The sequence below is a fragment of the Candidatus Thorarchaeota archaeon genome (assembly GCA_013388835.1).
Taxonomy (GTDB): Archaea; Asgardarchaeota; Thorarchaeia; order Thorarchaeales; family Thorarchaeaceae; genus JACAEL01.
In genome coordinates this window covers 57,672-112,859 of the sequence record JACAEL010000018.1, presented here as the reverse complement: position 1 = coordinate 112,859, position 55,188 = coordinate 57,672, and the positions used below count along the sequence as shown (strand labels likewise).

The 55,188-nt window shown below is 54.9% G+C and carries 49 protein-coding genes (1 of these 49 cut by a window edge); 21 read left to right on the top strand and 28 right to left on the bottom strand.

All coding sequences use genetic code 11. The features are described 5' to 3' along the window. Nucleotides 1-258: hypothetical protein (locus HXY34_04010; protein NWF95287.1), on the top strand; the 258-nt coding region annotated here is incomplete at its 5' end. Between the two features lie 7 nt (nucleotides 259-265). On the opposite strand, the gene HXY34_04005 is transcribed toward HXY34_04010, so the two are convergent. Further along, complete coding sequence (locus tag HXY34_04005; protein ID NWF95286.1) at nucleotides 266-826, bottom strand: DNA-directed RNA polymerase subunit H; 561 nt, start codon at nucleotides 824-826, stop codon at nucleotides 266-268. A gap of 77 nt (nucleotides 827-903) precedes the next feature. Beyond that, nucleotides 904-1,023 (bottom strand): desulfoferrodoxin FeS4 iron-binding domain-containing protein, encoded by a 120-nt coding sequence (locus HXY34_04000; protein ID NWF95285.1) that lies wholly within the window; start codon nucleotides 1,021-1,023, stop codon nucleotides 904-906. 120 nt (nucleotides 1,024-1,143) lie between these two features. Between HXY34_04000 and HXY34_03995 the strand changes: the two genes are divergently transcribed. Continuing rightward, nucleotides 1,144-2,010 carry a DMT family transporter gene (locus HXY34_03995; GenBank protein ID NWF95284.1) on the top strand — a complete coding sequence of 289 codons (867 nt, stop codon included), beginning with the start codon at nucleotides 1,144-1,146 and terminating at the stop codon, nucleotides 2,008-2,010. A gap of 74 nt (nucleotides 2,011-2,084) precedes the next feature. After that, nucleotides 2,085-2,534, top strand: coding sequence for a hypothetical protein (locus HXY34_03990; GenBank protein ID NWF95283.1), 450 nt, complete (start codon nucleotides 2,085-2,087; stop codon nucleotides 2,532-2,534). A gap of 12 nt (nucleotides 2,535-2,546) precedes the next feature. Here the strand turns inward: HXY34_03990 and HXY34_03985 are convergent, their stop codons facing one another. Continuing rightward, complete coding sequence (locus HXY34_03985; GenBank protein NWF95282.1) at nucleotides 2,547-3,167, bottom strand: ribbon-helix-helix protein, CopG family; 621 nt, start codon at nucleotides 3,165-3,167, stop codon at nucleotides 2,547-2,549. Between the two features lie 218 nt (nucleotides 3,168-3,385). Here HXY34_03985 and HXY34_03980 point away from each other — a divergent pair, with 218 nt between their 5' ends. Next, nucleotides 3,386-3,682, top strand: coding sequence for a hypothetical protein (locus HXY34_03980; protein NWF95281.1), 297 nt, complete (start codon nucleotides 3,386-3,388; stop codon nucleotides 3,680-3,682). Nucleotides 3,683-3,689: 7 nt separating this feature from the next. On the opposite strand, the gene HXY34_03975 is transcribed toward HXY34_03980, so the two are convergent. The 4 genes from HXY34_03975 to HXY34_03960 form a co-directional block, all read right to left on the bottom strand. Beyond that, entirely contained in the window at nucleotides 3,690-3,881 is a 192-nt protein-coding gene (locus tag HXY34_03975; protein NWF95280.1) for a hypothetical protein, read from the bottom strand. A gap of 150 nt (nucleotides 3,882-4,031) precedes the next feature. After that, on the bottom strand, nucleotides 4,032-4,688 hold the full coding sequence (locus tag HXY34_03970; GenBank protein NWF95279.1) for a hypothetical protein: 657 nt from the start codon (nucleotides 4,686-4,688) through the stop codon (nucleotides 4,032-4,034). A gap of 56 nt (nucleotides 4,689-4,744) precedes the next feature. After that, complete coding sequence (locus tag HXY34_03965) at nucleotides 4,745-6,280, bottom strand: type II secretion system F family protein (protein NWF95278.1); 1,536 nt, start codon at nucleotides 6,278-6,280, stop codon at nucleotides 4,745-4,747. A gap of 48 nt (nucleotides 6,281-6,328) precedes the next feature. Next, complete coding sequence (locus tag HXY34_03960; protein NWF95277.1) at nucleotides 6,329-7,588, bottom strand: hypothetical protein; 1,260 nt, start codon at nucleotides 7,586-7,588, stop codon at nucleotides 6,329-6,331. A 176-nt stretch (nucleotides 7,589-7,764) separates the two neighbouring features. Between HXY34_03960 and HXY34_03955 the strand changes: the two genes are divergently transcribed. After that, a complete protein-coding gene (locus tag HXY34_03955) occupies nucleotides 7,765-8,064 on the top strand; it encodes a transcriptional regulator (protein NWF95276.1) in 300 nt (99 codons plus the stop codon). Between the two features lie 5 nt (nucleotides 8,065-8,069). Here HXY34_03955 and HXY34_03950 read toward each other — a convergent pair whose 3' ends face one another. Both HXY34_03950 and HXY34_03945 read right to left on the bottom strand, forming a co-directional pair. Further along, on the bottom strand, nucleotides 8,070-8,285 hold the full coding sequence (locus HXY34_03950; protein ID NWF95275.1) for a hypothetical protein: 216 nt from the start codon (nucleotides 8,283-8,285) through the stop codon (nucleotides 8,070-8,072). Nucleotides 8,286-8,371: 86 nt separating this feature from the next. Then, complete coding sequence (locus tag HXY34_03945; GenBank protein ID NWF95274.1) at nucleotides 8,372-9,769, bottom strand: phosphotransferase; 1,398 nt, start codon at nucleotides 9,767-9,769, stop codon at nucleotides 8,372-8,374. 148 nt (nucleotides 9,770-9,917) lie between these two features. On the opposite strand from HXY34_03945, the gene HXY34_03940 reads away from it, so the two are divergent. The 6 genes from HXY34_03940 to HXY34_03915 all read left to right on the top strand — a co-directional run bounded on the left by HXY34_03940 (nucleotide 9,918) and on the right by HXY34_03915 (nucleotide 14,486). Beyond that, on the top strand, nucleotides 9,918-11,033 hold the full coding sequence (locus HXY34_03940; protein ID NWF95273.1) for a 5,10-methylenetetrahydromethanopterin reductase: 1,116 nt from the start codon (nucleotides 9,918-9,920) through the stop codon (nucleotides 11,031-11,033). Continuing rightward, nucleotides 11,033-11,920: a hypothetical protein gene (locus tag HXY34_03935; protein ID NWF95272.1), complete on the top strand. Its 888-nt coding sequence runs from the start codon at nucleotides 11,033-11,035 to the stop codon at nucleotides 11,918-11,920. The genes HXY34_03940 and HXY34_03935 overlap by 1 nt, the downstream gene beginning before the upstream one ends. A 44-nt stretch (nucleotides 11,921-11,964) precedes the next feature. Further along, nucleotides 11,965-12,975: a hypothetical protein gene (locus HXY34_03930; protein ID NWF95271.1), complete on the top strand. Its 1,011-nt coding sequence runs from the start codon at nucleotides 11,965-11,967 to the stop codon at nucleotides 12,973-12,975. A gap of 15 nt (nucleotides 12,976-12,990) precedes the next feature. Continuing rightward, nucleotides 12,991-13,572 carry a hypothetical protein gene (locus HXY34_03925; GenBank protein NWF95270.1) on the top strand — a complete coding sequence of 194 codons (582 nt, stop codon included), beginning with the start codon at nucleotides 12,991-12,993 and terminating at the stop codon, nucleotides 13,570-13,572. A gap of 1 nt (nucleotide 13,573) precedes the next feature. Next, nucleotides 13,574-13,825 (top strand): DUF131 domain-containing protein, encoded by a 252-nt coding sequence (locus HXY34_03920; GenBank protein NWF95269.1) that lies wholly within the window; start codon nucleotides 13,574-13,576, stop codon nucleotides 13,823-13,825. A 391-nt stretch (nucleotides 13,826-14,216) separates the two neighbouring features. Further along, nucleotides 14,217-14,486 carry a hypothetical protein gene (locus HXY34_03915; GenBank protein NWF95268.1) on the top strand — a complete coding sequence of 90 codons (270 nt, stop codon included), beginning with the start codon at nucleotides 14,217-14,219 and terminating at the stop codon, nucleotides 14,484-14,486. Here HXY34_03915 and HXY34_03910 read toward each other — a convergent pair. The 7 genes from HXY34_03910 to HXY34_03880 form a co-directional block, all read right to left on the bottom strand. Then, nucleotides 14,483-17,227 carry a DEAD/DEAH box helicase gene (locus tag HXY34_03910; GenBank protein NWF95267.1) on the bottom strand — a complete coding sequence of 915 codons (2,745 nt, stop codon included), beginning with the start codon at nucleotides 17,225-17,227 and terminating at the stop codon, nucleotides 14,483-14,485. The two genes, HXY34_03915 and HXY34_03910, sit on opposite strands and share 4 nt — an antisense overlap. A gap of 60 nt (nucleotides 17,228-17,287) precedes the next feature. Beyond that, complete coding sequence (locus tag HXY34_03905; protein ID NWF95266.1) at nucleotides 17,288-18,061, bottom strand: hypothetical protein; 774 nt, start codon at nucleotides 18,059-18,061, stop codon at nucleotides 17,288-17,290. Further along, nucleotides 18,058-19,239: a hypothetical protein gene (locus HXY34_03900; GenBank protein NWF95265.1), complete on the bottom strand. Its 1,182-nt coding sequence runs from the start codon at nucleotides 19,237-19,239 to the stop codon at nucleotides 18,058-18,060. Before HXY34_03900 ends, HXY34_03905 begins: the two co-directional genes overlap by 4 nt. A gap of 139 nt (nucleotides 19,240-19,378) precedes the next feature. Further along, complete coding sequence (locus HXY34_03895; GenBank protein ID NWF95264.1) at nucleotides 19,379-19,582, bottom strand: hypothetical protein; 204 nt, start codon at nucleotides 19,580-19,582, stop codon at nucleotides 19,379-19,381. Nucleotides 19,583-19,663: 81 nt separating this feature from the next. After that, on the bottom strand, nucleotides 19,664-20,440 hold the full coding sequence (locus tag HXY34_03890) for a hypothetical protein (protein ID NWF95263.1): 777 nt from the start codon (nucleotides 20,438-20,440) through the stop codon (nucleotides 19,664-19,666). Nucleotides 20,441-20,521: 81 nt separating this feature from the next. Beyond that, nucleotides 20,522-22,288 carry a DASS family sodium-coupled anion symporter gene (locus HXY34_03885; GenBank protein ID NWF95262.1) on the bottom strand — a complete coding sequence of 589 codons (1,767 nt, stop codon included), beginning with the start codon at nucleotides 22,286-22,288 and terminating at the stop codon, nucleotides 20,522-20,524. Nucleotides 22,289-22,381: 93 nt separating this feature from the next. Further along, a complete protein-coding gene (locus HXY34_03880) occupies nucleotides 22,382-22,648 on the bottom strand; it encodes a hypothetical protein (GenBank protein ID NWF95261.1) in 267 nt (88 codons plus the stop codon). Nucleotides 22,649-22,795: 147 nt separating this feature from the next. Between HXY34_03880 and HXY34_03875 the strand changes: the two genes are divergently transcribed. The 3 genes from HXY34_03875 (at nucleotide 22,796) to HXY34_03865 (ending at nucleotide 26,804) form a co-directional block, all read left to right on the top strand. Beyond that, nucleotides 22,796-24,013, top strand: a complete 1,218-nt coding sequence (locus HXY34_03875; protein NWF95260.1) for an MFS transporter — start codon at nucleotides 22,796-22,798, stop codon at nucleotides 24,011-24,013. Between the two features lie 90 nt (nucleotides 24,014-24,103). Continuing rightward, the gene (locus HXY34_03870; GenBank protein NWF95259.1) at nucleotides 24,104-24,718 is read left to right on the top strand and encodes a hypothetical protein; all 615 of its coding nucleotides are present in this window, start codon (nucleotides 24,104-24,106) and stop codon (nucleotides 24,716-24,718) included. A gap of 163 nt (nucleotides 24,719-24,881) precedes the next feature. Next, complete coding sequence (locus tag HXY34_03865) at nucleotides 24,882-26,804, top strand: ATP-binding protein (protein NWF95258.1); 1,923 nt, start codon at nucleotides 24,882-24,884, stop codon at nucleotides 26,802-26,804. On the opposite strand, the gene HXY34_03860 is transcribed toward HXY34_03865, so the two are convergent. The 5 genes from HXY34_03860 to HXY34_03840 all read right to left on the bottom strand — a co-directional run bounded on the left by HXY34_03860 (nucleotide 26,795) and on the right by HXY34_03840 (nucleotide 30,907). After that, on the bottom strand, nucleotides 26,795-27,499 hold the full coding sequence (locus tag HXY34_03860; GenBank protein ID NWF95257.1) for a hypothetical protein: 705 nt from the start codon (nucleotides 27,497-27,499) through the stop codon (nucleotides 26,795-26,797). The two genes, HXY34_03865 and HXY34_03860, sit on opposite strands and share 10 nt — an antisense overlap. A gap of 74 nt (nucleotides 27,500-27,573) precedes the next feature. Continuing rightward, entirely contained in the window at nucleotides 27,574-28,380 is an 807-nt protein-coding gene (locus tag HXY34_03855; protein ID NWF95256.1) for an HAD hydrolase-like protein, read from the bottom strand. Between the two features lie 42 nt (nucleotides 28,381-28,422). After that, a complete protein-coding gene (locus tag HXY34_03850) occupies nucleotides 28,423-28,773 on the bottom strand; it encodes a cupin domain-containing protein (GenBank protein ID NWF95255.1) in 351 nt (116 codons plus the stop codon). A gap of 350 nt (nucleotides 28,774-29,123) precedes the next feature. Next, nucleotides 29,124-30,395, bottom strand: a complete 1,272-nt coding sequence (locus HXY34_03845) for a hypothetical protein (GenBank protein ID NWF95254.1) — start codon at nucleotides 30,393-30,395, stop codon at nucleotides 29,124-29,126. A gap of 41 nt (nucleotides 30,396-30,436) precedes the next feature. Then, on the bottom strand, nucleotides 30,437-30,907 hold the full coding sequence (locus HXY34_03840; protein ID NWF95253.1) for a thioredoxin family protein: 471 nt from the start codon (nucleotides 30,905-30,907) through the stop codon (nucleotides 30,437-30,439). A 461-nt stretch (nucleotides 30,908-31,368) separates the two neighbouring features. On the opposite strand from HXY34_03840, the gene HXY34_03835 reads away from it, so the two are divergent. Then, the gene (locus tag HXY34_03835) at nucleotides 31,369-31,788 is read left to right on the top strand and encodes a hypothetical protein (GenBank protein ID NWF95252.1); all 420 of its coding nucleotides are present in this window, start codon (nucleotides 31,369-31,371) and stop codon (nucleotides 31,786-31,788) included. Nucleotides 31,789-31,840: 52 nt separating this feature from the next. Then, nucleotides 31,841-33,211, top strand: a complete 1,371-nt coding sequence (locus HXY34_03830; protein NWF95251.1) for a M48 family metalloprotease — start codon at nucleotides 31,841-31,843, stop codon at nucleotides 33,209-33,211. Between the two features lie 28 nt (nucleotides 33,212-33,239). Here HXY34_03830 and HXY34_03825 read toward each other — a convergent pair whose 3' ends face one another. Next, a complete protein-coding gene (locus HXY34_03825; GenBank protein NWF95250.1) occupies nucleotides 33,240-34,685 on the bottom strand; it encodes an MFS transporter in 1,446 nt (481 codons plus the stop codon). A 568-nt stretch (nucleotides 34,686-35,253) separates the two neighbouring features. Here HXY34_03825 and HXY34_03820 point away from each other — a divergent pair. Continuing rightward, nucleotides 35,254-35,970: a formate dehydrogenase accessory sulfurtransferase FdhD gene (locus HXY34_03820; protein NWF95249.1), complete on the top strand. Its 717-nt coding sequence runs from the start codon at nucleotides 35,254-35,256 to the stop codon at nucleotides 35,968-35,970. Nucleotides 35,971-36,005: 35 nt separating this feature from the next. On the opposite strand, the gene HXY34_03815 is transcribed toward HXY34_03820, so the two are convergent. The 6 genes from HXY34_03815 to HXY34_03790 form a co-directional block, all read right to left on the bottom strand. Next, nucleotides 36,006-37,385 (bottom strand): TldD/PmbA family protein, encoded by a 1,380-nt coding sequence (locus HXY34_03815; GenBank protein NWF95248.1) that lies wholly within the window; start codon nucleotides 37,383-37,385, stop codon nucleotides 36,006-36,008. Then, complete coding sequence (locus HXY34_03810) at nucleotides 37,382-38,821, bottom strand: TldD/PmbA family protein (protein ID NWF95247.1); 1,440 nt, start codon at nucleotides 38,819-38,821, stop codon at nucleotides 37,382-37,384. The genes HXY34_03815 and HXY34_03810 overlap by 4 nt, the downstream gene beginning before the upstream one ends. Before the next feature lie 169 nt (nucleotides 38,822-38,990). Then, nucleotides 38,991-39,881, bottom strand: coding sequence for an ABC transporter permease (locus HXY34_03805; protein ID NWF95246.1), 891 nt, complete (start codon nucleotides 39,879-39,881; stop codon nucleotides 38,991-38,993). Next, nucleotides 39,882-40,781 (bottom strand): ABC transporter permease, encoded by a 900-nt coding sequence (locus HXY34_03800; protein ID NWF95245.1) that lies wholly within the window; start codon nucleotides 40,779-40,781, stop codon nucleotides 39,882-39,884. Continuing rightward, nucleotides 40,781-41,851 carry an ABC transporter ATP-binding protein gene (locus HXY34_03795; protein ID NWF95244.1) on the bottom strand — a complete coding sequence of 357 codons (1,071 nt, stop codon included), beginning with the start codon at nucleotides 41,849-41,851 and terminating at the stop codon, nucleotides 40,781-40,783. Before HXY34_03795 ends, HXY34_03800 begins: the two co-directional genes overlap by 1 nt. A gap of 342 nt (nucleotides 41,852-42,193) precedes the next feature. Continuing rightward, nucleotides 42,194-42,529, bottom strand: a complete 336-nt coding sequence (locus tag HXY34_03790) for a hypothetical protein (protein NWF95243.1) — start codon at nucleotides 42,527-42,529, stop codon at nucleotides 42,194-42,196. 414 nt (nucleotides 42,530-42,943) lie between these two features. Here HXY34_03790 and HXY34_03785 point away from each other — a divergent pair, with 414 nt between their 5' ends. The 4 genes from HXY34_03785 to HXY34_03770 all read left to right on the top strand — a co-directional run. Next, a complete protein-coding gene (locus HXY34_03785) occupies nucleotides 42,944-43,855 on the top strand; it encodes a DMT family transporter (protein ID NWF95242.1) in 912 nt (303 codons plus the stop codon). Nucleotides 43,856-44,232: 377 nt separating this feature from the next. Further along, complete coding sequence (locus HXY34_03780) at nucleotides 44,233-46,290, top strand: hypothetical protein (protein NWF95241.1); 2,058 nt, start codon at nucleotides 44,233-44,235, stop codon at nucleotides 46,288-46,290. Nucleotides 46,291-46,532: 242 nt separating this feature from the next. Beyond that, nucleotides 46,533-55,172 carry a hypothetical protein gene (locus HXY34_03775; GenBank protein ID NWF95240.1) on the top strand — a complete coding sequence of 2,880 codons (8,640 nt, stop codon included), beginning with the start codon at nucleotides 46,533-46,535 and terminating at the stop codon, nucleotides 55,170-55,172. Next, a protein-coding gene (locus tag HXY34_03770; protein ID NWF95239.1) for a hypothetical protein crosses the window boundary here: on the top strand, nucleotides 55,169-55,188 show its 5' end (the start). 7,732 nt of this gene lie beyond the right edge of the window; the window shows 20 of its 7,752 coding nt (coding positions 1-20); its start codon is at nucleotides 55,169-55,171; the stop codon falls past the right edge of the window. Before HXY34_03775 ends, HXY34_03770 begins: the two co-directional genes overlap by 4 nt.

The window sequence follows — 55,188 nt, the reverse complement described above, 5'->3', positions numbered from 1 at the left end:
GCCCTCTTCGTCTTTGCTTTCGTCGGTGCCATGCTCGGGTTCTGGTTCTTTGGTGTTGTCAACTACGGAGAGACCGCGTTCGCTCCTGGCGGGGTAGTCCTGTGGGTTCCGATGATACTGCTGGCTCTTGTGGGATCAGTCACTGCGACGCTTGTGGAACTCATAAGCCCAAAGGGGACAGACAACATCACACTGCCGTTTGCCAGTATGCTGGTGATGCTATTCGTAGGTCTGCAGTGGGGTCTCTTTGCTCTCTAGACCTGACCTATCTTGCACCGTCAACAACAAGACGATAATAGTATGCGACGCCCGCGGTCTTGCTCTTCCTCTCGATACGCAGGACCTGTCCGGGTCTGGCGCCTAGAAGTTTTGCCGCTGGGTCATCCCTCATTATCCTTGGCAGGTGCGGCCTCTTTATCCCATAGTGGTCAAGGACCATCTTGACCTCATCCTCAGATGCAATCACATGCTTGGGAACAAGCTCATGGTCGAACAGGTCGAAGCTGGAGTAGTTGCCTTCGACAAGCTCCACCTTCATTGCCTTTGCCTGCTTCTTGGCTGCTGGCGTGAACCTGCTGCCTCCGACCATCATTCCTTCCGCTGCTCCAGCCTCCTCCATACCTCGGGCAACATCCTTGACGGTTGCTACACCCACAACTCTTGGTTCCTTGAATATCCATACCACGAGTTTGCTGACTTCCTCGCCCTCTCTCTTCTCTGGCACCATCTCGTATCTGTCGTCGAACTCAAGATACTCGTCGAGAGTATACCCTCGCAGGCTAAGAAGCGTCCTCGTCTTTACTATGATGCTCGGTATCTCCACCATTGATGGCCACCCGGAAGAAGACTGCTGGGTTGCCCGCCAGTCGACTTATAAGGATTGCCAACTGGACGGTCTCGGTATCACTCCTCGTAGAGGCGCATCGGTCTGTTACAGCAGACCAGTGTTCCAGGTCCTGACTTCTTCACTTCAACAATCTGTCCACAGACATCACAGACGTATATGCCGCCTTCTTTCGCCATTGCTCATCACCATTGCATAGGTGTCTCGTGTTCTTTGTTCCCGTGCTTATCTGAGTGTTGGTCACTACTACTAGACTTAAGAAGCCAGCATCGCGATGCGCCGTGAGGCCTCACAGAATAATGCACCATCTTCGTGCAAGGGCGCTGCTTGTGATTGCATCCGCAATCTGGGGTTCCACTTTTGTAGTTGGTCGCGTGGTGCTACCATTTGTGAGTCCCGTGCTCATGGCCTTCACCGCGAACTCGTTAGGAGCTGTCGTGCTCCTCGCTGCGCTGTTGAGCCAAGAGCGACTGAGTGGCGTGTCGAGTGGATTCAGAAATCGTAAGACCCTTGCCTTGGGTACAGTAAACGGGCTGGCATACGCAGTCCAGTACATCGCCCTCGCAATAACCACCGCAAGCAAGACCGGGCTTCTTGTCAATCTTGGTACAGCATTCGTGCCCGTGTTCGCAGTACTTCTTCTGAGAGACAGGTTGGAGTCACGCAAGGTGATTGGCCTGATGGTCGGGGTCATAGGCGCGGCTGCAGTGTCAATGGGCGCTGGCACTGATACAGTGCAGAGCGGGCAGCTGCTTGGGGATCTCCTTGCTCTGGCGGCTGGACTGCTATGGGCACTGTGGATTGTGATCGCTCAGGACACCATGCACGAGCTTGGGAAACCCCTTAGAGTCGCGGCCCCAAATGCAATCTACACTGCTCTGGTACTTCTTCTGACGCTGGTGTTGTTTCCTGCGGACTGGGCACAGCTGGGACTGATTGAGTTTCAGGTCGCAGCAGTCTATCTGGGCGTGTTCTCGATTGGCCTCGCGACTGCGATGTACTACTCCGGGCTCAGAGACATGGGTGGTGTCACGTCTGCGACATACCTGATGCTCCAGTCATTAGTGGCATTTATGCTCGGTGTGTGTCTCCTGGCAGAGCCATTCACCTCGGTGATGCTTGTGGGTGCCTTCCTCGTGATTCTCTCCGTCTGGATTGTCCGGTGAATGTGACTGTGGCCTGCCGTAGTCAGTTGGGGATAGGCATTACGAAAGTACATATACACGAAGTGCGTTCAGTAGTGTACAGGCGCGAGGCGGTTGCGTTGGCCGGAATCACTAAAGGAATGGTTGCTGACATTCGAAAGAAGCCTGCAGTAGTACTCCCGCGGGACTTCTTCAACAACCCTGAGCTTGCCGATGTGAAGGCAGCGATGGTCATTCACTTCGAGAAGTCAGGCGAGATTAGGCTCTTCCCAATGATGAAGGAGAGCGGGGCACGGGTCCGTCTGGAGGTAGAGAAGGTGAATCCGGCGCTGATGCAGACCATGACATCACTGTTCAAGCAGTACGACTTGAAAGTCCTGTTCACCACTGGCTTCTGCTTTGAGCAGAATCGATGTGTCTACGAGGTATATTTCGCCGCGGATGGCATGGCTGAGAAAGAAGCGCAGATTCGCCGCACTATTGAAGGCATACCCGGTCTATTCAAGAGTGAGTTTGAGATTCTCACAAGGGGTGTAGAGTGGTAGGCTCTGTGCTGACTATCTCACAACGCGCAGCGCGATGTTGTCCTTGGCGTGAGTCTCGACCAGCTCGAGCTGAACCTTCATCAGTGCCTCAAGGTAGCCTCTGACGAACTGGGCAGGGTAGAATGGGCTGCCTACGACTACAAGGCCATCCTCGCTCATGTTCATTGCACCCCAGCCGTGAGCCTGAAGTAGACGCATCACAAGTTGTCTACTCGAAGGGTCCGCCGGATTCTTCCCATGGACGAGCCTTATCACATCCGCAATGGGCGACTGGCTTCCTGCAGTCCTTCCCATCTCGTATTGACTGGCTGGCGTCATGGTAGAGAAGAACAGCGAGGACTGCGTGTCTGACTCCATGACAACCCTGCAGTTGTTGACATAGATTCCTCTGTCATTCCATTTGTGTACTGTGAAGTCAATGAAATATCGGACAGCGTCCTCTATCAGCTGCGCACGTGATCGTGCTGCTCTGTCCTCGACGAGCCTGTCAATCTGGCTCACTACCGACTGACTCATAGTGACGCTGATTATCTTCTTCTTGTCCTGTGAGGAGCCACTCATAGCCTTGCGGCCTCGCTTGTGTCTTTTGTCTGTTGGTTCCTCTGAGGAGCTCTTATCTCCGCTGCGGGACATCGCTTCCTCACCTCTGAGCATCCGTTCCGAATCCTATTAGTCTATCGTAGACCGTACTCGGAATAGATAGTGTTAAAGCGTTTCTAGTATTAACTCTTTGGGAAAAGATACCGCTCCGGCCATCTTCCAGTTGACTGAAGCAAAGAAGCCATAAGTACACAATCATGCTTTTCTGTATGGGGCCTAGCCCTGAGCATGGCCCATGTGAGAGGTCGCCTTTGCAGTACTGTGAACTCTGGCTTGAGGTTGGTCGTACGGACGTGACTGGAGACACTTCCACTGAGGTGGTCTTTAGAGTCGTGCTGCTTGCACCGAATGGCATGGAAGTCCCAGCAGGCTTTGACAGAGACTTGGTGCAGGGTATGCTTCCCGACAAAGTGCACTACATCTCAAAGTGGGACGCGTCTATTGCCAAGGCCGAGACACAGATGAACGAGGCGGCCACATTCTACGGTTCCAGAGGCGTAAAGTTTCTGTTGTTCAGAGAGATCAGACCCATACGAGTGCCGGCTTGAGCGGACTTTAGCCGGGCGGGACTGTAGTATTGACCTGTTGGTAACCGTCAGAGAACAATCTGCTTAGCGGCTTCTTGCCAAGCCCTCTGCATGTGTGCCATCGTCTTGCTCCAGCAGCAATCCATATGGCCATCTCCTCCATTGCTCTATTGCCTGCGGAAGCGCTCCACCGTGCTGTGAAACCATCTCCGCCACTCATGCACACGTTCCGAGTGAAAATGCCGTCAGACCCCCACATTGTCGGGTGAAAGTCTGCACACACAAGGTGGTCTCGAGTTCTGAGTTGACCTGTATCACTCGAGGTGGAAAAAGAAGAAGAGAGGGGACTTGCCCCTCTTTAGATTAATGCCTACATTGGAGGCCAAGGCACGACGACGCCAACAAGAGCTGGTGCCAGTATCACAATCACACCGACAGCCATTGCGGCCAGGCCAATGATGACGCTCACAGGAGTGGCGGAGAAGACCTTGCCAATTAGCTGGATGATCTTGATTATCAAGCCACCCAACACATAGGCGACGGAGAAGACGACTAGGAAGATTACGATCATCCCCTTCAATGACACTACCTGCGTGGCTATGTCAGCAATCTGCTGGATGGGGTTACTGGTATATGGCTTCACGTAACCGTAGACTGTGAAGGTGACAAAGCCTGCCACACCAGCTGCGAAGAGCAGCGCTATTGGGAACTTCGACAGCAGACGCATTGACAGTGAGAAGCCAGTGATGATGAGCACAGCAGCTACGATGGTGGCTGTTGGATTCGTGGTATAGACAATATACCCAACGAGGATGTCCAACAGGCCAACGAAGAAGCCGACATATGTGCCTATGGCCACAACAACGTCGAAGATGTTGCGCAGCAACGGGATTGGGTCCGTCAGATTCTCAAGCAGCCAAGCGGCGGCGAGTATTCCCGAGCCAATCAGGAGCCAGCCGACGACCCACTCGTTCTGGAAGAACAGCATTATTTCACCAAGACTGAGATCAAAGATGCCTAGTTGCAACCTGCATACACTCCTTGGTCTAAACGGTGAAGACTGGCGCACACCATCTAAAAAACCTATGTTGGCCAGTTCCCCAGACCCAGCAATGCTGATGCGGTCACATATGAAGTCCAGAAGAGGAGCGCACAGACGAGCCCGAAAGCTCGTGGTCTTCTGCCACCTACCATAAGCGTGTTCTGATGGCCCGCACTATAAGTTATCACCACGAGAGTGACGAGAAGCGGAAGCATCTCCATGACATTGGTGGCGCCGGGGGTCCATGAAGGGCCCTGAGATAGGAGAGAGCCTATGTAGAGAAAGGGTGCCAGCGATGCCAGCAGTCCGAGAACCACCGCACTGGTGAGGGACAGCAGATAGACCTTGACTCTCTGTGCAGAGAGTATGGACTCTCTCTCTCTTGCGAGTGCCGAACGCCGAATCAGTTTCCCGGCCATCTTCACGATTCTCTCTCCAGCGTCGAGAGCGGACACCTCGGCCATAGCGGGTATCACCTTCATCATGCGTGAGACCCGTTCACCCAGTGCCATTTCAGACGCCCTGTTGAAAGCCGTCTGGACATCCTCATTGTGCGCGTATATCGAAGTAATCGCCATGTCCGCAAGTCTTTGGGACTCCGGTGCCAGCTCGTCACGTATCGCTGGCAGTGCCACCTCAAGAGTGTCTCCGGTCCTCATCCTCTCGCCTAGCAGCATGAGGAAGTTCAGGAACTCGTCGTACTCGGCCATGATCCTGCTCTGTGCGGGCGGTGCGACACCTCTCTCACGCGGCCTGTCAAAATACGACGCAAAGTCCCTTGAGAATCTCGTGCGCACGAATACACTGAGAATGACGAAGAGCGGTGCAACCACAATCACGAGCGGACTAGTAGCCATACCTGTGAGTGAGAGTGCAAGTGTGATGAGCATGGGGACGTAGGTTATCAGCGCAGACACTATTAGCAGGCGGCTCTCGAGTTCGAGGTTCTTCGAGCGCAGGGTCATGTCTGCCTCGTACGACTCGCCGGAGAGCAGGTCGAGGAGTTCCGTCTTCTGTTCGAGAGCAGATACTACTCCTGTAAGATACCTCCGAAGGTCCTCGGAAGGCTGACTGCGACCGAACTCGACTAGTGCCTCCTCGGGCGGCTTGCCCTGCTCGACATCTGCGAGGATCCGCCTGAACGCCGCAGAGAGGTACGGGTGGTCCGACTGAGCCACGAGTTCGATGGCGTCGAAGATGCTCCCACCTGACTGAAAGACGAGGATGAACTGCTCAAACATGATGTCCGACTCCTCTGAGAGCTGGACCTTGTAGCTGTTCATGAGGCTCACAGGATACAGTGTGACTCCGTAGTAGGACAGGACCGCAAGCATCAGTGACATTGGTACGGCTGCAGCGATGGAGAGACCGAGCAGCGTGAGTCCTATGGTGCCCACAAGGAACGCGATGACTGTGATGAGTCGCGAGGCTCCCGTCACACCCTCGACAGATATGACCATGAGCGGTCGCAGAAACACTGTTGCCTTGGACAGTTCTCTGTCGGCACCGGAGGCACGCGGTCTTGCTAATGGCCCGAGTCGTTCTCCGAGCCGACACAGTTGCTCATAGTGACCCATATTCGTGCGCTCCTCAATGTGCTGCAAGTCCTCCTCCTGAACAGCCCCCTAGAAAAACTCTGTCAGACGAGTCTGGGTTCCCAGAGACCGGTAGATGATGCTTTTCTCAAGGTAGCTTGCTACTGGGTTCCGCAGATGAGTTGCCAGGTCTTCTATTGCCTCCTCCGTGGTCGAGAAGCTCTTCCCTGATCCAGAGAGGGCTCTCCGAGCAATCTCACGGAAGCGCCACACTCCTAGTGGTACCCACCTCTTCGGGTCTATCTCCATGAACACAATGGCTGACGCCTGTCTGCGTTGTTCAGAGAGATATTCAAGCACTGGGAGACGTGTGGCGTAGTATGCTCCAACCACGGCCTTGGCGTATTCTTTGCGACCGTGTGTATACTCGTAGTCCGAGATGACGTGTGGCCTCGGACCTGTGAGCCAGCATTCCAGTGCCTCAAACTCCCACGGACCTGGGTTCATCAGTATGGCGACGGTGTTGCCCAGCGCGTGGTCCACAAAGAGCATTATGTCACTAACCCACTCATACTGGAGCACCTCTCGATGTAGTCGCCGGCCGATTATGTCATCCACAGCTGTTATGCTCCACTCCGTGGGTACAAGCTTCCGAGTTCGCTTCGTTCCGAGGAGACCAACAGAGAACAGGCGCGTCAGGTGCTGCTGACTGATACCCTCGCGGAAAAGGGTCATCACACCGGGCACCGCCTTCAGGTCAGTGTCGCTTGTGACTCGGTTAACGGCTTTGGGCACACTGGGATTGTCCTCGAGCTGGAAGCTGTGCAGTGGAGCCGAAGGGCCAATGGGAAGGGTCTTGCTGGAGATTATGGCAGTGAACTGCGGTCTCTTGAGCAGGGTGGCCTCAGATGCGGTCGGCGTCTCAGAGAGAGCCATGGTCTGTGTCTCAGCAAGCAGTCGTGGAGGGTCGATGGCCGCATCCACAGGAAGCGGTCTCTTGGTCCGTATGAGACTGAATCGCAAGGCCAGTATCTGGTCAAGGGTCTTGTCCAGCCACAGGTCTGGCCGTTCCATCAGGGCAGTCTCGCTTCCACGGACAGGAGGCACCAGTGGACCTGCCAAGACCTTCGGATAACCGTAGCTGCCTACGAACACAGATGGTGGAGAGGACCCCTCCAGACTGGTACCGGGTACCGCCTGTTCGATGTTGGCAATTGCCTTCGCCCTCATGACAAGCGGGCATGGCCGCACACCGCAGAGAGCTCTGTGTCCCATGCATACGGAACAGACCCGCTCGTCGTATGACATGTGTTTGTGAGCGGGAGTTGGGTCCAGCAGAAGCTGCGGCATGCGCTCAGCACCTCAAGAGTCTCTGGCTGCTATTCAGTAGAGATATGACTCGGCCAGATAAAGACCTGCTGCATATGACAGTCAAAAGGCCGCTTCTCGGAGTCACCGAGATGACACCTCGACCAGCAAGCATTAAGCAGAGTGACGGCGTGTGCGTGTGTGTGGGTGTTACTATCATGGCCACTCGTAGAGAACAGATCCTAGAGATGCTGGAACGGACTTCCGTCCCTCTCACTGTACAGGACATATGTAACGCCCTCGACCTCGATGACCCCCGGGTTGTGTCTGAGGATCTTGGGCATATTGCCAAGTCGATTAGGAGTCAGGGGAGGGAGCTGGTTGCTCGTCCCGCACAGTGCAACAAGTGCGGATTCGTCTTCTCTGATAGAGCAACCGTCAAGAAGCCCTCCCGGTGTCCGAAGTGTAAGTCCGAGTGGATACAGCCCCCCGGCTATCTCATCAGAGTCCGCAGATGAGACATCTAGTCTTCGAACTTGACCACGCGCTTCACGTCTGCCCCCTCATGTCTGACATGGGACACTCTGGTGACAACAAAGTCAGAAAGCCCGTACTCAGCCTCTTCAACGAACCCATGCACTATCACGCGCATCCCCACTCTTGGCAGGAATCTCTGTGCTTCCATCACCGCGGATGATAGACTCACGTCGTATGTCTTGCCTTCGTCATCCTGTACCACAATCCGAGTTGTGCCATACCACCTAGTACTGCTGATACGAGTCGTCGTGCTACGACCGACCTCTCGGATGGTTCCACGTACTACTGTCAGTTCTCATCACCGCCCCATGGTGGGACCATCTTCCCATACCTTCCGCCGCCACCCGGGATGAGTTTCACCTCTCCGTCACGACATGCCCGCACCAGCTGTGCAAGTCGAGGGCTGTACTCACCCAGCTGGCTGTCATACCTCCCAGTCAGTATCTTGGTCTCTGTCCCGTACTTGCTCACCAGTGTCTCATACTCGCGAAGTAGCTTCTTTGATGTCTTGGTGCTGTCAGTGGCAGTCATCATCATCTCAAGAAGGGGCGGCATGTGCAGATAAGGTGGTCTATGCTCAGGTGACCTACTCTGACCTGTGCCCAGCATGATGGCTCGGTCTCTCACGCCAAGACGCATTCTCTTTCCGCAGGCCGGACACTTCATCTGCCGTCTGTGGACTGCCATGAGGAGTTCGGGCATCTCCTCCTTGGACACTATCGGGACGTAGACATTCAGCTCGTCATGCGAAGGGGTGGAGATCGACTCATCGAAGACAAGTGTTCTTCTACAGGAAGAACAGAACGAGAGGTAGTACTTGCCCAGCTTGGGATCCAGACCCACGTTGAGGACAGCTCTCCGCCCCTTCTCTCGTCGTAGTGCCATGGCGACCTCGTGGAATGTAGGACCCTCCACAAGCAGCCTTACAAACTCCCTTCCCAACTTGTCCGGCGACGGAGAGTGTGCGTCGCTGGAGGTGATGAAGGTGACTCTCGAGAGTTCGGGGATATGGTCTGCAATTACCGTGTCTGCAGACAGTCCGAGTTCCAGGAAGTGGATGTGGCTTGCCTCATCGCCATAGCACGAGGAGAGAGAGTCGTACTTTCCCTCTCTGAACAGAGACTTGAATGGCGTGAAGGCATGAGCTGGTCCAAGAAGACCTCCAATGTCTCGCACTGTTCCAGCAAGCTCGCTCGGGCTCAGACTGACTCGCGGTCGCCCTCCCCAGTGGTCGTCCAAGTTCGGGGAGTGAGAATGCAGTTCTCTTCTCAGGACCTCTACACACTCCAGATCGGGCAAGATGATGATGTGATGAATTGACTCGGCATCCTCAACCTCCACCGTCACGATGAAATGAACGCCGTCGTATGCGAGAGCTCCGTCAACGCTGACAAGCTTTGAGCGAAGATGCCTGAGCCAGTCCTTCTGCGTAGCATCTCCTGTCCCCAGGATGCTGAGCCCCTTCATCTTTGCAGCCTTTACAATGCCATCCAAGTTCATGCTGCTGCTTACCCCTATTGAATAGGGGGAGTGAAGGTGAAGGTCCGCATCATATTCCATCATTGAGTGGTCCTCGCTGTCAGGCAAGTCCGTTAGACGAGCCGTGTCAGTACGGAGTTCAAATGCCTTTTCATGTGTGGGGACGGAACCTCGCGCATCTGAGCCGCTGACCTCTTGTGTACTCATGCAGGGCGCTTCGAGTTGTCGTCCTGTCCCAAGCACCTTGAACCCCCCATCCCCAGACCTGTCCTTCTGACAATGAGTGATGTCGGGGTCTCATGTTGTCTGTGTCCCGTCTGTTGCAGGCGACCAATGGCTCATTTGCAAAGGCTTAATGCAATGCGAGTTCGAGTCCCGAAGACGTCAGGAGTCGTCATCGTTGCTTCGTTTCGGTATAGAGCTCGTGCCAGACCGTCCTGTGTTCGAACTTGTCGAGTGGGACAAGGCAGCGGAAGATGCTGGCTTCGACAACATATGGGTGACAGACCACTACAACAACAGGAATCCATGGTGTACTCTCACTACGATTGCCCTGAACACTCGTCGGGTACTCCTCGGGCCCGGAGTGACCAACCCTTATCACACAAGTCCCGCTCTGTCAGCTGCTGCAGCCGCAACCCTAAACGAGATCAGCGGGGGGCGAGCTGTGATTGGGCTTGGTGCAGGTGATCGCGTGACGTTGGCGACCCTGGGTGTTCAGTGGCGTCTTCCGGTGTCTACCGTCGTTGAAGCGATTCAGGTCGTCCGGACATTGACCAGAGGCGACAAGTGCCATCTCAACGGGAAGGTATTCAATCTGAGAGGAGCGAAGCTGGACGTGGTACGAAAGAGTCCGGTCCTCGACTCCGAAGGGCGTCCGATTACTGTCGATGGCAAGACCGTGAAGGCTGCACCACGGATTCCAATCTACGCTGGTGCTCAGGGGCCTCAGATGCTGGAGAAGACTGCTGCTGTCGCAGACGGTATTCTAATCAATGCGAGCCATCCAAGGGACTTCCGGATGGCGTTGGCCTCGATCAAGAAGGGTGCCAGAAGAGCGGGCAGAAGCATGGACGAACTGGACATAGGTGCCTATACTGCCATGAGCATAGCTGACTCGTATGGTGAGGCTATGCAAGGCCAGACCCGCATGGTGGTGGCCTACATTGTTGCAGGTTCTCCAGAGCTCATCTTGAGGCGGCACGGGATTGACGCCGAGGCTGCTGAGAAGATTCGCTCGATGCTTGCTCAGGGTCGCTTTGGAGAGGCCCAGGGACTGGTCGATGACAACATGGTAGATGCCTTCGCGATAGTTGGCAGCAGCCACGACTGCATTCAGCGGATTGACGAGCTTGTCCGAGAGGGTGTCACCAACTTCATCGCAGGCTCACCTATTGGTCCCGACAAGAACAGGGCCATAAGGAAGATAGGCGGCGAGATAATCGCCCACTACAGAGGAGTCCGAACCTGATGATTGGAAAGTCAATCTACAATAGACGACTCAGGCCGGAGGAACACGAACTCTGGACAGTCCTCCCCCGAAATGTGGCAGGTGTTGATGACGGGTCCTATCTGCGAGACCTCTCTGCACATCCTGGAGCAATCCTGTATCTGTCCACCCTTGAAGAGCAAGTAGTGGGCGGTACTGCTCTGTTCAGGGACGAGGCTGCAAAGCGGGTGGGGATACTTGCGATTCGGTTGCGACCTGACAGTGCTGACAAGGTGGCGAGACACATTCTGAAGTCGTCACTGCCGTACTTTCCTTCACAGCACATACGGAGCGTGGACGTTGTCGTCTCTGAGCGTCCGGACATGGTCGACTTTCCCCCGGGGCTGTCGGTCCCCTCATGGCTCAAAGACTCGCTTCTCGGGCTCGACTTCTCCGTCTGCTCTCAGCTATACCGTCATCGCTTCTCCACGAGGTCGCTCGACCCTTCCGAAGTCAGTTCGTATGACGTGGTGCGAGTCACTCCGTCTGCGCAGGATGCCCGTCTGCTGCTGCTGCAAGAGCGAACTCGTCTCGGTCTAGACTTCACTCAGTCCCTCGCAGCTCTAGAGCTTGGATGCCTCAGGAACCAGCTGTCTGCAGTCTCAAAGGGCGGTCAGTTGTCCGGCCTCTGCTGTACTGATCAGGTGGGTGACACTACGATGTGTACGCTCGCCGTTGTCAGGTCCGACCCTGAGGCAATTGAGTTGTTGGCTCGTCTGCTCACAGGACAGTCGCTGGCATCACGCTCCACTGCGATTGAACTGCTTCAGTGTGGTTCGGGACAGGACTCACTCATCGACTCGCTGTCGCAGAAGTGCGGCCGTCCGGTAGAGACAACGCGGCTTCTGCTGATGAAGAAGACACTTTAGAGGTAGGCTTTTGTGACTGTGCCTGTACGGCCCTGGTGTTGAATATGCCCACGCTGACCCTGCAATGGATGGACCACGGTATTCTACTGAAATACGGTGACGTCCGCTTCGGTCTGGACTTGGCACTTCCCCACGGCACCACCCTGCTCTCTCACGCCCATTCAGACCATACTGTGGGCCTAGAGAGAGCGCGTCATGTGATTGCCACCGAAGCCACTGTCCGCACATTCAAAGCGAGGGGCGGCAGGCCGGACTGGCATCTGAGCATTGCAGTCCATGGCGATACAATACTTCACGACGGAGCCACGATAACCCCTCTGGATTCTGGACATGTCATCGGCTCCTCAATGTTCCTAATCCAGCTTGATGGTGGCCCCTCAGTCCTCTACACAGGCGACTTCAATCCCGTGGACAGCATAGTACACAAGGGGGCACGACCGGTGTCGGCAGATGTCCTTATCACTGAGGCCACTTATGGCTCACCAGAGTGGGTCTTTCCTGACAGACGAGAAGTGCATACCAAGATTGTACAGACTGCCAGAGAGACAATCGAGTCCGGACTGATTCCCAGCTTCCAGACCTATTCTCTGGGTAAAGCGCAGGAGACCATAGCCCTACTCCAGTCCGCAGGCATCGGGGTGGTGTCCGGGAACAGAGTGATTGATGCTGTTGCATCGGTATACAACAGATATGGTGCCGAGCTCGTGTTCACATCGGTTCACAGTCGAGAGGCGAAGCTCATGCTGGACGCCGGATGTTCCATTGTCACATCGTCTCCCAAGCACACGGCTGAAGCGCTTCGGACTATTCATGGAGTCAGAGCGGCGCGGTCGATTGAGGACAGACTGGAGCATTTCACGCTGTCGGGATGGGCGCTAAGTGGCTCTGCATTCGGCAAGAGAGGAATCCCGCTCAGTGCGCATGCTGACTTTCCCCATCTGATGGAGTTTGCAGGGTCGGTGGCACCTAGGATCGCGTACGCATTCACGGACAACGCCCCAGTGCTTGCGCAACATCTTGCAGAGGCTGGAATCGACTCGGTGCCCCTGCAGTGAGGTGATACGACGACAATGATGGCGGACAAAGATTCTGACGGCGTAGTTCCGCTTCATGCGGACTCATTCTTCAGTGTGAGCGTCAGCGGAGAGATACACGAACGGCTCTGCTTTGAATACAGTGACCCACTCGGCTACTATCGGCGGGTAACGGGTGACGAGGGGCTGTTTGAGAGTGAGATTCGTAAGCTCTCTGCCAATCTGCAGGGCTTCCTCAACGAGGAGCGCGTTGAGATAAACGGTGAGGAGGTCAGGTCGATAGTGCGGTATGCGGATGTGTTCATGAAGGGCGACAGCAATGTGGTAGGAATCGTCTATCTCATCGACTTTGCAGGACGATTCCGAGAGACTGTCAACACCATCGAGACGTGGCTTGAGGACGAGGACGCACCATATGACTTTGAGATCATCTGGCGGTTCCCACACAGGACCAGGGTCGAGGCTGTCGAGACACGTCTGCAATACGAGGTCCATCGAGACATGGTGGTACTCTGGGCCAACACGGGAGACAGGGTGGGTGGATATGAGAGGATGGAATTCACACTACCGACGGGAACACTTGACACCAGGGACAAGATGAAAATGGAGGAAAGCTAGCATGCAGACCGGTACCATGTTGACACTCATTGGTGTTGCATTGATTCTAATAGGCGTGGCTCTGATACTTGCGGGGCTAATGATTGAGTCACGCTCGTCGCACGATAGGACAGGAGATAGTCAGACGAGTAGCAGAGGGGTTGTGCTGATAGGTCCCATCCCCATCATCTGGGGCTTTGGACCCAGAGGGAAGGTCATTGCGGTCATCGCCTTTGCAGCCGTGGTGCTTCTGTGGCTTCTCTTGCTGCTCTAGGTGCCCGGAGACCATCCGCATTCGGGGCAGACACCAGCACCATGAATTGTCCGCACTATCTTACCATTGATAAGACACTCAGGGCAGATATCAAGGTGGGTCTTGCAACTGGGGCATATCGGCTTGCGTCCCAGGTCTCGAATGCAGGATATGGTCCCGCATGAAGGGCATCTCATGGCGTGGTCCTGACAGAACTCGTTACGGCAGTGGTCGCAACGAAACTTTGGTTTCCCTCGGCACAGAGTGCATGTCTTGACCATTCTGAGCGCCCCACAGGGCAGTCTGACAGACAAACGCCACATAAGTCTATCTCATGAATCAGCGTGATACCCCCGCATTACCAACCCTCATAGTCCAGGCCTGTGTGGTCCCCTTCAGGTGTGTTCTCGCTTTGATATTCCGCTGTCGCAACTGTGGTGACTGTACAACTGATGTTGACGTGGTGCTCGATGGGGCGTGCAAGTGCGGCTGCACCAGATTCCAATTGATACCCGAACCAACTCCACTCGTAGTGGAGGAGCTGCCAACAAAAGAGGCAATCAGACGAGACCTTCACTTATGGCTTGACCTCAATATCGACTCGCTCTCCGTTGAGGACCTCACCAGTCTGCGGGTCAGCTTCGAGTCCGGTAAGTGTACACAGGATACACTTGGGTCCTAGCCCTCTGCCGGCCTCTTCTCCTCCTTTCCCTCCCAGTCCTCCTCTGTCTCTTCCATCTCTTCCCCTTCGACTTCCTCCTTCTCCTCCCCCTGCCCGTCCCCCTCCACTTTCTCCTTGTCCTTGTCGTCGCTCAGGGCGGACTCGAGTGGCCTCTCGATTCGGGCAATCTGCTCGTCTATCTCGGCGCCCAGGTCGACCTTTCCTGCGACGGCGGATATTCTCTGAACACCTTTCAATGTGTGAATGAGCGAGTCGAGCCACGAGAATATGTCTCCCGGATAAGCCCATAGTTCGAATTCCCTCTGGAGTTGTGCCGCTATGCCTGATGGGTTGAGTCCCTCCTTTCGCCTGTCGACCATCCATCGACCCAACCGAATCTTTGCATGGTCGCACTCGGGGAAGAGAGGACAGCCGCAGTTGAAGATCTTCATGGTCCATCGGCCCAGCACATCATATACCCAGTCAGCGAGCCTTGCGGCTCCTCCATCCCTCCGTGACAGGTCGCCCAGGTCAGAGAATACGCCCGAGAAGAGCCTCGTGGGCATGTGTGTCCTGAACGCCGCGTCGACCTCGCCCTGCAGGCGCGTGCTGAGGTACACATTCTCGAAGGGCTCGAGGCTCACCGCAATGTCGATGACATCCATCTTCCCTGCGAGCCTGAGCACTTCCAGTCCTTCTGATGGGGTGAAGAACGACAGCGAGGTGGCCCTGCCCAGTTCAGTGGGACGGACATCGCCTTCACTTACTGTTATCATACGCTTGCGTACAAGGATCTTGAGCGCGTCTGCAGCAGACACGGAGCACGACAGCATTCTCCCGTAGATACGAGCAATCTCCTTGACAGTGGTGGGAGGTGTTGAGCATATCAGCGCCAATGCCTGTTCTACGCAGACCTCGGCGTCCGCGAATGGTTCGACGTCCTCCACGACTCCGTTGAGGAGTTCCACCGCAACCTCGTCCTCACTCTTCTCCTGACCGGCGTGGTACTTCTTGTCGGGCTGGACAATCACGTACACTTTTCCAGAGTCGTGTTTGCCCAGTCGGCCCGCACGTCCTAGCATCTGCTCGAACTCTGCGTTGGAGAGCCAGTCTGCCCCCATGGTCAGCGACTCAAAGATGACCTGAGAGGCTGGTAAGTCGACGCCTGCTCCAAGTGCCGCGGTTGTGACCACACATGCAACCCTCTGCTTCGCAAAGGCGTTCTCTATTGCTCTTCTGCGACCGTACGGCAGCCCGCCATGGTACACAGCTGCTGACACGCGCTGTTCGTTCAACCAGTCCGCCAGTGCATGTGCTCTTCTCCTCGAGAAGGTGAACACTATTGACTGACCCTTGTTGCCGAACGAACTGACTCGCTTGAACTCCTGCCGTACAAGCCGTGCAGTGATGTTGCGCTTCTCGTCCTCGCTTCGAGCGAATACAAGATGGCGTTCGAGTGGAACCGGCCGTCCTTCATATCTGACGAGGCGCAGTCCGAGTTCCTTTGCCAGCTTCTCAGGAGACCCCACAGTTGCCGAGAGTGCCACTATCTGCGCATCAGGAGCATGATTCCGGAGTCTGGTCAGCAGCCCATCCAACTCAGGTCCACGTTCGGGGTCCGCAAGGTTCTGTATCTCATCGACCACGACGGTCCCAATCTCGCCTATCGTCTCGGTCTCCCCTGCTCTGAAGATGTTGTCAAGCGCCTCATACGTGGCACAGATGATGTGCGCCTTGGTGATGTCGGTGTCAACAATCGGATGTCCCTCATCACCCACCTCGAGTCGTGACATCCCCACCTTGATCCCTGTCCTCAGTCCGAGTCTCTTGTAGCGTCTCCGCCACAGGTCGTACTTCTCATTTGTCAGCGCAACGAGAGGGCTCAGGTAGATCATTTTCTTTCCTGACATCGCCTTGGGTATTCCCGCCATCTCGCCAATGAGCGTCTTTCCGGACGACGTGGACGAGACGACAAGGAGAGAGCGTCCCTCTAGGAGACCTGCATCAATCACCATCTCTTGGACCGGCAGTAGCCTGTCATAGCCCTCCGCCGCATAGAGCGACTTGATCTCCTCTGGAAGAGGAAGGTCTGCGAAACTCCTTGAACTGCCGCTGACTCCACCCGTTATCGTGTCGAACAGTGTAAGGTCTGGCTGACTGACCGGGTCAAACCCCACAGACATCATCTCCATGACTCTCGGCACCGACCTGACCTTGGTGAGATGATACTCTAGCTGGCGCATCATGCCCGGGGACATCTCAAGTCCGAGGCTCTTCAGGTCTGACCTCAGTTCGGCCTGAGCACAGGTAGTGCATGTCACCTCACTGGTTGAAGCTATCACTGCATTGCGCTTTGTCAGGATGGTCAGTCTCTCCTCTCTCAGACAGTGCTCACACAGCGGCAATACTCTCAGTGGCGTTGTCTGAAGACGTTGTAGGAAGTCCCTGAGCAGATCGAGAAAGTCGGGGAGTTCCTTTCGTGGGACCATGATGTGTTTGGCCGCCCTCAGTATCTCGTGAAACTCCTTCGGCTGGTAGTACACAGGCCTGTTGTATTTGACAAACCATGCCCGCAGCACCTCGAGAAGGCCGCTCGGCCTGAGTCCGTACTCCACCATCCCTGTCAACTGTGTTCTCTGGCGGTCTCGCAGAGTGTCCGAATAGATCTCGATCTTGGTGGTCATCTCTTGTCGGCCCGGCCTCAAGACCACTGCATACGAACCAGACAGAATCCGCTGTATGTCGGTGTCCGCTATCTCCAAAACATAGCCTCGTGCAACCAGCTTCGAGGTGTGACTATCACTCTTGCGGTCGCATCACCATCATCGTTGGAAGATGAATGCATCCGCGTTCTTCTTGATGTCTGCAAGAGTGAGGTTGTACTCCTCTTCCATCGCCTCAATCCCGGTCTTGGTGTCAAGCCCGGCCTTCTCCACTATCATCCAGTCGCTCATCACTTCGATGTCTGCAAAGCTGCAGAACTTCGAGAACGGGACGGCCATCACCTTGGCCATGTCCGCTCTCGCGTACTTGCCCCGAGAATACCCTTCGACTAGTGGCCTATAGAGCGGCTGGTTTGTCCCTGCAAGAATGAACTTGGCTCTCTGGACGCCGGAGACGTGCGACACGTTGACACGTTGCACCATGTCAAGAGCGTGAGCGGTCACGGGCACCGATGCCCCAGGGTTGACCTTGAGAATCATGTCCCCTGCCAAGACATGGCCCCTCTCTACGATGACATGCCTTATGTGCGTTACAATCTCATCGACCTTTCTCTTCTCCAGTGGGTCTATGACCTCTGGGTGCACTATGTCCACAGTCGGAACTGGTTCGTCATATCGCAGCTGAGTGGGGTCAAACATCAGAGCTGAGAGCGGCTCCAAGATGTCCAGCTTTCTTGAACCACTCTGGGCAGACCCCTTGAATGTGCCCGGCCCAATCAGTATCGATACGACTTGGTCTCCACGTATTATCGACCACAGCTGCGAGGACAGTATCAGCGCCTTGCCTCTCAGTTCCGCATCCTTCAGAAACCCCACCATGTAGTCATATGCCTCAACATCAAGCAACCAGAAGAGGGGACTGCTTCGCATCAAGGGTTCTGTCTCCCGTAGTAGTGAGTCTCGACGAAGTTGTAGATCAGCCTCACTGCCGTGTCGTCGCGCTCATCTGCGGTTGCCTGCTCAATCTGCTTCTTGAGCGTCTCCAGAGTGTCCGGACCGGTCACCCCTTCGATCTTCAGCCGGGCAGATATCTCCTCTATGCATCTTGCTATGCTGTCCTCGGTATTCAGACCCTGATACTTTAGCACTCTAATGACACGGGCTATCTTCTCACCGAGGTACCGCAGCCGCTCTTCTGCTGGTCTCCTCCGTGACAGTAACACATCGCGCTCCAAGAAGTCGAACGGAGACTGCATATCGGGTTCTGCTTTGTATCCGCGTGTGGAACCGCTCCCAACGTCCACGAACGAGGACTTGTCCCCGCGGCCTGTCGGTCGAGGAATGATGTGAAGTAAGAAGTGTGCGAGTGCACGTGTGTCCATGACCTTGAAGTCTGCTTCGAGTCCCTCTATGATGGTTATCACCCTCTTGACCGTGCTGTCGATCGTAGCAGAGTCAGAGGCCTTTTCAAGGCCGGTCAGCACCCTTCGGAAGAACGCCTCGTTGCGTCTGCGTGCTTGGGCGGCCTTTCCCATCAACGTGCTCCTGCGCCACTTTGTGACTGGTGGTCCGAAGGCGTTCAGGACATCTTCACCGTTGGCCTTGGGATGCTCCTTCAACCAGGTCTCGAGAATGGGCTGTATGTAGGTCTCTGCCATTCGAGTCCTAGCACTGAGGACTGCCATGGACTGTTCAGTCGTGTAGATTGCATCCTCCAAGGCCATCTCTATGTTTGCCAGCTCTCTGACTTTGAGTTCAAGCTCTCTCGAGAACACCCCGTGGATGTGTTCTATCCATTGACCCTCTCCAATTGCAAACTCCATTATGTTGCCGGGGATATTTGGAACGCCCTCGCCCACCACCGTCCTACGCTGCATCTCATTGGCCAGCAGCTCGACCGCGCTTCTAATGCTCATTATCCCGTCGAGGTTTATGAGGTACGCAACTGTTGCAATCTGAAGCGGACTGTGTGTCTCCTCTGCAATCCTCTTGGCCTCGTCCAATGGGACTCTTCTGGTCCGCTCTCGGAACGTGGCATGCTTCTCGGCGAACTCTCGGATGATCCTCTGTCTGGTGTCACCCGCTAGCTTTTGTAGGTCCTGTTCAGACACGTGGGCGTACTCCACTCCGTTCATTGGCTATGGCACAGTCTGTCCAATGAACCAGAATCCTCGCTTCCAATATGAACTAAGCTTGTATATGCTTGCCACATGACGAGGTAGACAGCACCGGCTGACATAAGTGCCGTGTCTAGATGGCTACTGACACAAGCACAAAGTGAATCCCGAAGCCAATGAGGAGCGCACCCAAGACAAGTGACACTATGACTCTTGACCACGACGTGTGTCGGGCATGTGAGATATGAACTGCTAACCAACCATATGCGAACAGTCCAAGCGCTATGAACACCAGTCCGAAGGGGAGAAACAGGGTCTCAAGCAGTATCTGAAGCATCTCAGCGACTCTCACGTCCTGTGTGGTCGAAGGAGTCGCCTTCGCTTCCGTTTTAAAGCTCTCGGTGGTCCGACCGTCGTGTTAGACGTTGAACGGATATGACGACTTGTACTCGGTACCGTCGACCGTGACCGTACGAACTAGCTTTCCCCTCTTCTTGGCAAGCCGCCTCTTCTCAGACACGGAGAGTGTTGGGTCTTCGTGTGCCTGAATGTCATCTATGACGATAGTGTGGTGTATGCTCACGTTCTTGGTCTTGGGTCCAATCTTGGCCTTCACGTCGGGAAGGACCTCGTTAAAGAGGAGATTATCCACCTCCGGTGTGCGCACGATGGTCCCCTTGGTGAAGGTGGGGTCCTTCTCTTTGCTATCGTCCTCTTCATCGCTACCCGCGGGTGCCTTGGGGAACGATGACTTGGTCGTCACCTTTGATGCCAGTGACACGTCTGTGGGGACCAGTGACAGCAAGAAGAAGGTGGTGGGACCGTCGCCTCTCTCAAGGAGTTCTTCAAGATGGTCATGTGGGACCGTCTCTTTCACTTTCGCCTTGAACACTGAAGCGCCTACGCCCTTGGATTGTGACCACTCAAGTGGGAGCTGAACACCGGTGAAGCGTTGCTTTGGGTCGTCATAGCTGATTATGACTCCTGATACCTTGTGCTTAGTTCCTCTCGTGGATGCCAGATATGCTCTGGTCAGGACCTTCTCAAGGTCGAGGTCCGCTTTGAAGGTCATCTTCGATGAAGTGAATGTGAGCTTCGCGCGGGGCCCGGGGTGTTCACCGATTCCATACTTGAGCAGTTTGGCATGCACAAACTCGTCAGGCTGTCCATTGATGATCTTGGCAATCCAGTCCATTTCACTCCGCCTCTCCGGAGGTCCGGCTGTGTCTGGGATATAAGCACTTCGAAGGGAACTGCGATGTTGGTTGTCCGTGCGCTAGGTAGTCACTATGCCTAGAAGACTCCAGATGGCGACGGCTATGGTGGTAAGGACCATGATTGCGGTCAAGTCTACAACTAGCCCGGTCCTGACCATCTCTTGCAGTTCCACTTCGCCCGTGCTGTACGCTATGGTGGACGGTGGAGTCCCTGTGGGGAGAGCGAAGTCCATTGAGACTCCGATTGCGATTATCATTGTCACAAGGAGCGGATCGATGCCAAGAGTGGTGGCCAAAGGTATGGCTATGGGTATGAGTATGACTGCAGCGCCCGTGTTGGATGCCACCATCGTGACCAAGACCGCCACTACACCGATTATCATTATGACAAGATACCCTGGAAGAACCCCAAGCCCTCCAAGCTGCTGGGCTATGTGGGTTGAGAGGCCCGTGCTTATCATCGCTTCACCCAGGGCTATTCCGCTTCCAAGTATGAGCAACGACGACCAAGAGATGTTGTGAGAGATGTCTTTCTCATCCAAGAGCCGAAGGACGAGCAATGCCAGCCCTCCCATCAGTGAGACGATTGCGCTGTTGATGCCGTGCCCACGCCACCCCGTCAGAGCGATTAGGAAGTCAGGTAGTTGCTCTGTGAGCCAAAGCGTGACTACGCTAAGAAAGACGATGACCACTACCTTCTCTTGGGCAGTCATGGGGCCAAGCTTGGCGTACTCCACTTCGGACACACGCTCAAGCTCTGCCATCTCTTCCGGATTGTTGGGCAGCTTGAAGCGGAACACTAGCCACCGCCATATTAGAGGAACCATTATCAACAAGACAGGCAGACCAAATGGAAGCCATGCAAGAAAAGAGATCTCGACTCCGAGGAACTCCCTGACATAGGTCGCCGCCAGAGGATTCGGGGGAGAGCCCACAATTGTACCGACTCCGCCAAGAGTGGCACTGTATGCGACCCCCAAGACAAGTGCCTTGGCGTACTTGTTTCGTGTGTCGTCGCTCTCAATCTTGCTGATGACCGCCAGTGCAATGGGAATCATGATGGCTGCTGCCGCTGTATTGCTTATCCACATGGAGAGAAACGCAGTCACTCCCATCACGGCGAGGACGAGACCGGACCCTGAGCTTGCCACCCGGGATAGGATTAGCAGTGCCAGTCGTCGGTCTAGCTCGTACTTGTCGAGGGCCCGCCCAATCATGAAGCCACCGAATATCAATGCGACCGCCGGGTCGAAGAACGGCATGAGCGCATCCTTCGGTGAGGCTATGGCCGTGATGACAATGATGATCGGTATCAGAATCGAAGTGGCCACCAGACTGATTCCCTCCGTGAACCAGAGTATTGCCACTACTGCAAGAATCATCGCTGCACTGTTCGATCGCACAAGCGGCTGGTATTCAATCGTAAACGTCTGCCCCTTCTGTCTCGTCGGTCTTAGCAACACCTCGAAGTCATTCGGCCCAGCCAGTATGAGCGTGATGTGCTCGGCCTCGATTGGTTCGCCTGTTGCGCTGACCACGACCGACAGAGTGTTACCAGGCGCAATTCGGACTGTGTCAGTGTATCGTACCGTTACGTTCGTGGTGCTACCGGTGATGGTGACGAGCACCTCGTCTCCGGTCTTTGATGGAGACAGAGTGAAGTTGAGTACCTTCGAAGATGAGACTCCCGGCGCTTCGATGTTCAGAGTCCCCTTGTAGTCACCGGGAGTGACTTCGGAAGGTGCGATGTTGAAGACCAGAATGCCTACTAGGACCGCGAACAGAATGATGATGAAGAGCCTTCTATAGTCAGTCTTGCTGGACATCTGTCTGCATCCCGAAATGTAGGCTATTAGGCGAGAGGCGCCCCACAAAAGCGTTGCTCTGACGCGGATTTCTCCTAGTCGATAGTTCTATGCTCAACGACTGACCTGACTCCTGCAGTCGGAACAACAGGTCCTTGTGTCCATGACCGTCATGCTGGCCTCTAGCATACGGCGGCCTCTCTCCCGAATGATTCTCATGGCCTTCTCCCATTGTTCAGGAGTGCCCTCGTAGACTGTGAGACCAGTGAACTCGGTGGAGAAAGCGTTGCCTGACTCGGCTAGGATGCGCATGTGCTCTGGAAGGCCGGACTTGACGGCTGCCCACTTCTTTGTCGAATCAGTCTCATCCTCGTGACCCATGGTCCGAATCTTGTAGAAGTGAATGTAGAGACGCTAGCTTGCTCCGACATCTCCGCTAAGACGTGTGCCGGCCATGTGACCACCTCAACTAGCAAGCTTATAACCGCAATGCATTCCGGGCCTGAGAATCTGCGGAGAATGTTCAATATGGGACTGAGAGCTTCTGAACACAAATGGACACTACTGGCCCTCTATCTGACGACCCTGCTGATGAGGGCAAGCTTCTACATTACTATCGCCGTGATACAGAGCAGTTCCTACCTTGGCGGTGCTATGACCGAGTGGGACGTTGCTGCTGTACTTGTCGTCTATCCTGTGGTGGAGCTCTCCTCTGTCTCTTTCTTTGGGTCATACTCTGACAAGGTGGGCCGAAAGTCCATCTTCATCGCATCTCTGTTCTTCACCGGCACGGCCGCGCTCCTCTTTGCCCTGACGCCGCTCAAGACTCTCACCATTGTCTTTTCTGCCGTCTTCGGACTAGGAGCCGCCGCCCAGGTCTCCAGTACTCTCTCTATCGTTGCCGACTGCTCTAGCGAACACAACCGGGCCCGGCTCATGGGCTACTACGACCTGTCCACGCTGATGGGTCTTGCAGGTGGCTATGGCATTGGCATACTGTTGCTCCAGTTCGGTTATGCATCTGCCCTGTTGCTCCTTGGGGCCTCAGGAGGCTGTCTCATCAGCGCTCTTGTTGCAGCATACGGCATCAAAGAGACCCGTGCCTCTGCTGTCCGGGATGTGAGCATTCGTCAGCTCTTGGGGCGCGTCGTGAGAGACCGACGCATTCAGCGGATGGTGTTCGTGTACGTGCCCATCATCTCGCTCTACGGGCTCGTGATTGCAAACGCTGAGAACATCCTTGAAGAGCACTTCACTCTTGATGCGACGGAGTTGTTGGTCCTGTTCGGTATGCTTGGCGGTGCACTTGTCCTTGGAATCATCACAATGGGGCACTTGTCTGACCGTCTCAACATGCGGAGGCCATTCATCGTCACTGGGCTGCTCGGATTCGGCAGTCTCGCGTTTGTGCTGGTTGCAAATGCACAGGACTTTGGTGCACTCTGGGCCGTGTGGCCAGTACTTCCCGCATTGGGCTTCACTGCAGGCGCCTTTCCACCAGCTGCCATGGCGTACCTCACCGACATATCTCATGCCGATGCGAGAGGCAGTACCATGGGGGTCTACAGTATCTTCTTTGGCACGGGCATGATCATCGGGCCGATGGCTGGTGCCTTCGCCTATACTGGCTATGGTCTAGTTGGACTCGGTGTGCTTGTCAGTGTGCTCATTGTGGTTGCTGTCGTGGGTACGTATTTCCTGCCTGAGGCGTTGAAGCCTGCCCAACAGTCACCTGGACAGGAATAGACATCACGACACTGGCGGCGGCACATCCCTAGCAAGAGTTAATACCAAGCGGAGCAGCCCTCTATCAGAAACCCTAAGGGGACTACTAGCATGGTTAGGCTAACTACTATCAGCAATATCCTCTCTGGAATCGGCCTTGCCGTACTTGGCTTCTCACTCGGCGTCAAGTACCTGCTTCAGAGTGTCGGTGTCACGGGATCCTCGTGGCCGTTCTATCTCTGGATAGGTGGAGCAGCGCTCCTGGGCGTCGTGTTGATCATGAGCCTCTTGAATACGTTCACTGAGCTGACCGGCTTCATTCATCCTGAAGACAAGCTCATCAGCAACATGTTTGTCTTCCTGATGGCGATTGGAACGGTGCTCGTCCTCGGTGCGCTCGACGAGGGCCAGCCATTCCAGCAGCAGCTATTCAGAATCGGTTCAATGATTGTCATCGCCTATGTGTTCCTCTTCATCTTCGTGTTCTTTGCTCCCACTATCACGCAGGGAGAGGCTTCAGGTCAAGTCAAGGAGATGACGTCACGGTTCATGCTTGTTTCGCTGGTGTTGGGTGCAATCATGGCTGCGCTTCAGCTCTTGCTTGACACGATATGGTACTCGTTCAGTCCGATGTACGCATCAGGCGCACTTGGCGTCTTTGCCGTCGCGATTGTGGTCATCATCGTGTTGGTTCTCGGTCGCAAGTACGAACCAGTTGGTCAGTAGACGTCTGACGGATGGAGGGGAAGAACCCCCCATCCGCTCCGTTCTTTTTCTCCTCGGGAATCTCCTTCGGTGTTGGACACGATAACCAAATAAGAGGAGTCCGAGCTATCCCCCATGCACTTAGGTGCACATAGATATCAGCTCAGTTGCGTTGGTGAATTCGTTGACTGAAGGTATGCTGTGGCTTGGACACTATCTTGACGAGGAAGGTAAGAGGACCGACAAGCTCTTTGAGATCTCACCGGATCTTCTGAGAAGGCACGGCGGTATATTCGGTTCTACTGGGTCAGGCAAGACTGTCTTGGGCAAGGTGATTCTTGAAGAGGCGGCAATGCATGGCATCCCGATTCTCGCATTCGACCCACAAGGTGACATTGCATCGCTGATGCTGCCAGGTGACCCGAAGGAACTCCAGTCGAAGGGAGTCGACCCCAAACGATTGAAGGAGTACATGGAGAAGGTGATTGTCCGTGTGTACACGCCAGCCAGTAGCAAGGGCCTTGCCATCTCAATCAACCCCCTCAAGCTTCCCGACAAGACCGCTGACACGGACGACATGATCCGTCTGCTTGACAACTCGGCTCGCACTTTCGTCAACGTACTGATGAAGGTGGCGGGTCTTTCAAAGTCGTGGGAAGCCAAGTCCTTCGCAGCACTCTATGAGCTTCTGCGCGTGACGTGGGAGAACGGTGTCAAGATAGAAGGGCTTGGAGCACTTGCCGACCTCCTGACTGCGGATGCCGAGGCTGCAGGCGTCGACCTCGAGCCTTTCATGAAACAGTCTGAACGGGAGAAGCTGGCGTCGGCTATCAGAAGCCTGACAGTCGGTTCTTCGCAGTTGCTTTTCAGGCCGGAAGGACAGATTGACTTCGACAACCTCGTGGAGCCGGTCAACGGTCGTACTCCCATAAACGTCATCTTTCTGAAGACACTTCGAAGTGAGGAGGAGAAGCACTTCTTCATAGCCATAGTACTCAATCAGCTGTATACTTGGATGCTGAAACAGGGCTATACTGAGAAGCCCAGACTGATGATATTCCAAGATGAGGCTGCACCCTTCATACCAGCCGGGATGAAGGCGCCCGGCCCGAAGGAGACCTACCTCCTGCTGTTCAGGCAGGCGCGCAAGTATGGCATCGAATGTCTGATTGCGACCCAGTCACCGAAAGACGTGGACTACAAGGCCTTTGAGCAGTTCAACTCCATAGTTGCAGGTCGGATTAGCACAGAGCAGTCTCTGAAGGTCTTGGAGCGAATACTCGAACCCATCGCTGGCGATCAGGAATCCGAGAAGATAGTGACTGCGCTGCCGGGTCAACAGACAGCCTGCTTCATCTTCTCGTCAGCGGACTTGAAACCGAAAGTCAATCACATCTCTGCTCGGTGGCTGCTGACAAAGCATATCACGCTCACGGAGAAGGATGTCCAGACGTATATGGCATCTCTCGTAAAGGAGCAGGAGAAGATGCTCCAAGAGATGGAGAAGGCCCGACTGGCCAAAGAAAAGGAGCGTGAGGAGGCAGAGCGGAGGGCAAAGGAGGAGCGAGAGCGTCGTCGTCTGGAAGCCCAGAAGGCAAAGGAAGAAGAAGAAGCCAGGCTTGCTCGGGAGCGCGAGCTTGCCGAGAAGAAGGCGCACTTCAAGTCAGCCAAGGACGACGAGAAGATCTTCGATTCCAGAGGGACTCAGAAGAAGCTGTCCTACGATGACATCATTAACGGGTTCATCGCAAAGATTGAGGCCATCGCAAAGACCACCTTCGGTCTGCCCTTTCTGAAGGAGCTTGTCAAGCGCGGTAAGCTGGTATATGAGAAGGCCATGTCCTATTACCTGAAGGAGACTCGAGAGGCCCTCAAACAGGGTCTCGCAAGAAGAGTCACAATGGAAGAGAAGGGCAAGAAGGTCGAGTACATAGTCTATGACTTTGAGCATGTGCTCAAGCAGGTCGTCAGCTCGATGGGAATCAAAGAACCTGACTATGTAGATGAGGCCCGTCTGAAGCGGCGTTTTGAGGAGCTTGTCTGGAAGGCGTCGGTCAACAACATCCTCGAGCGGATTGTACTTGGCTCGCCCCTGCTTCAGTTCTGAGCTGTGACTTGTGTGTTGGTGTAGAACTCACACTGGCCGACCTCGCCCGTCAGCCAACGGACTGCCATCCTACGCGTGAGGTCGGCCGCTTCCGCCAGCATCTCGCCTGTCACTGCTGGTGCGGCGTAAAGAACGACGAGGACATCGGAGGTCTCCGGTCGCACGCTTGTCAGCTCTGAGTCATGCGTCGCAAAACCAAAGCACACTATCTTCTCTGCATCTGCAAGGACAAGTTCCGTTCCTTGGCACACGGTATTCGAACCGCCTATTCGACTGAATGTCTCACCTGCCTCCGCCTTGCGTACGACGAGTTCTCCTCGCGTTGCAGCGAGGTCGATGAGGCTGATGGGAATCCTTGTGTATGCTGAAGCAAGGTTGATGGTGTCGACAACATTGTTGACTCTCCAAAGATTCTGGCCGCCTAACACTCTTCGCAAGACTGCCTCGCTGGAGACTCGCGTCTTCGTCGGGTCCATGCCAAACCGCCAGTAGAGGTGTCTGTATGACCTGAAGACCGGGTCATCTTTCAGTTCGTCTGCCCGCCACCTGCTGCGAATCTCGGCGAAGACCTGTCTCTCGTAGGCCACGAACTCAGAGCTGGATGGAGCGACCTTGAGCTTCGATATCGGAATCACCGCGACCCCCAACTGCTCGGCGACTTGGAACTGGATCCTGTGACTGGACTTGCCTTGCATGTGCTCCTTGTCGCCTCCCTGTCCGATAGGCGTTGCTGTCCGAGCTGGTCGGCTTTGTCCCCGGCAGTCCCAGCTCAGATTCTTGCAATGAGTTCGTCTAGGCTCTGCACAACGATGTCCGGCTTTGTGTCAAGGTCACCGGAGTCGAACTCCACGACGTTGCTCTTGTCGTGCGGGCACAGGACAGTCAGCATACCCGCCGCCTTGCCGCCAGCTATGTCTGAGTTCACATTGTCGCCCACTATCACTGTCTGGTCCGGCGGGAACCCCAGACTGCGTGCGGCTTCGATCAGCATCTCTGGAAGCGGCTTGCCCACTGTCACCGCCTTGACACCACTGGAGTCCTCAAGCGCGGCAACTATCGAGCGTTCTCCAATGAACACATCCTCTCGTCCGAGGTAGACCCCAGGATAGCTTCGACTGCCACTTATGCACAGGAGCTTTGCGCCCCTTGCTAGCATCTTGGCAGCGAAGTTCAGCTTCTCGAATGTCAGGCTCCTGTCCGCTCCGACTGCTACATAGTCGACGGGCGGATTGGTCACCACGTCGAGACCGCGGGCGATGAAGTCCTCCAGTGCTCCTCCCTCACTGATGACAAAGCACCTCGCATTTGGTTGTCTGTTGGCTATGTAGGCTGCGGCCGCAGCGCCCGCCGTGAAGACGTTACTGATGTCGATGTCAAACCCGGCGCTGACAACGGCTGCTCTGACCTGCCTCGCAGACAGCCTGCCGACGTTGGTAAGCAGTCCGACAGTCTTTCCTCTCTCCTTCAAGGCCTTGATGAGCGCAAGTGCGTCTGCATAGGGCTCTGGATGTTCAACGTCACGAATGAGGGTATTGTCAACGTCAAACAGCCACAGTGAACACTTCGAGATGTTCATCGGTCGCGTTCCTCGACGGGTCCAAGACCATGCGTCCTGATATCACTTCTGGGGAAGTAGTGGGATGACGCAGATGAACCGGAAGACTTCAGTCCCCTCTGTGTTGTCGTAGCCATGAGGGAGGTCTGATGGGATAAAGACAACATCGTCCTTCTTGGAGACCGTGTTCTCCTTGCCTCCTAGGAGCTTGGCTTGGCCCTGCAGGACGAAGATCTCGTGTTCTTCCGGATGGTTGTGCAAAGGGATAATGCCTCCGGGCTGAATCTCGAAAAGTCGCATGGCGTATGTCTTTGCCCCATCTTGCTTCCCGATCAGCCATCTGACCGTCGTCTTCAGACTGCCAGGTAGACTCACAGGAATCTCCTCGCGCTCTCGATAGTTGATGACGTACATGGACTTCACCTCAACAGACCGACTGCGTATGCCTGTTGCAATGCCGACACTAAGGATGTCTGACTCCTCAATCGATATATGAGCGTTCGGTTTGTGGACTGTTGTTCACTGCACATGTCTTCTGCAGTGAGTCGGGTAGACCTGCGCGGTCCACAGCTACCCGAATGCTGGAGATTAGTCGGCAGACTCCGCGCGGGGCTCGTCTGCCCGTAGCCGAGCTGCTGCGAGTGAGTTTCCATCTCACTGCAGATGCTCTTAAGGAGCATACGCCGTGTCGCTCCGGAGGAGTGCCCGGACACTTGACAGCGACTGTTTCTGACTGACGATGGCGATCAGTGCAGTGCTTTCTGCTACGACTCAGTGTCTTCTTCGGACTCGCTGTCTTCTTCGGACTCGCCCGCATCTTCTTCACGGTCTTCCGGGACCTGTTCATCGCGGGTTGTCTGCCCAGCGTCTACGTCGCTGGGTGTTTCAGCTGATCCAGAAGGCTCGACAGTCGTCTCTCCAGGTGCTTCCTGCTCAGTGACCTCTGCTGTTGGTGCCGCTGGTGGTTTTCCTAGTCTCCGCAAGTACACGAACTCACCAATCATGGCGACAAACGGAAAGATGAAGAGCTTGACAATTCCGCTCAACGACGCACCCAAGATAGCGCCACCCGGTACGTGTGCCGATATCTCGAACAGGTTGTCGGAGAAGTAGTAACCAGCAGCCAAGAAGAATGTGAATGCAGCCGCCACTTCTGCAGAGATCTTGAAGCGTGCGGCCTTGGTTGCTCGACTTGCGAGAGTCCTGCCGACAGCGCTCATGGTGTAGAGCACAAAGAAGAGTGACACGGTGATGCCCACCAAGTCGAATGGTACCGCTACCGAGCTTCCAACAGAGTAAATGAAGTAGGCGGAGTATGCTGCGATGAAGAAACCGAGCAGAGATATGTTCGCAAGGACTGGCTTGTTCCTGTTGCGTGCGAGCACAATGCCATTCATGAAGTTGAAGACTGCTGCAAACAACGTGCCCAGTACAAGGAAGACCACCGTAGCTACGTTTCCGCTTCCAATCAGGGTCCCACCGTACAACCACAGCGTGAAGATGAGTGCGCCGAAGACCACTACGTAGCAGACAATGTGAGTCAAGCCGGCCATGACCTTGAGCGCTCTTCCCACCTTCTCTCTTGTCGCGATGTCGGCATACTTCAGAGAGGTCCTCGTCGCAAAATACGCCTGGAATCCAATCCAACCGATGAAGGCCACTCCGAATATGAGAATCGCAAGGACTGTGAAGAAGAACAACACCAGCATCGCCAGAGTGAATACGCTCACGAGCATCCAGACAAAGAAGAGAGCGAACGACTTTCCGTAGGAATCTTCGCTAGCGACGAATCTCTGCAGACCCAGCAGCGACAGGAATGCAGCAAGCATGAAGAAGACTGGCCAGATTCCGCCGAGAACGGAGTAGGCTACGAGACTGGCCAGCGGGTTGATGCTGACCACAATCAGCATGAGGTTGCCTACGACTGTAGTCACAATCAGGCCGAGCATGAATAGGCCAAACAGCCACTTCAGGCGCTTGTTCGCCCAGAACAACTTCAGGCCATTGAGAAAGTCAGTGATGATGGGAACGTCCATGTTGTGTCCTCCTGTGTACAAAAGGTCTGTCCCATACTGGGTTATCTGTCTTTTGACAGCGTATACAGAATCTCGGCCTCAAGGGACTCCTTGACATGCGGCTTCTCTATTATGGTTCCAAGTCGTCTTCCTCTGCTGTTGAAGAACTCAATCCACGGTATGGCCGTCACATTCCACTCGAGTATCTCCGGAGGGGATGGTGGTACGGCCCACTTCTGTGAGGGGTTGAGCGGAGCTGTCTTGATTGTGCCGAACACACGGATGTTCATCCTGATCTTTTCCTCAAGATGCAGAAGGACTGGTATGGCATTCTTGCAGTCCCCACACCATGAGGCGCTGAACACAACGGTCACCACTCCCTTGACCGCGTCCTTGAGAGCCTTCAGGGCATCCATGTCAAGACGGTAATTCTTGTACTTCTCAAGCATGATGTCGCGTGCAGCAAGCTCGGCGTTGTCAACATACTCTCTTACAGTAGACGTTCGTGCTCTGATACTCTTGAGGTCGACCATTTCGAGTCACACTGAGGCGGATTCACTGGCGTAAAGCGATTACTGCTTCGCCCAGTTATATACTCATCCAGCAAGCGTAGGCCACAAGAGCTTATCTGCTCAAGCTGCGAAGGAACAATAATTGCTAATCATGGGCTCGACTGAACAGACATCTGTGAAGTGCACCTTCTGTGGGAGACTCCTTACCAAGACGGAGATGGTAAGATACGACGGAGGGGTATCATGCATGGAATGTGCAAGAGCCGCTCAGGAGCGCCAAGCAAACGTTGCGAGACCGATGTTCTTCCTATGTGGAGCTCTCGGAGCAGCTGTGGTTGCCGTGGCCGCACTCTTCTTAGTGTACACGTTCCCCATGACTGCAAGTATACTGATGTCCGCCTATCTCACGGTGGAGAGCGTTGTATCCATCGGACCCGTAGTAGGTCTGACGGCAACAGGATATGCAATACTCGCCGTGGCCTTTGGGGTTTGCTCTGAACTATCATCAGAAGATGTGGTTGCTTCCCGCACTGCTCGTCATTCTCGTCATTGAAGGAGCATTTGGGTCCCTGTCACTGTTGCCGATGCTGCCCGGCCTCGCGTTGGATGACCCTGTACGCGTCGAGTTCATGAATCAGTGGAGCATATTCTGGGTCGCTCAGATGATGACCTGCTTTGTCGCGGGCGGGCTGGTCGGACTCACTAGAGACGAGCACGGGTGGGAGAACCTCTGCATTCTGACTGCGGCGCTGCTCCTCGTGAGTTATGTCGTGTTGATAACACTGCCACTGGCGTTCATAGCACTCTCAGTCTACTTTGCCACTGCACGACTGCCGCGAGCAGAGATCTCTTTCGTCTTTCCCGAGCCCGCGCAGGCTCAGTCTGACGTCGCTTCGGCATGATTTGGTACGGAGTGTGGCACTCCGTATGGGCGCAGTTAAAAGGAGGCGAGTGTTGCGTGAGGCCAAGATGTCCGCAGAGAGAATGACTGGAGCTGTTGCTGGTGTTTCCAGGTCCAAGTGGAACGCGCTTGTGATCTTCTTGGTGCTTGACCTTATCCAGATACTGACTGTTTCCCTGATGTACCTAGACGAGTCAACTGTGCTCGTCGTGGGTTTTGACCTTAGCAGGCACAACCCGTTTCTTTCCGCATCGCTCTTCTTCATGGTCGTTGGCTTTCAGGTCCTCATGATTTACCTCTTAGCGTTCCGAGTCCGAGCCAGTAAGGACCTTGTCCGGCTTTACCCGACTCTTTCAATGAACGTGAGTTCTGGGTGCAAGTTCGCTGCAGAGGAGATTGTGCGTTGGACTCTGGAGATTGCAGAGCGCAGTGGGCAGAAGGTCCGCGAGGTGTACCTCATGCGTTCCCCGCTTCCAAACGCCTTCACTTTTTCTCTTCCTCTCTTGGGGACGGTTGTGGTTCTTCACAGCAACCTCCTAGACCTGCTCAGTCCGGAGGAGGTGAGAGCCATCATCGCCCACGAGGTCGGTCACGTCAAGAACCGTGACTCGATGGTCTCCATTCTGACTCGGATGCCCTCCGTCTTTGTGGATGCCATCTACTTCTATATCTACGTCAGGCTCCTGCTCGCGTCCGTTGTCGCACTACTTGTCAATCTCAATCCTGCTCTTGCCCTCGTACGTGCTGGGATGCTCTTCGGCTTCTTCATTCTCTCCCGCGCCATGGTCTTCCTTGGTCACCTCGTGGTCACGAGGGCCTCAAGGGCAGCCGAGCTCCTGAGTGACTACCATGCAGCTGAGCTGCTAGGCTTCGAGACAACCATCAATGCATTGACTGTACTGGGACAGAGAGTGGAGGCCGTCACGGCGCTCATTGAAGAGGTCCGCTGGCTGGAGTCTCTGAATCCGGCCAGAACTCAGCCCATCAGTGGCACTGAGCTGGGGCAGATGATTCAGTCGTATCCTCTGGATGGAATAGACGAAGACAACGCGCGTCAGGCTGCACCTCGGCTCTTTCTCCGCAACAAGCTTGCTGCGCTCAGGGACGTATATGGTGTGTCCATTAGCGACGAAGAAGTGGAACGCATGATTCGACCTGCGATTGACAGGTTGATCACGAAGAGGTCGAAAGACTCCGCCTCGTTGCGCGACACGAGAGAGAAGAAGACTATCGACTGGCGCAGCGCGGACAGCAACAGCGATCAGCGTCTTACAGGTCAGGAATTGACGGACCTCGTGAGACTACTGCGCGAGAATCCCGGCAAGTTGCTCTTCGATAACGAGATCAGTCAGAACCTGCTTGCAATGGATCATCCCGACTTCCGAAGCAGAGTCCTGTTCCTGGCGGATGTCTATGGTGTGTAGTCGCTCGAGAGCCTGTTCTTGCTCGACCCTATGCCTCGCCTGTCCTGCTGCTATCAGACTGCGGTCTGCGACGCTCGATCTCGGCAGGATTCAGTCCTCTGAGCGATGATATGACTATAGCAACGGCGACAAGTATGCAGAACGTCAGAATGGTCCACGACAGACCGGTACCATAGGCCTCGAAGAACTGCAACGATTGGCTGAGGCCCAAGAAGTACATTGTGAATACCGCCGACGTCATCGCTGTACCAGCTGAGAACCCTGCAGTCCTTGAGATGTTTGTTAGTGCGCTCACCACTCCCATGTAGTTCCTAGGAGCCGAGGTCATTAGTGAGTTGCCGTTCGAGACGCTGAAGACTGAGAGTCCAGTGCCCATGACAATGACCCCAGCGACCATGAGTGGTAGGTTCGGCACGGCGAGGGCAATGATGACAAGTCCTACAATCTCGAGACCGAGACCGAGGCCGCTCTGTATCCGTGTGTCAATCCTCTCGGAGAGGAGTCCCGCCAATGGGCCTGTTACTGATATCGTGATTGGATGAACAGTGAGGAAGAGACCGGTCTGGCTCTGTGTGAGGTCCATGGCTTCCTGTAGCCACAGAGGAATGAGCAGCGACACTGGTACAAGTGCCATGTATGACAAGATGGATGACACGATTCCTGTTGAGATTCTGCGGTCCACGAGTACGCTCACAGGTATTATTGGGCTGGAGAAACCCCTCTCTCTCAGAATGAAGACGACAGAGACCGTAAGTCCCGCGGCAAGGTGAATCAGTGACTGAATCACGCTGACACTGGAGGATACCGAGATTGCATGGATGAAGATGAGTAGTGCGAGAAAGAAGAGGACTGCGCCAACCGAGTCGAACCTCACCTCGTGTACCCGCTCTGTCTCAGGAATCACCCTGGCGACAACAAGAAACCCAATCGCCCCCAATGGCAGGTTGATGAGGAATATGCTCGGCCACCCGAAGTTCTGTGAGAGAATGCCTCCAATCACCGGGCCCAGACCAAGGGCTGCCGCAAGAACGACCGAGTTCATTCCGATAGCTCTTCCGCGATTCTCGTTGGTCGTGAAGTAGGTGACAATCGCCAGTCCATTGGCCGCCATCATGCTTGCTCCCACAGCCTGAAGCCCTCTGCATGTCACAAGCACGACAAGGGATGGCGACAGAGCGCATGCGAGTGACCCGCCGACGAATACGGCCATGCCTGCCTGGAACACCCTCTTCTTTCCGAATCGGTCCCCAAACTTCCCGGTCAGAGGCATGGATGACGTGAGTATCAGCAGATAGGCAAGCACGACCCACTGTATCTCGAGCAGCCCGACCCCAAATGAGACCTCCATGGTTGCCAACGAGACATTCACTATCGAGGAATCCATTGCGCTGAGAAGGACCCCAAAGCTTGTCGCTGCCACGAGTCTGTAAGGCCCCGGGGCGGCGATGTGGGTTCTTGACGATACTTGCTGCATTCAGCCGAATCCCTGCTGTTCTGACTCCGACAAGACCTCGCAGATATGAGCGTATCCCTGTGGGTGTTGGGCGTTGGCTCTGACCTGTTGTTGTCTTTCACATTTGTACACAGTCACAGTGATGGGCCATGCGAAGGGGTTGGCAGCAGCTGCACGGAAGTTGGGCGGTCTTGGTTAGACATCGCTGCGTGGTGCATATATACCTCCGTGCGGGAAAGGAGAGCCCGAGGTCGGTTCGACACCTCATGAGACCTCTTCTCGAGGAGTGACCCTTCCCAGTGCCGTCTCCTGGGAGTGACAAGACTCCTGTGTCAAACTCTGTCCAACTAAGAATGAACGATGCACAGACACAACGATGAGATTCCTTTCTGTCAACTTGTCCAGGACATACTGCCATCCACTTATCAGACTGGATGTTGTGTTGTGGATGTTGTATTCAAATGGCGTCCAGTAAGTGCCGCTGTTAAGTTGATATCGACCGGGCTCCACCCCGATCACATCTGGTCTGGCCGAATGGCGTCCAGAGTGATGTAGCCTCGGTCGGACTTGTGGCAAGGCTGAGAAAGGTATGAGCGACCTACACTCGAGTCTCTACAGGAGAGTACTGGTCCAGAGGATAGTTGGTGCGAACCGAGCCACGATGGAAGAGACCGTGGCAGTAGAGTCCATGACAGAGGTGTTTCTCAACGAGAGGCGGGTATCGGTACTGGTGCACAGCCCTGGTCTTGAGGATGAACTCGTGCTGGGGCATCTGCTGTCTGAGGGTCTGGTCCCGTCAGTCAGCTGTGTCTCGTCCCTCCGGATGGATGCGAACACATGTCACGTCACTACTATCGATGCACCGTCCGAGTCTTTGGCAGACGACCGATGGGCATCATCGCTGCGACGAGAGTACCTCTTCTCTCTCAGGAAGTCTGCTATTCGTCGACAGACGCTGCACAAGGAGACGGGAGGTGCACACTTTGCAGTCGTGGCGAACCCCGCCAATGCTGAAGTGGTCTTCGTGGAGGACATCAGTAGGCACAGTGCGGTGGACAAGGCCATCGGTACGGCACTCAGGGCCCGTTGGTGTCTGTCACACTCATTGCTTCTGTCCTCCGGCAGAGTCACACATGACATTCTGAACAAGGCCGTTCGTACGCGAGTCCCCTGTGTGGTCTCACTGGCGGTGGCATCAGATGCAGCCATAGGTCTTGCAGCCGCCAGTGGTGTCACGCTGATTGGGAAGCTGTCTGATGAGGGCTTCTGGCTCTACCACGAAGGTGGTACGAGAATAGAAGACTGAGGTCTCACGCTGCTGCCTGAGACCTCGTTCATATCCTACTTGGTTGCAGTGGTGATTCTGCAGTCGGCGATTCTCATGGCTGGGATGACGGTCGGCGTGCTGACCTCCCACCAGTACACTTGCTTGCGCTCCTTTCCGAGGGCTGTGATGTTGGCCAGCATCCGCAGCTGATTGTCGCTGATGCGGATGTTCTTGATGGGCTTCATGTCTCCATGTTCGATGAGGAAGATGGCGTCCCGCGGGATTGTGGAGAAGTCAGTGGTCTGGTGATTCTGCCATCTGGTATACCAGTTCGACATCACGTATATGGTTCGTCTGTTACTCTCAAGCAGCTCCTCCAGAGAATGGTCGCCAGCCTCGAAGACAATGTTGCTGTCGTTTGGAAGCAGCATGCTTGCTCCATGTCCGATACCCACCACAGCAGAGTTGCCTGTCGACACAGTATCGAACATTCGTGCGGTGGTCGTGTTGTGAATGAAACCCTTCAAGACCCCCTTGTCGAAGACCAGTGTCTTTCTGGTTGGCGTCCCCTCGAAGTCGTAGGCTCTGCTTGCCAGTCCTCCCGGGAAGTGCGGGTCCTCTGCCGCCGTGACGAAGTCAGGTGCCATCTTCTGTCCTATCCTGTCCCCCAGCGGGGACATTCCGATGAGGACCATGAACGGGTTGGCAGTACCGACAATCTGGCCAATCACGTTCGCCGCCACAGTCGGGCTCATCACCACATCGTATGTTCCCGAGTCTCCCTGTCTTGCTCCTCGGGCCTGCTTGGAGAGCCTTCCCGCTTGGGCACCCGCCTCGCGCATCTCCTTCTCTGCCCTTGTGGGCATAGTGCCACAGCTCAGGCCTTGACCCGAGTAGTCGAGTTCTTCTTGGAATGCTCTCACGTTCAGGTCATATGAGGTCTCACGATGTGTGCCGGATGGACCCAGCGAGGATCGCATCACACTGACGGTCTTTCCGAAGGCCAGTGCGCCTGCCACTCGCTTGGCACCTTCGGTGAGCGCAGCATCAATCGCGCTCGAGATGATGCCCGGTGCCTTCTCCGTGAAGTCGTCTATCCGGTCGTCCACTCTCATCTCGAGCTGGGAGTAGGATGAGACCCTGTCCTCGACCCCCTGATAGAACATGGAGTCTGGAAGTCTCTTCGAGAAGTCGATGGTCTCGTCAACAAGACGACGCACATCATCAGCCGAGCTCACAGCGACCGACGTGATGCTCGTCTTCTTTCCATCAATGTCCACGAAGAGATTCATCTTTGTCTCGTCCCATCTGGTGACGACGTCAACTGCGTTTTGTGAGAACCTTATCTGCGAGGTCCTGGTGTGGACCACTTCGGCTATCGCTGCCTTGGACCTGGACTTGGCACGGTCCAGAGCAGCATCTACAAGAACCAGTAGCATGTCTTCTCCTGTCACTGACCTATCCCTCCCAAGCGAACATTTCTAATCCGTACTTCGGGACCACCTGCGAAGACCGGCACTCCCTGCATCGGGTCCCCTTTGCCACATGTGCCTGCGAACTGCAGATCCATGGTCTTGGACACCGCATCAATGGAACTGAGGAGGCCGACGCTGGTCGTCTCGAGTGCAGGAGCCTTCACCATCGTGTCCGTGACCTCACCGTCTCTGATCAGGTAGGCTTCAAGACCAGTGTACTTGCTCTGGAACCTTCTGTCATCGATGTTCCACTCTGCAAAGCTCTTCATGTATATTCCCAGCTTGATGCCTTCGACTAGCTCTTCGAATGAGTGGTCGCCCGGTTCAAAGAATGTGTTGGCCATCCTCACAATGGGCTCGCGGTTGAAGCTTGCTGCCCTAGCCGCACCATTTGAGCCCTTTCCAAACCTTGTGCCATACTCTCTGTTCAGTAGTGGTTCGTTTGCCACGCCGTTCTTGATGAGATGTCGACGTCTGGCCTTCACGCCTTCATCGTCATAAAGGTAGAAGCCGGCCGTGTTGGGTATCGTGGGGTCCTCCGACACACTCACGACTTCTGACCCTATCCTTGACTCACCCAACCTGAGGTCTCTCCAGAAACTCTCGCCAGCCTGTGCTCCCTCTCGGCCCATGATCCGATCCCCTTCACTCGGGTGTCCGACGTTCTCGTGCGCAATGATGCCCACGACTTCCGGCCCAACGACCATGTCGATTGGGTTGTCCAAGAGCTCCTTCATTCCACGAGCCCTCTGAGCAACCTTGTTCAGGCGCTCAATCTCGTCTCCAAGCTTCTCGAGAACCCGTCCCTCCTTGATTCTCTCCCAGCCACCGCTCTGAGTGAGATCCAGTACACGCTGTTCGGTGCCTGTCTCACCCTTTGCAGCCATGATGTAGAGGGACATGATGTATGACTGATGCCCCTCTATCCTTGTCCCCTCGCTAGTGACAAGGTACTTCTGGATGTCCATCGGGTTGAAGACCATAGTAAACATGGCAAGACCCTTGGCTATTGCATTCGCATCCTTGATTGTCATTATCACTGTATCGTTGTCCACATCAAGCAGACTCTGCTTGATACCCACAGACCACTTTGCTTGATGCGACAAAGCCTCTCCCAGTCCTATTGGTGTCCTTCTCGAGGCATTCTTGGCCATCTTGAACGCCTCCCTGACTGTCTCCTCGGCCAAGTCTCGCTGCAATCGGTCGAAGGATGCGAAGCCCATGCCGCCATTGACGAGAAGCCTGACCCCTATCCCTGAGGTCGGACTTGAGCCGCCAGCAATCGGGTCTCCGTTCCTGTAGACGAAACCCCGAGCAAGTGTCTTCAGGTACCTCGCCTCGACATAACTGGCGCCGAGACCGCGTCCGAACTCGACACAGTGCTCAGCCAGGTCCTTTCCATCCATTGTCATCATCTCTTCCCTCTTGACTTTGGGATGGCATCTCTCAGTCGGTCGGGCTTATCTGTCTAGCGAACGAGACGGTGCGCAGAATTGTGCGGATGGAACGGAGCCTGTGACCGTGAGTCAGTGGAATACGCGTTCAACGTGTGGACGCCCACGAAGCGAGTTGAGCAGCTCGCGGTCAGAACTGGTCCCAGGCGCCCCTCTTCCTGACATATCGCTCCGTGTACCTGTACATCATCGCTCCTAGGAAGATGAAGATGATGTCAAGGACTAACAGACTCGTGACAACCTGCACTACGCCAGCATAGGCAAGTCCGTCAAGCAGGAAACCCCTAAAGCCCTCGACGCTCCAAGTGAGAGGACTCGCCTGTGAGACGTACTGGAGAATGGGCGGTAAGACCGCGATTGGATACGACAACGGCGCGACGAGCAGAAGCGTGCTCGAGATGAACTCGACTATCATCCAGCCCTGCTTGGCGAAGAGAACAATGCAGGTTATTGCGAAGACCACTCCCTGAAGACCAATGATGGCGAGGGCGATTATCCCCAACGCCGGGAGGACTCCCCATGCATTGATGGTGACTCCGAAGAAGACCACTGCGGCCCCCATCTGGAGTATGACCCCCAGCCCTCCGTGCTGAAGATTGTGCAGCATGGACCCCCAGACGAGAGTGTGCGTGTGCATGGGTGTGGTCATCAGGGTCTCAAGCGTGCCTGTGTTCTGTTCTCGCCGCAGGCTCATTCCGGTCCCCCACATCATCGAGATAGTGAGACCCGTTATGGCAGTGCCCACTGCAACGAAACTGATCCAGTCACGCGTTCCCACCAGACTCTCCAGATACGAAGACTCGGGTCCACCCGCGACTGCCGTCCCCGCAATGAGCAAAGGTATGAACCAGATGAATGGCATCACTATGAACCACAGCACACTCAGGGGATAGCTCAACTCGACTTGCCATACCCTGATTGCTATGGCATTCGCAGCCCTTATCTCAGCTCTGAGCCCTCTGCGGTTCCACATCCTCCGAAAGGTCTCAGAGGTCTCAGCCAGCACACTCTCTTCTGTCATCTAGAAGTCCCCCATGCTGCCTCTGTCTTTGACCCATCTCTCGGCGTAGTTGAACGAGACCAGACCGAGTCCCCAGAATGTGAGAATCACCAACAGCAGAAGTGCCACAGACTGGAGAAACGAGAACAGCTCGAACACCCCATTGATAGCAAGCTCGCGGACAGTGACGATTGCAATTGTGGATGGCACCAGGTAAGCTGCGAATCTGACCGATGGTGGCAGTGCCTGAACAGGATAGGTGACCGGTGAAAGGACGAAGAGCGTGTTGGCCACGAGCTCGGACAGGACACTGGGGTCCTTGAACACCATTATGAGCCCTGCCAGCAGGAAGCTGAACCCGTAGAGCGCAAGGACCATCAGTGTCATGATGACGACTATTGGCGCTATCATCGTGATGACGTAGCTCACCCCAAACAGGAAAGACGAGAAGACAAGCAGCATCATTGCCGACATCGTACACTGCACGGTGTCCGCCAGTGCAGCACCCACCAGGATGCTCATTCTCGGGACTGGGGTGACAAACAGCGGTTCGAGTGTACCTGAGAACTGTTCCCAACGGAAGTTGTTTCCAATTGACCATACGCTTCGCTCAACATACTGGTAGACGAACCAGCCAATCACAGCGAACCGGACAAAGTCGTTGAAGCCTGAGACCTCCTGGAAGTTCGTACTTGTCCCCGGTCCTGCAATGGCCGTCATCATGAGAATGTAGGGTGCAAGCCACATGATTGGCAGGAAACCCCAGACTATCCAGTTGGTGGGGTATCTGAAAGCAATCCTCAGATTCTTCTCAGCAAATATCCTCGTGGCTCTCCAGTCGAGGAGGTGAGGTTCAAAGGCTGACAACTGTGATGTGCTGGCAGTCAGGGTTTCTCCTGATGTCTCCTGAGCAGTCTCCATCAGTCCTCAATCCTCCTCCCGGTGAGGTGCAGGAAGACATCGTCCAGCGTTGGCTCCTTGACCTCAAAGTGCTCAACCTTGACTCCCGGTACTTCACGCATGAAGTTGAGCAGCCGGTGTGCCAACTCATATCCGTCGTGAGAGGTCACCACAATCTCGGAGCTTCCGTCATGCGTCCGTATCGACGCTGACATGACGGACTCCATCCTCTTGATCTGCTCTATGTCTGGTGTGCCCACTACTCTGAGGTGAACACTGTCGTAGTCCCTTACTGCTTCCTTGAGCTCTCTTGGAGTGCCGAAGGACTTGAGCTCCCCCTCATTGATGAGTGCAATCTTGTCGCACAGCATGTCGGCCTCATGCATGTAGTGCGTCGTCAGCAGTATGGTTCGGTCGCGTAGCTTGTCCCTCACATACTGGCGCAGGTCGGTGGCGAAGGTCGGGTCCAGTCCCTGTGTGGGCTCGTCCAAGAGCAGAATTGGCGGGTCGTGAAGCAGTGCTCGTGCAAAGACTATCTTCATCCGCATGCCATGGGACAGGTCCTCGGCCTTGTCGTCCGCCTTGTCCAGTAGCCCCATCGTGCCCAGCAGTTCATCGGCGCGCTCTCTGGCCTCTGAGTGAGTCATGCGATAGAGTTTGCCGAAGAAGATGAGGTTCTCGCGAGCGGACAGCTTCCAGTATATGCTCCGCTCGTTACCTTGGCAGACACCGATCAGCGACCTTACATAAGACGAGTCCTTGACCACGTCGTACCCCATCAGTCTGGCCGAACCTGAAGTGGGGAGGACGAGTGTGGCGAGAATCTTGATGAGTGTGGTCTTGCCTGCTCCGTTCGGACCCAGTAGACCGTAAGTCTGCCCCTTGGGGATATCGAGCGAGAATGACTTCAGCGCCTCGACCTTCTTTCTCTCCACTGGAATGATGATTGCCCTTCTTCTGACAGACTCGAAGGTCTTTGACAGATTCATTATCTCTACGGTTGCATTGCCCAACTCGGTATCCTCCAACAGGGGAAGCCATGAGATGAGGCTGGTTATCAGTTGCGCCAGACATGCCCGGCATAGAATCATGATTCTCTCTGTAGCCGAGTAGAAGAAACATGCCGTTGATCACAAGCAGCTATGGACTGGAGTCATGGACGCATGAGGCGGCTGGGCCGGGCATGGATATAAGGCTTCTCAACGAATCACTGATGGCGGTCTCAAGCATGCCCTCCGAGTGAGTCTGAAGCATATGCTGACCGTTGTGGTTCTCTACGGCTTCTCAAACACGAGGACGTAGCGCATGATGTTCCCTGACTCTCGACGAGAGGCTAGATCTACAGAGTCGGCCTGAGACATACCGAGCTGGAACTCGTCAACGTGCTGCCCGTACCGGTTGACCCGAAGGAGAGCAGGAGGCAATTTCCGCCACTAGGAGAACTGGCTCTTGACTGCTGCGGTGTTCAGCATCAAGAGAGTCACCACGCTGAGGAACTCTCCGACGATGAGAAACTCAAGTCCTGCGAACAGGTAGAGGACTATGCCTGCAATGCAGAGGATATTGGCGTAGTTCCAGTATTCCATTCTCCTCGTCTTCAGATTCATCGCAACAAGAATCGCAAAGATGGCCAGTAATGCACCAATCGCTGACAGGGCGTCACCCGATATGTAGAGCCCCACAGCTGCGGACGCGAGACCGTTGATCGCATTCAGTACAAGCAGTAGTGTGACCCCAAGAAGTGGATTCCCTTGTCTTGTATCGCTCATTCTTCTCACCCAGATTCGAGTCCAACATGGACCTTCCGATGTACTGGTTACCTCTCATTGTACTCCTCTCGTTATGAACATGCTGGGACCGTTGAAGTAGCATAGGAAACGCTGACGGGTGGGACCTCCGGATTGCAGTGCAATGTCATAGCTGCCAACAGCTGTCAGACCTTGTCGAATCCGATTGGTTCTCAGGTCCTGAATTGGAGAGAGCGCCAGACTTCGGAGGTCAGAGTACTGGTACACAATGTTAGGTAGGTGGATTAGATTGGAAGTGCAGACAAGTCTGCCGCCTCAATGAAACCGGAGTTTCGTCCGACAAGTCCTGTCTTGTGGAACCGTCACTATTCACATGTGAGTATCCAGTTTCCCAATGCCATAAGCTCATAATGGTGTCTGCTGACCTCGACACCCATGCAGGCCACACCGGAGTTCTATTTGGGTGTCTTGTCGGGTGTGTTTGGTTCTGCCCTCTACGCCATCTCAGTCGTGGTGTACAGAGGTCAGCGCGAGTCGATAAGACCCCTTGACATAAGTTCAGTGAAGATGTGGACCGCTCTCCCACTCATGGTCCTGCTGGTGCTCGCGGGTGTGGGGCAGTCTCCTGAACTCTTCCCCGTGGAGACCGTGTTACTACTCTCGCTGTCCATCCTTCTGGGTGCTGTCATCGGGGACACTCTGTATCTTGTGAGTCAGGAACGCATAGGCGTCTCATATGCGTTCCCGGTTGCGATGTCATTTCCAATCCTGACTTACTTTCTGACCGTCGCCTTCTTGGGCGAGCCTCTGATAGTCCTCCGGCTTGTGGGTGCTTGCGTGGCCGTACTCTGGGTAATCATCCTCTCCAGAGAACAGAACAGCCACCCCGCGGACCCGTCCCCTGCCTCGAAGAGACGACTAGACGTCCTCGGGCTGAGCCTGGCAATCCTGACCGCAGTCCTGTATGCAGTGGGGACAACGATTCTTCAGGTGGGCGTCAAAGATGTGGATCCAATAGGTGCGAATCTTGTCAGAGTGGGCGTGGGCTCGGCCGCTTTCGTTCCCCTCTCCTTCGCCGCCCACTGGAGAGGTATGATGTCACCGTCGAAGCATGCGGTCCTCATCGTCGCCATCTCAGGATTCTTCGGAATGGGTATCGGCTCGATTCTGTATGTCTATGCTGTGAAGTTCGCCGGGGCCGCGGTCTCTTCTGTCATTGCCTCCAGCGCTCCTCTCTTTGCGCTGCCTGTGTCTGTCCTCGCTCTGAAGGAACAGGTCTCACGCATCGCCGCTCTTGGAGTCGTAGCGACGGTGGCAGGTGTACTCATGGTGGTACTAGGGGGCTAGATGTAGTCGCGGTTGGACCAAGTGGCCCAACCCCGCTGGAGGAGAAGAGAGACAAAAAAGGAACGGCGTCGGCGAGCTGTCCGGGAGATAGACGTCATTGCTGTGCGGAGTCGTTGTTGGTCGAAGTCATGTCTATCGCCGACGCACAGAATGCACTTGCACCCAATCCCTAATATACTTTATCGGTTGCTATTATCATCTATGATGAATGACCGACTGCTCTGACCATGTCATATATATGAATTGTCACATGCAATGTGCACATGCGACCGGCCGCTGTCTCTGTCGTGATCATCCTGCTGTCTCTTGCTACTCCCGTGAGCAATGGTGTCACTGACTCTGAAATGTCATCTCACGCGGACATGGAGCTGGCTGCTATGGACAATGTTGTTCGCAACTGGACGATCGACATTGTTCTCGTGAACTATGATGAGGATGTCATAAACGAGACACTTCTCACAGCGCTCTTCCCAACTCAGCGCGTCAAGTCGACAGTCCATGCGACCATGATCTACAACATTGAGTACGAGGTCATGTATGCAGACCAGTCCTATTATGAAGCGCTGCGAAGTGTGGCGATAGCTCACTCACAGGTTGGTGATTCGACTGGGACCGCTCTTGACGCCGATGCATTGCGTTACCAGAGACAGCATCCGGACCAGCCACAGACTGTATTTCACTCGAGAGGTGGACGCTCAATCGATGCGGATGCGGTTGAGAGCTGGCTGATAGCAAACCCGGCTGTCGAACCACCCGGGCTCGGCTACATCTTGTACATACTGAACTTCACGGAGTTCGACACTCCGGACCATGTGACTGAACACTGGTATGACTATCACCCTGCAGACCCTGACACTAATCAGCCACAGACTTGGTTCCGCCTGGAGTGGGACAATGCTCTGAATCCGAACGTGATGCTTGAGTACCCCGGGTTCGGAGGGAAGCAGGGGAACATCTACGTGCTTGACCCATCGGCGGACCAGTGGTACCTGAAGTGGGCCTCCATCTGGTGGGATGACTCATCGCCGCCAGCGCACACTTGGAACGACCTTGATGAGTACGCCTCAACGCTAGACTTGGAAACCACCACTGGAAAGAACCTGCTTACAGTGTATGTTGCCAACTACGCCTCGGACATCATCAACTACCTCCTCATGCCTTACCAGCACTATCCAACCGCCTACGTCAACAGTGGCCTACTAAGAGCGCTGGTGTTCGCAATGGATGTCTCAAGCGGGGTCTCAGTCAACAGCCTCAGATGGGTGACCAGTGCTCAGAGGCAGAAGGCCCATCTCACCGAGCTTCTACCCTTCATACCGTGGACTGTGCAGGTGGACTTCGTGAACATAGACAATGAGCCGGAGTGGAAGGACCTGTTCTGGGACTACTCGTATGTCGACGAGGGCGTGACATGGTGCGATGGGTACGGTATGTTCGACGCAATCTATGATCAGATGCGACCAGACTACGTGAACACACTCAGCAAAGACATCAACGTCTTTGGGGTCGTGTTCATCAAGAAGAACATGGTGATGTACACTCCTAGCGGGACCTTTACTGGTCTCGGCGGTGGCGGTCAGACCGTCATCTGGAAGAGCTGGGAACGGTACTACTTCGCGGACGGAGTCACACCGAAGTCAGGAATATCCTCGGTCCAGCTGCATGAGACCATGCATGCCATCGGCATCATGCACACCTGGAACTACAACCACTATGTCGGTGACTTTTGCTCCAGCCCAATGACGTACTATGGATACTACAACGGGACGTCAGTCTACGACCGGAACTGGGTGCAGTGCACCTACCTTGATCAGATGGAGTCATTGTACTATCAGGCCTTCAGTCGTCGTTGGCAGAGCGTTGAGGACGGTGCGAATGAGCGGACTCTCCGCCTGAGGGATGCAGTCATTGGTGCGTTCACTGAGGCTAGGGCACTCTACAACCAGATGGACTGGATGGGATGCTACAGGTCGCTACTTCTCGCTGACGAGCTGGGGACGCATCTTGACGACACACTGACAGACAACACCCCCCCGGTCATCGAATCGTGGGAGGTCTCGCCGGACACCTACAATGCTTCGTCCGACTACAACGTCACGGCGGTTGTGCTTGACTCTGGTTCTGGTGTGATGAATGTCACTGCGGTGCTTCTCGCTAACGGCTCTGAGACACAGTATCCATGCACACGCGATGGCGCACGCTGGAGTACAAGAGTCCCCCGGTTCACTGCCAACACGTCGCAGCCTGTCACTATCAGATTCCTCGCCATGGACAATGCTCTCAACCTTGCCGAGTCGGTGCCGCACGACTTGATAACCGGCTCCGGCCCGAGTCCTATCTGGTGGATTCTCGAGCCGCCTGTGGTCGCTCTGACAGCCGGAGTGGGAGCAGTCGCGGTTGTGCTGTTGGTCGCCCGGCGTAGACATGTCCTCTAGGCTCTAATGTGCACTGGAGCTGCACTGGCGTTGGACAGCCCTGGACGCATACAGCTTGTGCTTGGCGTTGCTGTGGCAGATTTGGTGTTCAAATGACGCCCTGTCAATAATCGTCGGGCTTTTCGATTAAAAAAGGAGTGGTCCGTCAGCCTAACATCTTTTTATATCGGCATGATTCTCACACCTCACTAAGGGATGTCTAGATACATCGCTTGAAGTCCGGTCGAAGGTGACGTCGAGTCGTGAGAGGTTACTGGTTGTTTGGCTCCAGAAGGTCTTTCGTAGCACTGTGTGCTCTTGTGTGTGTCGTCCTCAGTGCCACTGGGACAGGTTCGATTACGCCAATGGCAGTCTTGGACACACCGGGCGAGACGGTGGACCTGGGCGATGGCACCTCCATCGAGGTTGCGCCAGACGAAGTACTGATGAAGTACGTCATTGCAGGTGAGCCCACTTCGATGGCAGGAAATGGCGACCCGCTCACCACCTCTGAGTACGGGACACGGACGGACACCTTCACCAACCGACGAATGGTGTACTACCCCTCTGGTACTATCACGACCGCCAACCTCTCAGTCCCTCTCGGAGATCAATGGGAGGGCTATAGCGTCTTCGGCAATGTGAAAAGCATAACAGAGAATCGCTCGTGGCTGGTTAACCCCGGGTTTGCCACAGATGCGACATGGGGTTTTGGGACATCTTATGAAGAGGGCGCTTTCAACGGTAATAACCGCGTGCAGTACTTCACCTCCTCGGGTACGTACACAGGGCAGTGGGGTTCCAGAGGGACAGGGAATGGGCAGTTCATTGACCCTTGGGGGATAGCTTTCGACTCGTCCAGCAATTTGTATGTTGCGGACACACAGAACAATCGAATTCAGGTCTTCAGTAGCACGGGCACATACTTGCGGCAATGGGGCAGCTTTGGCACAGGTAACGGGCAGTTCAACAGGCCAACCGGAGTGGCGATTGACGGTTCTGGACTGGTCTATGTTGTGGACTCGGGCAACGACCGTATTCAGGTCTTCAACTCTGCAGGGGTGTATCAGAGGCAGTGGGGAAGCTCGGGTGTCGATGACGGGGAGTTCCGTTCGCCGACCGGCATTGCATACAGCAGCTTCAACGGATACATCTACGTGACCGACACAGGCAATGACCGTGTTCAGTACTTCACTACTGCTGGCGTCCGACAGGGCGGATGGGGTGGTCTGTTGATGCCGACGGGGATTGCCGTGAGGCCATCGAATGGATATGTGTTCGTAGCGGACACGTCGAACAATCGTATCGTGCGTACAACCGCTACCGGTGGCAGTGCAACCACGATAACAGGCATCTACACACCCATGGGTGTTGCCGTCTCTCCGGACAGCTCATACTTGTACGTGTGTGCAGTCAACACTGGCAGTCCATATAGTCATGTAGTCCGGCGGTACAACGCTGATACAAACGCGTATCAGACCCAGTGGGGTTCAGATGGTTCAGGAAACGGTCAGTTCCGGTTCAACTTCGGGATAGCAGTGGACTCAGCAGGGAACGTCTATGTGAGCGAGAGTGGTGGGTTCGAACGAATGGATGCCAACTGGCTCAGTACTGGTCATGGCACCGGGAACCCCTCTTCTGTATTCCAGATTGATGGCTACTGGCACAATCCAGGAGGAGGGCTCTATGGGTACTGGTACAACCCCGGTGACAAGGCCTTTGTCAGACAGGACCTTGTCATCAACCGAGGTGATGTCACATGGGCTGGCCTCTCTCTCGACTACTACGCGGACTGCCGGGGCTGGGGCTCATACATGACCGGGTTCTTCGAACTGTTCGTATCATCAGGTGATCCCGACCACGGAGGCAGCTATCTGTGGTCCGCCAAGTTTGACGCAATTGCTGACGACAACGTCTGGTACTCGACCGGACTCATCCCAGTGGACTACTCGGGGCTCTCGCTCCCCAATGTGCAGATTCTCGCTGGTCTCAGGGTGACTCAGGCTGAGTGGTACAGGGCTGCAGACATACGACCCGAGGGTAGGTTGGACAACATAGTATTGTATGTCAAGGCCAAAGCTATGCCGACTGATGTCAGTCTTCGAATGAATGGTGTGGCAGTGACTAACGGGGCCACATACGGACTGGGAACGGCTACGTATAATCCTGTTACTCCTTGGACAAGCGGCTATGCATACGCTAACTTCTCATGGTCACCAAACCCGAATCCTCCGGACCCGAACATCGAGATCTCGCTCTTCATCGATGTCGATGTGACCGTCAGCGCCAGACGTCACAACGTGCCCACAATCAGTGATACCGAGTTCTTCACGGTGGGTGACATGTTCTCGGTGACCAACGCATCGGCCGTCCAGTGGACGACGAACCACTATGCAGCTGTACCGGGAGGATACAACTCCTTCTACTACTTCAGAACCACGATTCCCAGCAATAGGGATGTGAACCATGTGGGACAGCCCAACTTCCGTCTGGTAAATCTCACTTACGGCTGGAACTTGGGCAACCCCGGCGATGGTCTGCTGAACGTGAGCGCCTACCAAGTGACCACGACAGCTCAGAACGGGTTCTGGTACCTGAAAGGCACCTCTCCAAACATGGTCACCGGGCTTCAGGTCTGGAATCCCACCACATCCGCTTGGACCACTACACACACGTTTAGAGCTGGCGACGACACGCGATTCAGAGCAACGCTTCCAAGCACGTACCAGAACGATGTGGTCTACTTCACAGTCTATGATCCCACCGGAGCGGTGTGGACCACTCTGCAGGCGACCGTGGACTCATCCGGGTATGCTGTGACCTCCTATGTTGACTTGGATGCGGTCACTGCTCGGACTGGAGCGTGGGAAGTGCAGGCCTACGTGAATGACACAATATCCAGCGGGTCTCTCCATAACGTCGGTTTCTTCCGGCGGGGCTTCTCTGTGAGGCACAGTACCAGCGCCTCTGTGAAGTATCCTGTTGGAGGAGAAACGTGGACCAAGAATGTGACCTATGGGCAGTTGGTTCTGTTACAGGTGAGGGTCAACGACTCAGACAATGGTGACCTGCTTCCTGGGGGCTCCATGACATACTCGTGGGCATATGGTTCTGGTGTGGTCAATGATCTTGGTACTGGTGAATACAGCGTCACCCTTGACACCAATCTGGTTTCCACACCGGGAAGGTATGAAGTTTCTCTTGCATGGAGCAAGGCATACTATGACTCGCTGGATCGAGTCTTCTCCCTGAATGTGATCTTCACTACTGACCTGTTCTCTCCAGACGCGCCCGGCGTCAGTGTGCCAAGCGGCTACGATGCACAGCTCACTCTACGACTGCTTGACCAGCTGGGACAGCCAGTGTCTGGAGCGTCTATCGTGTGTAACTGGACCCTCGACACATACACCGTGACACCGGGAGCACCAGGATACTACACACTTGCAGTAGAAACAGACAACGTACCGCTAAAGGAATACAAGGTGTCCATCACTGCATCGAAGGACTACTATGAGTCCCGGATAATCACACTCTCTGTGCATGTCCGCGAGCTGTACACTTCCGCCATTCCCTCGGCAAGCTCTCTTGTCCTGCCAGTTGGTTACAATATCGACTTCACCATCACTTACACCGACACCGACCACAATGTGCCCATCAGTGGTGCTGCTGGGGCCATCACATGCAACTGGTCTGCAATCCATGGCTTGGGAGACCTGAATTACACCGTGGTGGAGACTGCCACACAGGGTCTATACAGGATCACACTCTATTCCATGGACGATGACGTACTTGGCAACTACACTGTCAGGTTCGATGTACAGGCCTTCGGTTCCCAGAATCACACCTTCTACGTTGATGTGCGGCTCCGGACCCACCTGACCTCCTTCTATCTGTCTAACCCGATTGACCCGACCGCGTATACTGCGGACGTAGAAGTGATCGTCATCTACTACGATGCTGACGTCGGTGTAGGCATCGGAAACGGCAGTGCCTCTGGTTACAACGTTCACATCTATGTGAAGAGCTCTCTCTTGCCAACCGTCGCTTACACGGTGGTCAATGGCAGCATGGAGGGCGAGTATATCATTCGTATGGCAGCGAGTCAGTGGGGGTCTCTCGGTGTCAAAGACCTGACCATCTATGCCAACTGGACCGGCCCGACTGTGAAGTACTACAACCGGGTCATCACCACAAGCGTCGACATCACCGCTACTCCAACCGACATCTTCGTGGGCCAGAATCCGCTCGCCACTCCATACCTTGAGAATATCACGTTCACTGTCATCTACTATGACTTGGGAGCGCAGACCGGCATTGTGAATGGTACCGGTCCCTATGCTGGAAACGTGCACATCACAGTTGAAGTCCTCACAGCTGGACAGACCCTGACTCAGTCGCAGATGGTGATTTCGGAGGTTGACTATGTCGGCAGCCCCGGTGAGTACAGAATCGAGTTCAACACCACTTTTCTGAGTGGACTCGTGTCATGTCAGCTGAGAGTCTATCTCAACTGGTCGGCCGGGCAGTTGCCCCTCTACAGAAACCAGACACTTGTGATCACAGTCTACTCGACCTATCGACAGACGCAGGTGGATCGTGTCCCGCTGCCTGTCACACCCTACGATGAGCTAGTAAACATGACCCTCACCTACTACGACACGCTCTCTGGTCAACCCATTCTTCCAAGTGCGTCACTCCAGGTCTACATCACGGAGCCCATATCGTACGTGGTCTTTGCCAACCCGGCGAATGGCGGAACCATCTACGTTCAGCTTGACACGAGTGACTGGACACCGGGCACCCACACCTTCCACCTGAACGTCGTCTGGAGTGGTTCACCCTACTACCAGAACCGTACAGGCATCGCTGTCACAATCACTGTGCGGGAGAGAAACACGGACCTGACGCATGGGTCCTATTCCCCTGTTCAGTACGGCAACAACCTGACACTGACGTTCACGTATCGCGACCTTGACGACTACTCCACTGCAGGTATGAATGGTCGTGTTCTGACTCTCGATGCGTGGCTCATGCCTGCGGTTCATATCGTGGACAATGGCGATGGCACCTACACAGTGACTCTGAACACAGGCATCTTCCCATCCTTGGGTGTCTTCACAGTGAATGCCTCCATATCCTACGGTCCCGGCCCGAGATACTGTCTGGATGCACAGGACTTCTTCTACCTGACAATTGTCGAGCGACGCACTCAGCTGACGAGCGAAGTCCCCGAACTTGCTCCATATCTCACACAGGCCAACATCACTGTGACCTACTATGATGACAATACAGGTCAGGGCATAGCAGGAGCATCAATCACCGCATACTGCTCAACATCAAATGATCCACTACAACTCGGTATCAACTACTTCGTCGACTATCTTGGCTCGGGCATGTACAGAGTCAGGATATCAACCGTGGCGCTCGGCACATTCGGCGGCTACACGATTGAGATAACGGCCAGTTTTGCTGGCGCGCCCTTCTATCAGGAGCGTTCTCGACCTGTAGACATAGAGGTGTCACGAAGGCCCGCAACTGTCACGGTGACGCGTTCCCCACTCAGCACTCCATTCCTCGAAGATGTGGTCTTCACAATATCCGCTACAGACGGTCTCTCTGGTGGTTCTATCGTCCTCACCAAGTCCGTGCTGGTCTTGACTCACGGGATTGGAACCCTGATTCTTGACTCGCAGTACACACTCACTGCCGTATCAGATGGCTACACTATCTCCTTCCCCTCCGACCTGATTGTAAGCAGCCTTGTGAGTGACTATCCCATCTACGTGAAGTTTGTGTGGGGCAATTCTGCTCCCTATTACTCCAACTCCACGACAGCAACGCAAGTGACAATCACAACCAGATTCACCCAGGTCACTGTGCTGTCCACACCTCCCGCTGACTACGGTTTCAACATCACCGCTCTGATCCAGTACAATGACTACCTGAGCGGTTCCGGGCTCGTGGGCGCAACAGTGTCATTGTCTTGCCTGAACGACAGCGTGTTCACTCGGTGGGTCATCGACAACGCCAATGGCAAGTACAGCCTTCTGGTGGACACACTGACACTACTTGGAATTGGCAAGTACGTGTTCAGGGCAAATGTCTCTTGGAGCGGGTCGCCGTTCTATGAGAACTGGACAGACGTCGAGTTCGCTGTCAGTGTCACTCCAGTTTCAACAGACCTGCAGCTGGTTCTTCCGGCAGCCCAGTCCTTCTATGCGGGAGACACGATAACGGCGAACATCACATTCAGCAGTATTTCCACAGGCATAGGCATTGCACTTGCAAACGTTGTGACGAATTGGAATGACCTGTACGGACCCGGTTCCACAATCTTGGAGATTGGTGGCGGTGTGTACCGGCTCACGATCAACACAACCGGTCTCGATGCTGGTACGTACAGCTTCACCGTGAGTGCAGCGAAGCAGTATCATGTGAACAGGACGGTGTCCGCACAGATCCTGCTAGTGCGCCTTCCAGTCGACATCCTCTTGACCTCCTATCCCGGCATTCCGGTATGGGGCGAGGATGTCACTCTGGTGGTCAACGTCACCAGTATACGGAGCGGGCTCCCGGTGCTGGCAGCAGAAGTCAACGTCACCTTCTCTGGAGTGCTGTATCTCACCAACGAGATGGGTGGTGGACTCTACAACTGCACGATTGACACTTCCGAGTACATAGCAGGCGAGTTCGTTGTCACGGTCTCGTTTGAGGCGACCAACTTCGAGGACCGTGTGAAGGACTTCCAGCTGCGAATCGCGCGGGTGTCATCAACCCTCAACGGGTCCCTCTCCACATCCAGTGCTGTCAACGGGCAGTCAGTCAGAGTCACAGCATCCTATCGTGTCCTGAGCTCTGGTGCAGACATAACTTCAGGCACCGTGACTTTCAGCTGGATTGGCGGTTCAGGTCTGCTCACATGGAATGCGACCCAGTCTGTGTACGTGGGGACCATTGCTGTTGAAGATGTGCCCATCGGAAGCCACTCGGTGCTTCTACAGGCTTCATCTGACAACTACAAGAGTGTCGTCGGGTTTGTCACCATCGAAGTGCGAGAGGTGAACGTGCAGATGGTGGCATATGGTGGTGTGTCGGTCATCGCTGTGGTGTCAGGCGATATTGCCAACTTGACCATCTACCTCAACAACACGGACCTGAACCGTGCCGTTGTCGGTGCCGATGTGATGTACAGCGTGGCCGGACTGTCAGGCAATCTGACGGAACTGGGTGGAGGCTACTATACGGTCCTCGTGAACACCACGGAGTTTCCTGTACGCGAGTGGGTCGTACTCATCTCGAGTGCAAAGGTCGGCTACACGCCGTCGTCACTGCAGTACACTCTGATCATCAGCAGAATCCCAACACGCATAGTGGTTGTGGGTCCAGTTCAACAAGAGGCCTACTACGGTCGCAACGTCACTTTCGTCGTGACATTCTGGGATGAGCACAACAACAGAAGCATTGCAGGCGCCACATCCAGCTTCAGTATCGAGGACTTCACTGCTGAGCTGACGGACGCTGGCAATGGTACCTACTCGATAGAGGTCAATAGCACAGTCGTCTTTGCAGGTCCCGCAGCATATGACGTCGTCCTCTCCCTCGTCAAGGACCGCTACTATGGTGCTTACGTAGTTCTCAAGATGAAGGTCAATCCAATACCCACCCAGATACTCGGACAGCTCGAAGTCAGTGTGCCTGTAACAGATGACTATACTCAGTACCTGACATTCTGGGACTCTCTGAACCACAGATACATTACCGACGCCACTGCTGTTGCCGTCTGGGAGTTTGGTACACTGATAATGCACTCCTACGGGAATGGGACCTATCGCATTGGTCCGCAGGACACCAACCGCACCCGCCTTGAGGTCCGCAGCATCCCGTATTCAATCAGAGTCACTATCAGCAGAGGAAACTACAGCCGTGCTGAGGAGACTTTGCTTCTCACGATTCGCCTTGTCAACACCGAGTTGAGAGTGGCAGCCCTGCCCACTTCCATGTTTGCGAACACAGAGTTCACCGTGCGCGTTGTCTACTGGGACCTTGATCACAACGTACCAATTCCTGGCGCAACAAACAGTACTCTAGACTCGACGCTCACGAGGGTTCCTGGCCTAGACCGTGACTACGGTAACGGTACATACCTCTTCGGCTTCATGGCACCCGGTGTGGGCATCTACCACGTCACTCTGAACTTGGACCGCGAAGACTATGCAACCGCCGTCTATGTGGTGAATGTCATCACAACCCTCACACCGGAACAGCAGATGCTCGTCAACTACCTTGGCATTGGTGCTCTACTGGCGGTCATTGGCTCATCACTCGCGTCTCTGTGGATTCGAGTGTTGTCTGTGCCGAAGATGCTCCGATGGCTGAGGAAGATGGTGAGCCGCATTGCAAAGGGCATAATCCCCGATGCTCCACCTGTGCGGGACCGCCGCCAGCTGGTGCTCGACGCCATGAATGAAGACCTTGCGCCACTCAAGATCACCAAGACCTTCGAGGACCTGTCTGTCTCCACGGTCGAGGTCGAGGCCATGGACGTAGAGAGCCTACTTACTGAGCTGGGAGTGGTGGTCGGGCTTACTGACTCTGACCTCGACACCCTGCGACAAGACTTGGAGAAGATGCGGCCCAGCGAGCGTGCTGGGTTCGTGTCAGAAGTCCTCCGACAGGAGCGTGCTCGGAGAGCCAAGGACCTCGCGGAGGTGGCCGCAGAGGGCAAGACGAAGGAGGCCGCGGCAAGGCCTCCCACAGATGCGGAGTTGACCGTGTTCAGAGAGAGACTGCTTGCGATGGGCATCAGCGCGACCGAGGTCGACCTGATGGTGGAACAGGCCAAAGGGTTGACGAAGGCAGAAGTGGACGCACTTCTTGATCAGATTGGAGGTGGCAGTGAATGAAGCGTGCACATACACT

Excerpts from the sequence above, each read along its gene's own strand:
- HXY34_03945 (NWF95274.1), bottom strand. The coding sequence starts at position 9,769 with ATGAGTACACAAGAGGTCAGCGGCTCAGATGCGCGAGGTTCCGTCCCC.
- HXY34_03875 (NWF95260.1), top strand. The coding sequence starts at position 22,796 with ATGGGACTGAGAGCTTCTGAACACAAATGGACACTACTGGCCCTCTAT.
- HXY34_03780 (NWF95241.1), top strand. The coding sequence starts at position 44,233 with ATGGACAATGTTGTTCGCAACTGGACGATCGACATTGTTCTCGTGAAC.
- HXY34_03895 (NWF95264.1), bottom strand. The coding sequence starts at position 19,582 with ATGCTTCAGATACTGCTTGAGACCCTGTTTCTCCCCTTCGGACTGGTG.
- HXY34_03995 (NWF95284.1), top strand. The coding sequence starts at position 1,144 with ATGCACCATCTTCGTGCAAGGGCGCTGCTTGTGATTGCATCCGCAATC.
- HXY34_03985 (NWF95282.1), bottom strand. The coding sequence starts at position 3,167 with ATGTCCCGCAGCGGAGATAAGAGCTCCTCAGAGGAACCAACAGACAAA.
- HXY34_03890 (NWF95263.1), bottom strand. The coding sequence starts at position 20,440 with ATGGACTGGATTGCCAAGATCATCAATGGACAGCCTGACGAGTTTGTG.
- HXY34_03855 (NWF95256.1), bottom strand. The coding sequence starts at position 28,380 with ATGAACATCTCGAAGTGTTCACTGTGGCTGTTTGACGTTGACAATACC.
- HXY34_03795 (NWF95244.1), bottom strand. The coding sequence starts at position 41,851 with ATGATTCTATGCCGGGCATGTCTGGCGCAACTGATAACCAGCCTCATC.
- HXY34_03930 (NWF95271.1), top strand. The coding sequence starts at position 11,965 with ATGCCCACGCTGACCCTGCAATGGATGGACCACGGTATTCTACTGAAA.
- HXY34_03805 (NWF95246.1), bottom strand. The coding sequence starts at position 39,881 with ATGACAGAAGAGAGTGTGCTGGCTGAGACCTCTGAGACCTTTCGGAGG.
- HXY34_03920 (NWF95269.1), top strand. The coding sequence starts at position 13,574 with ATGCAGACCGGTACCATGTTGACACTCATTGGTGTTGCATTGATTCTA.
- HXY34_03870 (NWF95259.1), top strand. The coding sequence starts at position 24,104 with ATGGTTAGGCTAACTACTATCAGCAATATCCTCTCTGGAATCGGCCTT.
- HXY34_04000 (NWF95285.1), bottom strand. The coding sequence starts at position 1,023 with ATGGCGAAAGAAGGCGGCATATACGTCTGTGATGTCTGTGGACAGATT.
- HXY34_03790 (NWF95243.1), bottom strand. The coding sequence starts at position 42,529 with ATGAGCGATACAAGACAAGGGAATCCACTTCTTGGGGTCACACTACTG.
- HXY34_03955 (NWF95276.1), top strand. The coding sequence starts at position 7,765 with ATGGCCACTCGTAGAGAACAGATCCTAGAGATGCTGGAACGGACTTCC.
- HXY34_03810 (NWF95247.1), bottom strand. The coding sequence starts at position 38,821 with ATGATGACAATGGATGGAAAGGACCTGGCTGAGCACTGTGTCGAGTTC.
- HXY34_03840 (NWF95253.1), bottom strand. The coding sequence starts at position 30,907 with ATGGTCGACCTCAAGAGTATCAGAGCACGAACGTCTACTGTAAGAGAG.
- HXY34_03850 (NWF95255.1), bottom strand. The coding sequence starts at position 28,773 with ATGTACGTCATCAACTATCGAGAGCGCGAGGAGATTCCTGTGAGTCTA.
- HXY34_03845 (NWF95254.1), bottom strand. The coding sequence starts at position 30,395 with ATGGACGTTCCCATCATCACTGACTTTCTCAATGGCCTGAAGTTGTTC.
- HXY34_03825 (NWF95250.1), bottom strand. The coding sequence starts at position 34,685 with ATGCAGCAAGTATCGTCAAGAACCCACATCGCCGCCCCGGGGCCTTAC.
- HXY34_03885 (NWF95262.1), bottom strand. The coding sequence starts at position 22,288 with ATGTCCAGCAAGACTGACTATAGAAGGCTCTTCATCATCATTCTGTTC.
- HXY34_04005 (NWF95286.1), bottom strand. The coding sequence starts at position 826 with ATGGTGGAGATACCGAGCATCATAGTAAAGACGAGGACGCTTCTTAGC.
- HXY34_03785 (NWF95242.1), top strand. The coding sequence starts at position 42,944 with ATGCAGGCCACACCGGAGTTCTATTTGGGTGTCTTGTCGGGTGTGTTT.
- HXY34_03800 (NWF95245.1), bottom strand. The coding sequence starts at position 40,781 with ATGGAGACTGCTCAGGAGACATCAGGAGAAACCCTGACTGCCAGCACA.
- HXY34_03960 (NWF95277.1), bottom strand. The coding sequence starts at position 7,588 with ATGCCGCAGCTTCTGCTGGACCCAACTCCCGCTCACAAACACATGTCA.
- HXY34_03860 (NWF95257.1), bottom strand. The coding sequence starts at position 27,499 with ATGCAAGGCAAGTCCAGTCACAGGATCCAGTTCCAAGTCGCCGAGCAG.
- HXY34_03940 (NWF95273.1), top strand. The coding sequence starts at position 9,918 with ATGCAATGCGAGTTCGAGTCCCGAAGACGTCAGGAGTCGTCATCGTTG.
- HXY34_03820 (NWF95249.1), top strand. The coding sequence starts at position 35,254 with ATGAGCGACCTACACTCGAGTCTCTACAGGAGAGTACTGGTCCAGAGG.
- HXY34_03880 (NWF95261.1), bottom strand. The coding sequence starts at position 22,648 with ATGGGTCACGAGGATGAGACTGATTCGACAAAGAAGTGGGCAGCCGTC.
- HXY34_03925 (NWF95270.1), top strand. The coding sequence starts at position 12,991 with ATGATGGCGGACAAAGATTCTGACGGCGTAGTTCCGCTTCATGCGGAC.
- HXY34_03965 (NWF95278.1), bottom strand. The coding sequence starts at position 6,280 with ATGGGTCACTATGAGCAACTGTGTCGGCTCGGAGAACGACTCGGGCCA.
- HXY34_03935 (NWF95272.1), top strand. The coding sequence starts at position 11,033 with ATGATTGGAAAGTCAATCTACAATAGACGACTCAGGCCGGAGGAACAC.
- HXY34_03975 (NWF95280.1), bottom strand. The coding sequence starts at position 3,881 with ATGAGTGGCGGAGATGGTTTCACAGCACGGTGGAGCGCTTCCGCAGGC.